The organism is Kitasatospora sp. NPDC127060, from assembly GCF_042724935.1.
Taxonomy (GTDB): domain Bacteria; phylum Actinomycetota; class Actinomycetes; order Streptomycetales; family Streptomycetaceae; genus Kitasatospora.
Genome location: NZ_JBHXEG010000012.1, coordinates 1 through 55,359, shown reverse-complemented (window position 1 = coordinate 55,359; position 55,359 = coordinate 1). Strand labels below are relative to the sequence as shown.

At 73.5% G+C, this 55,359-nt stretch carries 51 protein-coding genes; 32 read left to right on the top strand and 19 right to left on the bottom strand.

Going from position 1 to position 55,359, the window contains the following annotated elements:
• Positions 1 to 225: 225 nt before the first annotated feature.
• From ACFWIS_RS10010 to ACFWIS_RS09975, 8 genes are all read left to right on the top strand, one after another.
• Entirely contained in the window at positions 226 to 771 is a 546-nt protein-coding gene (locus tag ACFWIS_RS10010; RefSeq protein ID WP_380451069.1) for a cysteine dioxygenase, read from the top strand.
• Complete coding sequence (locus ACFWIS_RS10005; RefSeq protein WP_380451071.1) at positions 765 to 1,151, top strand: rhodanese-like domain-containing protein; 387 nt, start codon at positions 765 to 767, stop codon at positions 1,149 to 1,151. The genes ACFWIS_RS10010 and ACFWIS_RS10005 overlap by 7 nt, the downstream gene beginning before the upstream one ends.
• A gap of 274 nt (positions 1,152 to 1,425) precedes the next feature.
• Complete coding sequence (locus ACFWIS_RS10000) at positions 1,426 to 2,640, top strand: ABC transporter ATP-binding protein (RefSeq protein WP_380451072.1); 1,215 nt, start codon at positions 1,426 to 1,428, stop codon at positions 2,638 to 2,640.
• Complete coding sequence (locus tag ACFWIS_RS09995; RefSeq protein WP_380451074.1) at positions 2,630 to 3,298, top strand: ABC transporter permease; 669 nt, start codon at positions 2,630 to 2,632, stop codon at positions 3,296 to 3,298. The genes ACFWIS_RS10000 and ACFWIS_RS09995 overlap by 11 nt, the downstream gene beginning before the upstream one ends.
• Positions 3,295 to 3,972, top strand: coding sequence for an ABC transporter permease (locus ACFWIS_RS09990; protein ID WP_380451076.1), 678 nt, complete (start codon positions 3,295 to 3,297; stop codon positions 3,970 to 3,972). The genes ACFWIS_RS09995 and ACFWIS_RS09990 overlap by 4 nt, the downstream gene beginning before the upstream one ends.
• A 62-nt stretch (positions 3,973 to 4,034) precedes the next feature.
• On the top strand, positions 4,035 to 4,997 hold the full coding sequence (locus tag ACFWIS_RS09985) for an ABC transporter substrate-binding protein (protein ID WP_380451077.1): 963 nt from the start codon (positions 4,035 to 4,037) through the stop codon (positions 4,995 to 4,997).
• Between the two features lie 214 nt (positions 4,998 to 5,211).
• Positions 5,212 to 5,763: a hypothetical protein gene (locus ACFWIS_RS09980; protein WP_380451079.1), complete on the top strand. Its 552-nt coding sequence runs from the start codon at positions 5,212 to 5,214 to the stop codon at positions 5,761 to 5,763.
• Positions 5,764 to 6,261: 498 nt separating this feature from the next.
• Positions 6,262 to 8,004: a glycosyl hydrolase family 18 protein gene (locus ACFWIS_RS09975; protein WP_380451081.1), complete on the top strand. Its 1,743-nt coding sequence runs from the start codon at positions 6,262 to 6,264 to the stop codon at positions 8,002 to 8,004.
• 95 nt (positions 8,005 to 8,099) lie between these two features.
• Here the strand turns inward: ACFWIS_RS09975 and ACFWIS_RS09970 are convergent, their stop codons facing one another.
• From ACFWIS_RS09970 to ACFWIS_RS09945, 6 genes are all read right to left on the bottom strand, one after another.
• Positions 8,100 to 9,395 carry a multidrug effflux MFS transporter gene (locus ACFWIS_RS09970; RefSeq protein WP_380451083.1) on the bottom strand — a complete coding sequence of 432 codons (1,296 nt, stop codon included), beginning with the start codon at positions 9,393 to 9,395 and terminating at the stop codon, positions 8,100 to 8,102.
• A gap of 219 nt (positions 9,396 to 9,614) precedes the next feature.
• Positions 9,615 to 10,097: a hypothetical protein gene (locus tag ACFWIS_RS09965; protein WP_380451084.1), complete on the bottom strand. Its 483-nt coding sequence runs from the start codon at positions 10,095 to 10,097 to the stop codon at positions 9,615 to 9,617.
• 376 nt (positions 10,098 to 10,473) lie between these two features.
• Positions 10,474 to 11,352, bottom strand: a complete 879-nt coding sequence (locus tag ACFWIS_RS09960; protein ID WP_380451086.1) for an alkaline phosphatase family protein — start codon at positions 11,350 to 11,352, stop codon at positions 10,474 to 10,476.
• Between the two features lie 215 nt (positions 11,353 to 11,567).
• Positions 11,568 to 12,353, bottom strand: a complete 786-nt coding sequence (locus tag ACFWIS_RS09955) for an ATP-grasp domain-containing protein (protein WP_380451175.1) — start codon at positions 12,351 to 12,353, stop codon at positions 11,568 to 11,570.
• 44 nt (positions 12,354 to 12,397) lie between these two features.
• Positions 12,398 to 12,772 (bottom strand): ADP-ribosylation/crystallin J1, encoded by a 375-nt coding sequence (locus tag ACFWIS_RS09950; RefSeq protein ID WP_380451088.1) that lies wholly within the window; start codon positions 12,770 to 12,772, stop codon positions 12,398 to 12,400.
• A 74-nt stretch (positions 12,773 to 12,846) separates the two neighbouring features.
• The gene (locus ACFWIS_RS09945) at positions 12,847 to 14,025 is read right to left on the bottom strand and encodes an acyl-CoA dehydrogenase family protein (protein ID WP_380451090.1); all 1,179 of its coding nucleotides are present in this window, start codon (positions 14,023 to 14,025) and stop codon (positions 12,847 to 12,849) included.
• 152 nt (positions 14,026 to 14,177) lie between these two features.
• Here ACFWIS_RS09945 and ACFWIS_RS09940 point away from each other — a divergent pair, with 152 nt between their 5' ends.
• Complete coding sequence (locus ACFWIS_RS09940) at positions 14,178 to 14,492, top strand: hypothetical protein (RefSeq protein ID WP_380451092.1); 315 nt, start codon at positions 14,178 to 14,180, stop codon at positions 14,490 to 14,492.
• Between the two features lie 132 nt (positions 14,493 to 14,624).
• Here ACFWIS_RS09940 and ACFWIS_RS09935 read toward each other — a convergent pair whose 3' ends face one another.
• Complete coding sequence (locus tag ACFWIS_RS09935; RefSeq protein WP_380451177.1) at positions 14,625 to 14,933, bottom strand: AzlD domain-containing protein; 309 nt, start codon at positions 14,931 to 14,933, stop codon at positions 14,625 to 14,627.
• Complete coding sequence (locus tag ACFWIS_RS09930; protein ID WP_380451094.1) at positions 14,933 to 15,745, bottom strand: AzlC family ABC transporter permease; 813 nt, start codon at positions 15,743 to 15,745, stop codon at positions 14,933 to 14,935. The genes ACFWIS_RS09935 and ACFWIS_RS09930 overlap by 1 nt, the downstream gene beginning before the upstream one ends.
• 213 nt (positions 15,746 to 15,958) lie before the next feature.
• Between ACFWIS_RS09930 and ACFWIS_RS09925 the strand changes: the two genes are divergently transcribed.
• Positions 15,959 to 16,549, top strand: a complete 591-nt coding sequence (locus tag ACFWIS_RS09925) for a helix-turn-helix domain-containing protein (protein ID WP_380451096.1) — start codon at positions 15,959 to 15,961, stop codon at positions 16,547 to 16,549.
• Positions 16,550 to 16,654: 105 nt separating this feature from the next.
• Here ACFWIS_RS09925 and ACFWIS_RS09920 read toward each other — a convergent pair whose 3' ends face one another.
• A complete protein-coding gene (locus ACFWIS_RS09920) occupies positions 16,655 to 18,592 on the bottom strand; it encodes a cholesterol oxidase substrate-binding domain-containing protein (RefSeq protein WP_380451098.1) in 1,938 nt (645 codons plus the stop codon).
• 421 nt (positions 18,593 to 19,013) lie between these two features.
• Here ACFWIS_RS09920 and ACFWIS_RS09915 point away from each other — a divergent pair, with 421 nt between their 5' ends.
• Together ACFWIS_RS09915 and ACFWIS_RS09910 are read left to right on the top strand one after the other, a co-directional pair.
• The gene (locus tag ACFWIS_RS09915) at positions 19,014 to 19,808 is read left to right on the top strand and encodes a carbon-nitrogen hydrolase family protein (RefSeq protein ID WP_380451100.1); all 795 of its coding nucleotides are present in this window, start codon (positions 19,014 to 19,016) and stop codon (positions 19,806 to 19,808) included.
• Positions 19,809 to 19,998: 190 nt separating this feature from the next.
• Positions 19,999 to 21,405 carry a class II fumarate hydratase gene (locus tag ACFWIS_RS09910; protein WP_380451102.1) on the top strand — a complete coding sequence of 469 codons (1,407 nt, stop codon included), beginning with the start codon at positions 19,999 to 20,001 and terminating at the stop codon, positions 21,403 to 21,405.
• A 130-nt stretch (positions 21,406 to 21,535) separates the two neighbouring features.
• Here ACFWIS_RS09910 and ACFWIS_RS09905 read toward each other — a convergent pair whose 3' ends face one another.
• A complete protein-coding gene (locus tag ACFWIS_RS09905) occupies positions 21,536 to 22,006 on the bottom strand; it encodes an SPW repeat protein (protein ID WP_380451104.1) in 471 nt (156 codons plus the stop codon).
• Between the two features lie 184 nt (positions 22,007 to 22,190).
• On the opposite strand from ACFWIS_RS09905, the gene ACFWIS_RS09900 reads away from it, so the two are divergent.
• The 7 genes from ACFWIS_RS09900 to fahA all read left to right on the top strand — a co-directional run bounded on the left by ACFWIS_RS09900 (position 22,191) and on the right by fahA (position 31,275).
• Positions 22,191 to 22,763: a PadR family transcriptional regulator gene (locus ACFWIS_RS09900; protein ID WP_380451106.1), complete on the top strand. Its 573-nt coding sequence runs from the start codon at positions 22,191 to 22,193 to the stop codon at positions 22,761 to 22,763.
• A 209-nt stretch (positions 22,764 to 22,972) separates the two neighbouring features.
• On the top strand, positions 22,973 to 24,673 hold the full coding sequence (locus tag ACFWIS_RS09895) for an acyl-CoA dehydrogenase family protein (RefSeq protein ID WP_380451108.1): 1,701 nt from the start codon (positions 22,973 to 22,975) through the stop codon (positions 24,671 to 24,673).
• 419 nt (positions 24,674 to 25,092) lie between these two features.
• Positions 25,093 to 26,439, top strand: a complete 1,347-nt coding sequence (locus ACFWIS_RS09890) for a phosphoribosyltransferase family protein (protein ID WP_380451110.1) — start codon at positions 25,093 to 25,095, stop codon at positions 26,437 to 26,439.
• A 268-nt stretch (positions 26,440 to 26,707) separates the two neighbouring features.
• The gene (gene hppD, locus ACFWIS_RS09885) at positions 26,708 to 27,922 is read left to right on the top strand and encodes a 4-hydroxyphenylpyruvate dioxygenase (RefSeq protein WP_380451112.1); all 1,215 of its coding nucleotides are present in this window, start codon (positions 26,708 to 26,710) and stop codon (positions 27,920 to 27,922) included.
• Between the two features lie 58 nt (positions 27,923 to 27,980).
• Positions 27,981 to 29,183 (top strand): homogentisate 1,2-dioxygenase, encoded by a 1,203-nt coding sequence (locus ACFWIS_RS09880; protein ID WP_380451114.1) that lies wholly within the window; start codon positions 27,981 to 27,983, stop codon positions 29,181 to 29,183.
• A complete protein-coding gene (locus ACFWIS_RS09875) occupies positions 29,180 to 30,058 on the top strand; it encodes a hypothetical protein (protein ID WP_380451116.1) in 879 nt (292 codons plus the stop codon). Before ACFWIS_RS09880 ends, ACFWIS_RS09875 begins: the two co-directional genes overlap by 4 nt.
• Positions 30,055 to 31,275: a fumarylacetoacetase gene (gene fahA / locus ACFWIS_RS09870; RefSeq protein WP_380451118.1), complete on the top strand. Its 1,221-nt coding sequence runs from the start codon at positions 30,055 to 30,057 to the stop codon at positions 31,273 to 31,275. Before ACFWIS_RS09875 ends, fahA begins: the two co-directional genes overlap by 4 nt.
• Before the next feature lie 87 nt (positions 31,276 to 31,362).
• Here fahA and ACFWIS_RS09865 read toward each other — a convergent pair whose 3' ends face one another.
• On the bottom strand, positions 31,363 to 32,148 hold the full coding sequence (locus tag ACFWIS_RS09865; protein WP_380451120.1) for an SDR family oxidoreductase: 786 nt from the start codon (positions 32,146 to 32,148) through the stop codon (positions 31,363 to 31,365).
• Between the two features lie 109 nt (positions 32,149 to 32,257).
• Between ACFWIS_RS09865 and ACFWIS_RS09860 the strand changes: the two genes are divergently transcribed.
• From ACFWIS_RS09860 to ACFWIS_RS09845, 4 genes are all read left to right on the top strand, one after another.
• On the top strand, positions 32,258 to 32,899 hold the full coding sequence (locus ACFWIS_RS09860) for a TetR/AcrR family transcriptional regulator (protein WP_380451122.1): 642 nt from the start codon (positions 32,258 to 32,260) through the stop codon (positions 32,897 to 32,899).
• A 116-nt stretch (positions 32,900 to 33,015) separates the two neighbouring features.
• Positions 33,016 to 34,110 (top strand): enoyl-CoA hydratase/isomerase family protein, encoded by a 1,095-nt coding sequence (locus ACFWIS_RS09855; RefSeq protein ID WP_380451124.1) that lies wholly within the window; start codon positions 33,016 to 33,018, stop codon positions 34,108 to 34,110.
• 114 nt (positions 34,111 to 34,224) lie between these two features.
• A complete protein-coding gene (locus ACFWIS_RS09850) occupies positions 34,225 to 34,938 on the top strand; it encodes a GntR family transcriptional regulator (protein ID WP_380523802.1) in 714 nt (237 codons plus the stop codon).
• A gap of 295 nt (positions 34,939 to 35,233) precedes the next feature.
• Positions 35,234 to 36,019 (top strand): enoyl-CoA hydratase, encoded by a 786-nt coding sequence (locus ACFWIS_RS09845; protein ID WP_380451128.1) that lies wholly within the window; start codon positions 35,234 to 35,236, stop codon positions 36,017 to 36,019.
• A gap of 220 nt (positions 36,020 to 36,239) precedes the next feature.
• On the opposite strand, the gene ACFWIS_RS09840 is transcribed toward ACFWIS_RS09845, so the two are convergent.
• Complete coding sequence (locus tag ACFWIS_RS09840) at positions 36,240 to 38,228, bottom strand: NAD-binding protein (RefSeq protein WP_380451130.1); 1,989 nt, start codon at positions 38,226 to 38,228, stop codon at positions 36,240 to 36,242.
• Positions 38,229 to 38,381: 153 nt separating this feature from the next.
• Between ACFWIS_RS09840 and ACFWIS_RS09835 the strand changes: the two genes are divergently transcribed.
• A complete protein-coding gene (locus ACFWIS_RS09835) occupies positions 38,382 to 38,981 on the top strand; it encodes an HdeD family acid-resistance protein (RefSeq protein WP_380451132.1) in 600 nt (199 codons plus the stop codon).
• Positions 38,982 to 39,040: 59 nt separating this feature from the next.
• Here the strand turns inward: ACFWIS_RS09835 and ACFWIS_RS09830 are convergent, their stop codons facing one another.
• Together ACFWIS_RS09830 and ACFWIS_RS09825 are read right to left on the bottom strand one after the other, a co-directional pair.
• Positions 39,041 to 39,670: a DUF6461 domain-containing protein gene (locus ACFWIS_RS09830; protein ID WP_380451134.1), complete on the bottom strand. Its 630-nt coding sequence runs from the start codon at positions 39,668 to 39,670 to the stop codon at positions 39,041 to 39,043.
• A gap of 70 nt (positions 39,671 to 39,740) precedes the next feature.
• Complete coding sequence (locus ACFWIS_RS09825) at positions 39,741 to 41,135, bottom strand: CoA transferase (RefSeq protein WP_380451136.1); 1,395 nt, start codon at positions 41,133 to 41,135, stop codon at positions 39,741 to 39,743.
• A 276-nt stretch (positions 41,136 to 41,411) separates the two neighbouring features.
• On the opposite strand from ACFWIS_RS09825, the gene ACFWIS_RS09820 reads away from it, so the two are divergent.
• Positions 41,412 to 42,107, top strand: coding sequence for an MBL fold metallo-hydrolase (locus tag ACFWIS_RS09820; protein WP_380451138.1), 696 nt, complete (start codon positions 41,412 to 41,414; stop codon positions 42,105 to 42,107).
• 120 nt (positions 42,108 to 42,227) lie between these two features.
• Here the strand turns inward: ACFWIS_RS09820 and ACFWIS_RS09815 are convergent, their stop codons facing one another.
• A complete protein-coding gene (locus ACFWIS_RS09815) occupies positions 42,228 to 43,523 on the bottom strand; it encodes a cytochrome P450 (RefSeq protein WP_380451140.1) in 1,296 nt (431 codons plus the stop codon).
• 347 nt (positions 43,524 to 43,870) lie between these two features.
• On the opposite strand from ACFWIS_RS09815, the gene ACFWIS_RS09810 reads away from it, so the two are divergent.
• The gene (locus ACFWIS_RS09810; RefSeq protein WP_380451142.1) at positions 43,871 to 44,785 is read left to right on the top strand and encodes a hypothetical protein; all 915 of its coding nucleotides are present in this window, start codon (positions 43,871 to 43,873) and stop codon (positions 44,783 to 44,785) included.
• 315 nt (positions 44,786 to 45,100) lie between these two features.
• On the opposite strand, the gene ACFWIS_RS09805 is transcribed toward ACFWIS_RS09810, so the two are convergent.
• Positions 45,101 to 45,385: a zf-HC2 domain-containing protein gene (locus ACFWIS_RS09805; protein WP_380451144.1), complete on the bottom strand. Its 285-nt coding sequence runs from the start codon at positions 45,383 to 45,385 to the stop codon at positions 45,101 to 45,103.
• Between the two features lie 16 nt (positions 45,386 to 45,401).
• Between ACFWIS_RS09805 and ACFWIS_RS09800 the strand changes: the two genes are divergently transcribed.
• The 4 genes from ACFWIS_RS09800 to ACFWIS_RS09785 all read left to right on the top strand — a co-directional run bounded on the left by ACFWIS_RS09800 (position 45,402) and on the right by ACFWIS_RS09785 (position 50,190).
• Entirely contained in the window at positions 45,402 to 46,004 is a 603-nt protein-coding gene (locus ACFWIS_RS09800; protein WP_380451146.1) for a sigma-70 family RNA polymerase sigma factor, read from the top strand.
• Between the two features lie 263 nt (positions 46,005 to 46,267).
• The gene (locus ACFWIS_RS09795) at positions 46,268 to 47,644 is read left to right on the top strand and encodes an MFS transporter (RefSeq protein ID WP_380451148.1); all 1,377 of its coding nucleotides are present in this window, start codon (positions 46,268 to 46,270) and stop codon (positions 47,642 to 47,644) included.
• 148 nt (positions 47,645 to 47,792) lie between these two features.
• On the top strand, positions 47,793 to 49,127 hold the full coding sequence (locus ACFWIS_RS09790; protein WP_380451150.1) for a cytochrome P450: 1,335 nt from the start codon (positions 47,793 to 47,795) through the stop codon (positions 49,125 to 49,127).
• 103 nt (positions 49,128 to 49,230) lie between these two features.
• Entirely contained in the window at positions 49,231 to 50,190 is a 960-nt protein-coding gene (locus ACFWIS_RS09785; RefSeq protein ID WP_380451152.1) for an L-tyrosine/L-tryptophan isonitrile synthase family protein, read from the top strand.
• Here the strand turns inward: ACFWIS_RS09785 and ACFWIS_RS09780 are convergent.
• The 3 genes from ACFWIS_RS09780 to ACFWIS_RS09770 are packed head-to-tail and all read right to left on the bottom strand — an operon-like array spanning position 50,184 to position 53,215.
• Positions 50,184 to 51,041 carry an ABC transporter ATP-binding protein gene (locus ACFWIS_RS09780; RefSeq protein ID WP_380451154.1) on the bottom strand — a complete coding sequence of 286 codons (858 nt, stop codon included), beginning with the start codon at positions 51,039 to 51,041 and terminating at the stop codon, positions 50,184 to 50,186. The two genes, ACFWIS_RS09785 and ACFWIS_RS09780, sit on opposite strands and share 7 nt — an antisense overlap.
• The gene (locus tag ACFWIS_RS09775; protein ID WP_380451156.1) at positions 51,038 to 52,126 is read right to left on the bottom strand and encodes a FecCD family ABC transporter permease; all 1,089 of its coding nucleotides are present in this window, start codon (positions 52,124 to 52,126) and stop codon (positions 51,038 to 51,040) included. The genes ACFWIS_RS09780 and ACFWIS_RS09775 overlap by 4 nt, the downstream gene beginning before the upstream one ends.
• A 3-nt stretch (positions 52,127 to 52,129) precedes the next feature.
• On the bottom strand, positions 52,130 to 53,215 hold the full coding sequence (locus ACFWIS_RS09770; protein WP_380451158.1) for an ABC transporter substrate-binding protein: 1,086 nt from the start codon (positions 53,213 to 53,215) through the stop codon (positions 52,130 to 52,132).
• A 142-nt stretch (positions 53,216 to 53,357) separates the two neighbouring features.
• On the opposite strand from ACFWIS_RS09770, the gene ACFWIS_RS09765 reads away from it, so the two are divergent.
• Together ACFWIS_RS09765 and ACFWIS_RS09760 are read left to right on the top strand one after the other, a co-directional pair.
• Positions 53,358 to 54,218 (top strand): helical backbone metal receptor, encoded by an 861-nt coding sequence (locus ACFWIS_RS09765; RefSeq protein ID WP_380451160.1) that lies wholly within the window; start codon positions 53,358 to 53,360, stop codon positions 54,216 to 54,218.
• 49 nt (positions 54,219 to 54,267) lie between these two features.
• On the top strand, positions 54,268 to 55,290 hold the full coding sequence (locus ACFWIS_RS09760) for a transglycosylase SLT domain-containing protein (RefSeq protein ID WP_380451162.1): 1,023 nt from the start codon (positions 54,268 to 54,270) through the stop codon (positions 55,288 to 55,290).
• Positions 55,291 to 55,359: the final 69 nt, after the last annotated feature.

The following is a 55,359-nucleotide window of genomic DNA, read 5'->3' as shown; positions in this document are numbered from 1 at the left end:
GCTCCGCTCCGCCGGTTCCGCCCCGTGACCACCGCCAGGGCCCGTACCGCGCACCCGCATCCGCAGTCCTGAATCCCGCCCGCCCGGCGGCACCCGCGCGTGCCGTGCCGGTCGAGCCGGGTCGCTCCGCCGGCCCGCGCCCGCCACCGTCACCCCCACGCCGCAGCCCCGCCACCGGACCCGAGCGCCCCTGCCGACGTTCCCGCCGCACCCGAGGACGCCCCCATGAGCCTGGACCTGGTAGCCGAGACCCCGACCCCCACCACCGGGGAGCCACCCACCCCCGGGAAGCCACCCACCGCCGGGCGGGCCCGCGCCCCGTTCACCCCGAACACCCTGCGGAGCGTCGTCCGCGAGCTGGCCGAGCGGCCCGAACAGTGGATCCACCTGGTCCGGCTCTCCACCGAGGAGCGCTGGTACCAGCGCCTGGTGGCCGACGACGACCACGAGGTCTGGCTGATCAGCTGGCTGCCCGGCCAGTCCACCGGCTTCCACGACCACGGCGGTTCGCGCGGCGCGTTCACCGTCGCGCTCGGCGAGCTGGAGGAGCTGTCCCTCGGCGGCCCGGACCAGGGCCTCCTGATCCGCCGGGTCCCAGCCGGCACCGCCCGCGCCTTCGGCCCGGACTACGTGCACGACGTGCGCAACACCGCCTCGGGCCCGGCTGTCACACTGCACGCCTACTCGCCCCCGCTCAGCTCGATGGCGCACTACGACCTGCGGGCCGGCGGGCTCGTCCGCACCTCGGAGGAAGGACCGGAGCAATGGTGACCACGATCGACGACCTGGTGGAGCGGGCCCGCGAGGGCGTCCACCGTCCGCGCGCCCGGGAGGCGTACCAGGCCCAGCTGGAGGGCGCGCTGCTGGTGGACATCCGTCCGGCGGCGCAGCGGGCGGCCGAGGGCGGGATCCCCGGCTCGCTGATCATCGAGCGCAACGTCCTGGAGTGGCGGCTCGACCCGACGGGCAGTCACCGCATCCCCGAGGCCTCGGGCTACGACGTCGAGGTGATCGTGGTCTGCTCGGAGGGCTACGCCTCCAGTCTGGCCGCGGCCTCGCTGCGCGAGCTGGGGCTGCACCGGGCGACCGATCTGGACGGCGGGTTCGTCGGCTGGGCAGCCGCCGGACTGCCGACCCTCCAGGGCGGCTGAGCCGAGGTCACCTCCCGTGGCCCCGGCCGTCGAACCGACGGTCACACCGCGTGGCCCCGGCCGCCGAGCCGGGGTCACGCCGCGTGCCGGGCTGTAAATCAGGGACAGGAGATGATGCAGGTCATAGTCTGATCAGAGTTTCCGCCGGTCCGAAGCTGGGCAGCCACGCGGGCGGAAGAACGCCCGGGCGGTCAGACCGCCGTCAACCGAACCACCGAAAGACCGACCGACACAGGCGCCGCCTCCACCGGGCGCCCTGACGAGGAAACACTCCGTGATCAGATTCGAGGGCGCCGGCAAGCGCCACCCCGACGGCACCATCGCGGTCGAGGGACTGGACCTCGAGGTCCCGACCGGTCGGATAACCGTCCTGGTCGGACCCTCCGGCTGTGGCAAGACCACCCTGCTGCGCATGGTCAACCGGATGGTCGAGCCCACCTCGGGCCGCGTACTGCTGGACGGCGCCGACGTGGCGAAGCTGGAACCCGCCAAGCTGCGCCGCGGCATCGGCTACGTGATCCAGCAGGCGGGGCTCTTCCCGCACCGCAAGGTGATCGACAACATCGCCACCGTGCCCTACCTGCTCGGCTGGGACCGCAAGAAGGCCCGCGCCCGGGCCGCCGAACTGCTGGAACTCGTCGGCCTCGCCCCCGAGACCGCCAAGCGCTACCCGTTCCAACTGTCCGGCGGCCAGCAGCAGCGGGTCGGCGTGGCCCGGGCGCTGGCCGCCGACCCACCGGTGCTGCTGATGGACGAACCGTTCAGCGCCGTCGACCCGGTGGTGCGGGCCGGACTCCAGGACGAACTGCTGCGGCTGCAGTCCGAGCTGCACAAGACGGTGCTGTTCGTCACCCACGACATCGAGGAGGCCGTCCGCCTCGGCGACCAGGTCGTGGTGCTGCGGGAGCACGGCCGGATCGCCCAACTGGCCGACCCCCACACCCTGCTGACCTCCCCCGCCGACGACGGCGTGGCCGCCTTCCTCGGCCGCGACCGGGGCCTGCGCGGCCTCGGTCTGCGGCCCGCGAAGACCGTCCGACTGCACCCGCTCGCCGACGGATCCGGTTACGGCGGCTGGAAGTTGGCCCTGGACGACGAGCGCCGACCGATCGGCTGGATCGACCGCGGCACCGACGGCACCGAACTGCTGCCGGCCGCCGGCTTCCGCCCGGACACCGACACCCTGCGCGCCGCCTTGGACGCCGCCGTGCTCTCCCCCGCCGGGGTCGCGGTCGCGCTGGACGCCGACGGCCGGGCGATCGGCACCGCCGACCGCGAGGCCGTCCTCGGCGCGCTCACACCCGTCGGCGGCTCGATCGGCGGCGGGTCGATCGGCGGCGGGTCGATCGGCGGCGGGTCGATCGGCGACGGGTTTGCGGGCGCGGAGAAGGCCGTCAGCGTGGAGAAGCCCGTCGGCCTGGAGAAGCCCGTCGGCATCGATGAGCCGGACCGGACCGGACCGGCGGACGGAGCCCACGGTGGACGATGAACCGCTCGTCCGCTGGTACTGGATCGGCGACCACGTCGGATACCTGGGCAACCTGCTCGCCGACCACGCCGTGATCGCCCTGGTCCCAGTGCTCATCGGCCTCCTGCTGGCCGTCCCGCTCGGCCTGGCCTGCGCCCGCTTCCCCCGGCTGTACCAGCCGCTGTCCGCCGTCTTCAACATCGTCTACGCGTTGCCCTCGCTGGCCGTCTTCGTGGTGCTGATCCCGTACACCGGGCTCGCCACCCAGGCGACGGTGATGATCCCGCTCACCTTCTACGCCCTCGCCGTCCTGCTGCCGACCACCGTGGACGGGCTGCGCGCCGTCCCGGACTCCGTCCGGCAGGCCGCCACCGCGATGGGGTACGGGCCGTGGCACCGGCTGACCGCCGTCGAACTGCCCGCCGCCGTGCCGTACCTGATCGCCGGGCTTCGGGTCGCCGCGGTGTCCAGCATCTCGCTGGCCAGCGTCGGCGCGCTGATCGGGCGCGGCGGGCTGGGCTACCTGTTCATCGACGGATTCCAGCGCACCTTCCCGACCCCGATCGTGGCCGGCATCGTGCTGATCGCCGTGCTGGCGCTGGCCGTCGACCTACTGCTGGTGGCCGCCCGCCGGCTGCTCGCGCCCTGGGCCGTCCGGGAGCAGGGGGCGGGCTCGTGAACTGGCTGAACTGGCTGAGCGACTTCTTCTCCGACCCGGACCGCCGCAGCGGCCCGGACTCGATCGTGCACCGGGTCTCCGAGCACCTGCTGCTCTCCGGCGAGGCGCTGCTCTACGCGGCGCTGATCGCCGTCCCGCTCGGGCTGCTGATCGGCTACACCGGGCGTGGCGTCACCGTGGTCACCGCGCTCGCCGGGGCCGCCCGCGCACTGCCCACCCTCGGCCTGGTGACGCTCGCGGTGCTGCTGGCCGGGGTCGGCGACACCGCCGTGCTGTTCCCGCTGGTCGCCCTGGCCGCGCCGCCGCTGCTGGTGGCGGCCGTCGAGGGGGTGCGCGGCACCGACCCGGACGTCCGGGACGCCGCGCGCGGGATCGGGCTGACCCACCCGCAGGTGCTGTTCCAGGTCTGCCTGCCCTCCGCCGCGCCCACCCTGCTGGCTGGCTTCCGCACCGCGACCGTCCAGGTGATCGCGACCGCCACGGTGGCGGCCTACGTCGGACTGGGCGGCCTCGGCCGCTACGTCATCGACGGGCTGGCCACCCGGCAGTACGCGGTGACCGTGGGCGGCGCGCTGCTGGTGGTGCTGCTCGCGGTCGGCGCCCAGCTGTTCTTCGCCCTGCTCGCGCGGTTCGCACTCCCGCCCGGAGTGCGCGCCCAGCGCAAGGCCCGCTGAGGCACTCCCCTTCGCTTTCCTCTCCCATCCGCTCCGGAAGGACAACTGTCACCATGTCGACAATGCAGAGAAGCAGGCGCGCCGTCGTCCTCGGCACGCTCGCCGCGCTCGCCCTGGGCGCCACCGCCTGCGGCTCCTCCGCCAGCAGCAGCAACCCGCTCGGCGGCGGCCCGAGCGCCTCGGCCTCCGGGGCCGGTTCCGCCGCCACGGGAGGCGGCTCCGGCAGCGACTCCGGCGGCGGGACGGTGGTCGTCGGCTCGGCGAACTTCCCGGAGAACGTGCTGCTCGGCTCGATCTACTCGCAGGCGCTCAAGGCCAAGGGCGTCAAGGTCGAGGAGAAGTTCAACATCGGCAGCCGCGAGGTGCTCTACGGCCAGCTGCAGAGCGGCAACCTGACCGTCCTGCCCGAGTACAACGGCGCGCTGCTCGCCTACCTGGACGCCAAGAACACCGCCGTCACCACCCAGGACGTGAACGCGGCGCTGACCAAGGCGCTGCCCGCCTCGCTCGGGATCCTGGACTCCTCCCCCGCCGAGGACAAGGACTCGCTCAGCGTCTCCCAGGAGACGGCCGACAAGTACAACCTCAAGAGCGTCGCCGACCTGACGGCCAAGGCCGGCGAGTTCACCATCGGCGGCCCGCCGGAGTTCAAGTCCCGCCGCGAGCAGCAGTTCAAGGACGCCTACGGGCTGACCTTCAAGGAGTGGAAGCCCACCGCCGACACCACCGCGAACGCCCTCAAGGACGGCAGCATCCAGGTCGGCAACGTGTTCACCACCGACCCGAAGATCGTCCAGTACAAGCTCGTGCCGCTGAGCGACCCGAAGAACGTCTTCGGCGCGCAGAACGTCACCCCGCTGATCAACAAGGCGGGCGTGGACGCCACGGCGACGGCAGCGCTCAACGCGGTGTCGGCCAAGCTCGACACGACCGGGCTGACGGGGCTGATGAAGCGGGTCTCGGTCGACAAGGAGGACCCGTCGGCGGTGGCCAAGGACTGGCTGAAGGCCAACGGGCTCGGCTGACGACCGACGGCCGGACTGAGCGGCGACCGGCAACCGGCAACCGGCAACCGGCAACCGGACTGAACGACGGACGGACTGAACGACGGCCGGCGGTCGGAGTGGGCGGACAGCGGCATGGAGGCACTCCCTCCGGGCCGCCGTCCGCCGCACCGGGGCCCTCCGCCGGCCGGACGGGACCTTCCCTTCCGCGCCGCGAACATGACAGTGTGGCGCCATGCGCACTCGTCTCCTCGCCGCCTCCCTCACGGCACTCGCCGCGGTGAGCCTCGCTGCCTGCTCGAGCTCGGATTCGGGCTCGGCCTCGGGCAAGGGCACCGCCGCGGCCGGCTCCCCCACCGTCGCCGCCGCATCCGGCGCCCCCTCGGCCGGCTCGTCCACCCCGGCGCCCACGACGGCCGCACCGTCCGCGCCCGACGCCCCCGCCTCCGCTTCGGCTCCCGGCGCCGACGGCTCGGCCCCGGCCAAGCCCGCACCGCCGGCCGACGCCGGACTGCCCGGGAAGCCGGACGCCGACCTGACCGGCAAGGTGGTCGCGGCGCTGACCGCGATCGACCCTGCGATCGTCGGAGGCAAGCCCGACCAGGTGGTGGAGCAGGCCCGCAAGCAGTGCCAGGCGTTGTACCAGTACCCCAAGGACAAGGCGAAGTTGGCCGAACTGGCCGGCCAGAACTTCACCTCGCCCGAGCACCCGCAGGGCTTCGGGCCGGACACCGCCGCGAAGATCGACGACGCGCTGCGCGCCACCCTCTGCCCGCCGGCGCACTGACACCGCTCCACCCCTCCCCCCAACCGCCCGGTGTCCTGAGCTCCGGGCAGCCGTGGCCGCGCCCCGCCCGCCGGGTGCGCGGCCATCGGCGTCTCGATAGCCACCGGCGGCTCGGCGACCACCGCCCTTCGGTGAACGAGGCCGTCCGCTGACGAACTGTTAGCTCTCTTGACAGACCAGTGGTCTAGTCCAAACATAAGCATGTCGATCCGACCGGGATGCACTGTGGGGGTGTGACCACCGGCGGCTGAGGCACCGCCCTGCCCTGCTCCGCTCCACCCCCGCTCCGTACGGCGTGCGCACCTTCGCACCGTCGCCCGCCACCACGCGAGTCGGCGGGTTCCGCATGCCCCTGTGTCCGCACGAACCCCCGCATCGCCTCCCGCACCGAATGCCCCGGACCAGGCGCCCACGCGACCGACCCCACACGGCCGCCGACGCCCCGGGCCGTTGCGTTACTCCCCAACGTCCTGCCCCACCAAGTCTGTTGGAGAATCCATGCGTCTTCGCAGAACCCTCCAGGCCGCACTGACGGCCTGCGCCACCCTGGCCGCCTCGGCCGGTCTGGTCGCCGCCGGGACGGGCTCCGCCCAGGCCGCCACCCCGCTCCCCACCCGGGTCTTCGCGCCCTACTTCGAGTCCTGGACCGGCCAGAGCCCCGCCACCCTGGCCGCGCAGTCCGGCGCCAAGTACCTGACGATGGCCTTCCTGCAGGCCGCCACCAAGGGCTCCTGCACCCCGTACTGGAACGGCGACACCTCCAAGCCGGTCTCCTCGTCGACCTTCGGCGCCGACATCGCCACCATCCGCGCCAACGGCGGGGACGTGATCCCCTCCTTCGGCGGCTACACCGCCGACAACACCGGAACCGAACTGGCCGACAGCTGCACCGACGTCAACCAGATCGCGGCCGCCTACGAGAACCTGATCACCACCTACGACATCAGCCGGATCGACCTCGACATCGAGGACAACTCGCTGACCAACACGGCCGGCATCGACCGCCGCAACAAGGCGATCAAGGTCGTGCAGGACTGGGCCGGCGCCAACGGGCGCAGTGTCCAGTTCTCCTACACCCTGCCGACCACCACCAGCGGGCTCGCCGACAACGGCCTCGCGGTACTGCGGAACGCGGTCAGCAACAAGGCCCGGATCGACGTCGTCAACATGATGACCTTCGACTACTACGACGGCTCCACCCACGACATGGCGGCCGACACCCAGACCTCGGCGCAGGGCCTGTACGACCAGCTGACCCAGCTCTACCCGGCCAAGTCCCCGGCCCAGCTGTGGGGTTCGATCGGGATCACCGAGATGGTCGGCATCGACGACTACGGCGCGGCCGAGACCTTCACCGTGGCCAACGCCACCACCGTGTACAACTGGGCGGCGTCCAAGGGCATCAACACGCTCGCCTTCTGGGCGCTCCAGCGCGACAACGGCGGCTGCGTGGGCAAGGCCGGGGACGACTCCTGCTCGGGCATCGCCCAGAACACCTGGGACTTCACCCATGTGTTCGCGCCGTTCACCAGCGGCTCCACCGCGACCAACGACTTCTCGGTCGCGGTGAACCCGAACTCGGCCACCGTGAAAGCCGGCGCGTCCGCCTCGGCGGCCATCGCCACGACCGTCACGGCGGGCTCGGCACAGAGCGTCAACCTCTCGGTCAGCGGCGCCCCGGCCGGCGTCACCGCCACCGTCACCCCCGGCAGCGTCACCGCCGGCAACGGCGCCACCCTGAACATCGCCACCACCTCGGCCGCCGCGGCGGGCACCTACCCGCTGACCGTGACCGCCACCGGCCCCTCCGGCACCCACACCGCGACCTACTCGCTGACCGTCACCGGGACGACCCCGTCGACCAGCTTGGTCAACGGTGACCTGGAGACCGGCAATCTGGCCCCGTGGGCCTGCCAGACCGGCGGGGGCGTCGTTTCAACCCCGGTCCACGCCGGCTCTCACGCGCTGCAGGCCGCGGCCTCCTCGAGCCAGACCGGCGAGTGCGGCCAGACAGTCAAGCTGAAGCCCAACACCGTCTACACGCTGAGCGGTTGGGTACAGGGCAACTACGCCTACCTGGGCGTCAGCGGCGGTGCCACCGCCAGCACCTGGGCCAACGCCTCGGGCTGGACCAAGCTGTCCGTCCCCTTCACCACCGACGCCACCGGCAGCGTCACGGTGTACCTGCACGGCTGGTACGGGCAGGGCAGCGTGTACGGGGACGACTTCTCGATCGCCTGACGGCGGTGACGGAGAACGAGTAACGGAGAACAGGTAACAGACAACGGATGACAGCTGACAGATTTCATCATCTGTCAGCTGTCATCCGTTCGTCGTCAGTTGTCCGCCGCCGCCTCCCGCAGCCGCCCCGGCCGGCACAGCGCCACGTACGCCGCCAACGCCAGCAGCCCGCAACCCAGGACCACCAGCGCCAGCAGCGTCGCCGACGGCCGCCCGCCGATGCTGCTCAACGGTGCGACCACCGCACCGCACAGGAAGTTGCCCGTCCCCAGCAGCGCCGAGGCCGTCCCCGCCGTCTGCGGCTCGACCAGGCTCAGCGCCTGGGCCGCCGTGTTCGGCAGCACCACCCCGAGGCTGCCCATCAGCACGAACAGCGGCGGGCAGAACCCGGCCAGCCCGAAGTCCCACACCGTCGTCAGCAGCACCAGCGCCACCCCGGCCGCGACCGCCGTCCCGAGCCCGGCCAGCATCAGCGACCGCGCCGCGAAGCGCGGCGCCAGCACCCGCCCGTTCAGCTGGGTCATCACCACGATGGACAGCGAGTTCAGGCCGAACAGCAGGCTGTAGGTCTGCGGCGAGACCTGGTACACGTGCTGCAGCACCGTGGACGAGCCGCTGATGTAGCCGAACAGCGCGCCGAACGCCAGCGAACTCGTCAACGCCAGTCCCAGGAAGGGCAGATGGCGCAGCAGTCGGCCGATGGTCCGCAGCGCGACGCCGACCCCGCCGCCCACCCGGGCCTGCGGCGGCAGGGTCTCGCGCAGCGCGCCGAAGGCGGCCAGGGTGAGCAGCAGCCCGAGCGCGGTGAGCGCCCCGAAGGTGCCGCGCCAGGAGGTGAAGCGCATCAGCTGCGCCCCGACCACCGGCGCGAGGATCGGTGCCAGCCCGGATATCAGCGCGATCGAGGCGAGGAAGCGCAGCATCGCGACTCCCTGGAAGCGGTCCCGGGCGACGGCGCGTCCGATGACCAGTCCCGCCGATCCGGCGACGCCCTGGACGAAGCGGGCCGCGATCAGCACCGGGAGGTTCGGCGCGAACACGCACACCACGCTGGACAGGGTGTAGACGACCAGTCCGGCGAGCAGCGGCGGGCGGCGCCCGAAGCGGTCGCTGAGCGGTCCGAAGAGCAGCTGCCCGGCCGCGACCCCGAGCATCGAGAAGGTCAGGGTGAGCTGGACGGCCGCCGGTTCGGCCGCCAGGTCGTCGGCGATCGCGGGCAGGCCGGGCAGGTAGAGGTCGGTGGTCAGCGGGCCGAGCGCGGTGAGACCGCCGAGGACGGCGATGGTGGCCCGGCCGGCACCGGTCTTCGGGCCGACGGCCGGTGACGTGCCGGTTGCTGGGGCGGGAGCGGTCGACGTGTCGTCGGTCGGACCGACGGTCGGGCCGGGCATGGCTCTCCTAACGGACGCGGTGACTCGGGTTCGTTCGCGATCCGTCCTATCGCAGCCCGGCGGACGTGACGACGGCAGGGGTGCACCGGGACGGATCCGCCCACCGGCCGATCCACAGCACGCGCACGACGACGGCCCGCCCGCACCTTCCGGTGCCCGGCGGGCCGTTCGTTCCCTGGTCAGGACGGCTGATCCGGGATCAGCGCCCGGTCAGCACCCTCAGTGCTTGGCGACGTGCTCGGCGCGGAGAGCCGCCTGCAGCGCCGCGCCGTCCTGCCACGCGTAGAGCTGGTTGCCGGTGAGCGTCACATTGTAGTGCCCGCAGGTGCCGGTGGCCTTGTCCGCGACGCCCTCCGGGAACCAGCCCGCCTTGAGCGAGACCGGCACCGGGTGCGGGCCCTTGCCCGGCACCCCGGTGTGGCAGCCGACGGGCAGTCGACCCTCGGGGAGGGTGGCCCGCAGCAGCCGGTCGTCACCCGTGGTGGACATCACGTACTTGACCGAGGAGGCGTTGTCGGGCAGCCAGGCGGGCATCGAGCGGCGGTCGGCCTTGGCCTGCGAGCCGCTGTCGTACGAGACCTGCTCCTGGTGGCGCCCGTCGTACCACTCGGACACCCGTGGGCCGATTGCCACGGCTACCACGGCGACGGCCATGCCGGTGCCCGCGACTCCCAGCGCGACCTTGCTCACGATGCCCTTCATGCCTGACTGCCCTCTCCGTGTACGTCGCTGATGCTTCCGGTCGTCCGCTGGGTCCGGTGCGTCCGGGACCGTGGCCGGTCCGTCCGTGACCCGTCCGGGCCGAGCATTCCGCCGGCCGGGTGTATCCATGGTGGCCCGGGCCGTCCTGCCCGAGCGTCACCACCAGGTCGCGATCTTGCATCCAACCCACGGGGTACGGTCTCCACCTTGAGGCGTACGTCCATGGGCCCGGTCCCGGACGTACGTGCCTTGCGGCGCTCCGGCTACCACGCCGGGTTCGCGTACCTCCCGCGCCCCGATCGAGCCTGACTCAAGCGGGGTTCCACCGCAGCCCGGCCTGCTGCACCCGGGGCATGACGCGGAGTCGGGTGACGCGTCAGACCGCGGCGGGGACCGGCCGGGCGACGGGGAAGGGGCGCCCGTCGAGGGTCCAGTGCGGGTCGATCGGGCGCAGCAGCGAGGCGTACACCTGGGCGGCGACGTCGGGGTGGCGGATCTCGCCGGTCGGCGGGCCGGCCGGGATGCCGTGCCCGGCGCAGGCGACCCAGGCGGTGCGCTCCTCGACCGTACGGCCGCCGTGGCCGCCGGCGTCGACGTGCCCGTGGTCGGTGACCACGATGACGGTCCACTGCTCCTCGGCGTAGCCCTCCCGGCCGCGGACGGCGTCCAGCAGACGGCCGAGGCGCTCGTCGGCGGTGCGCATCGAGGCGCGGTACTCCTCGCCGCAGCCGAGGAAGTGGGCGGTCTCGTCCACCGCGCCGAGGTAGACGAAGGAGGCCTCGGGGTCGGCGGTGCCGAGGACGTGGACGGCCTCCCGGGTGACCTCCTCGTCGACGGCCTCCCAGGCCTCGGGGGTGTCCTCGGCCGGGGCCACGTATGAGAGCCGGCCGGGGGCTCGGAACAGCGGGCCGCCGGACTCGTTGATCATCAGCGGGTCCCAGCCGGCCGCGACGAAGGTGCGGCGGCGGTCGCCGCGGTTGAGGCGGGTGGCGAAGTCGGGGAAGACGTCCAGCCGGTTGCCGCCCAGGTGGTTGCCCCAGACGCCGTGCTTGGCGGGCTCGACGCCGGTCACGATGGTGGCCCAGCAGGGGCCGGACATGGTGGGCGTGGAGTCCGCGACCGTCACCGGCACCAGGAACCCGGCCTCGGCGACCTCCTGGAGGCGCGGCATCGGCACCTGCGCCAGGTAGTCATGGCGGACTCCGTCGATCCCGATCACGAGGACGCGGGGGCGGGGCCACTGGGCTGCGGACATGGTGGAGCTTCCTTTCGGTCGTGCACACCCGGCCGCGCCCGCCGAGGACGCCGCCGACCGCGCCATGCTTCACGGCCCGCCGTACCGCGCGGCGTCGGGCCGTCCAACGGCGGGTGTCCGGAAGGTGTCGGGAGGTTGCCGGGAGCGTCGAGAGGTCTCCGGTGTCGGGAGCCTATGCGGCGTCGGGAGTTTCTGCGGCGCCCGGCGCCCGTCCGTCAGCCGGTCGCCCGGACGAAGCGGCGGTCCGGGTCGGCGAGTACGGCGGCCGGGCCCGCCGCACGCAGCACGACGTCCAGGACGCGGTCCGGGTCGGCGGCGTAGCAGTTCGCGAACCAGGGCAGGTTGGCCTCGACCACGGCCCAGTGCTCGGCCGGGTCGTACGGGTCGGCGATCGGGCCGACGTCCAGGGCTACGGCGCTGGGCAGGGTGTCCCCGACGGCGTCCAGCAGCCGGCGGGCGAAGGCTGTGGCCGCGGCGGTGAGCGGCGCCGGGTCGAGCCGGCCGAAGCGGGCGTACCGGCTACCGGTGAGCACCTCGCCGTCGCGCAGGAACAGCCGGTATTCGGCGGCGAAGGTCACCGGCTCGCTGACCAGCACGGGGGTGTCCGGGCCGATCCGCTCGCCGGTGCGGGGCAGCCGGGAGCCGTCCGGGTAGACCGCGGGCGGGATCGACTTGTCGGCCGGCGGCTTGACGAAGACCGGGTGGCGCAGCGTCCAGGCCTCGGCCAGGGTGGTCAGTTCGATCCGACGGCGGGTGAACTCCTCGGGGAGCCGAGCGAGCCAGTCGTCCTCGGGTTCCAGCAGCGCCAGCCCCAACGGTCCGGCGATCCGGGCGGCGGCGAGCGGCCCGCCGTACCAGTGGACTGGCCGCCCGGCGAACCGTCCGACCTGCTCCGGGCCGGACAGCACGGCGGTGGCCAGGCCCCGGCGGGCGGCGGCCGCGGTGAGCAGGGTGGTGGTGCCGGTGGGCTGGGCGGAGGTGAGCAGGACGGCATCGGGCATTGCAGGGTCGGGCACCACGGCTGTGGCTGTCACGGCTGCGGTTGTCACGGCTGCGGCCGGAACTCGTGGACGACCTCGATGCGGCCGACGATGTGCTGGTTGAACTCGGCCAACTCCTCGGCCGGCACCCAGAGTTCGAGGATCGTCCGGCCGCCGGCCCGCTGCACCGGATAGCGGGCGAGGAAGTCCGTCTCCACCTCGAAGCGGGTGACGTACCCGACGCCGGAGGCCGGCACGTTCCAGTCGCGGGCGATCCGGATCGCGTAGTCCTCGTTCAGCACGGGGTAGAAGATCGGCTGCTCGGGCAGCCGGGGCGGCCAGGCGCGCCGATCGGCGGCCTCGACCAGGGCCAGTTCCTCCGGGCCGGTGGGGCGCCAGAGGGTGGTGGTCGGGGACTGCTGAACGGGCTGGTTGGTCATGCCGGGGACGGTAGCCGGGCCGCGACGGGCCCGGCCACCGGTTTTCGCAGCTCCGGGTGGCAGCGGACGGCCCGTCAGCGGTAGGCGGACTCACCGGTGATGGCCTCGCCGAGGACCAGGGTGTGGATCTCGCTGGTGCCCTCGTAAGTGAGCACCGACTCCAGGTTGTTGGCGTGCCGCAGCACCGGGTACTCGGTGGTGATGCCGTTGGCCCCGAGGACGGTCCGGGCGCTGCGCGCGATCTCCAGCGCACTGCGGACGTTGTTGAGCTTGCCGAAGCTGATGTGCGCCGGGCGGGCCGCGCCCTGCTCCTTCAGCCGGCCGATCCGCAGGGCCACCAGGTACGCCTTCTCGACTTCCAGCATCATCTCGACCAGCTTCTGCTGGGTCAGCTGGAAGCCGGCGATCGGACGGTCGAACTGGATCCGGCTCTTCGCGTAGTCCAGGGCAGCGGTGTAGCAGTCGCGGGCGGCGCCGACGGTGCCCCAGAGGATGCCGTAGCGGGCCTCGCCGAGGGAGGACAGCGGCCCGCGCAGACCGGTGACGCCGGGCAGCACCGCATCGGCCGGCAGCACCACCTCGTCGAAGGCCAACTCGCTGGTGACGGAGGCGCGCAGGGAGAGTTTGCCGTGCACGTCGGTCGCCGTCAGGCCGCGGGTGCCGCGCTCGACCAGGAAGCCGCGCACCCCCTCCTCGGTCTGCGCCCAGACCACGGCGACGTCCGAGATGCTGCCGTTGGTGATCCACATCTTGCTGCCGGACAGCACCCAGTCGCCGCCCTTGCGCACCGCCCGGGTGCGCATGTTCGCCGGGTCCGAGCCGAAGTCGGGCTCGGTGAGGCCGAAGCAGCCGATCAGCTCACCGGCCGCCATGCCGGGCAACCAGCGCTGCTTCTGCTCCTCGGAGCCGAAGGCGTGGATCGAGCGCATCGCGAGCGAGCCCTGGACCGAGACGAAGCTGCGCAGCCCCGAGTCGGCCGCCTCCAACTCCATGCAGGCGACCCCGTACGCCACGGCGCCGGCGCCCGCGCAGCCGTAGCCGTCGAGGTGCATGCCGAGCACGCCGAGGGCACCGAGCTCGGGGGCGAGTTCACGGGCCGGGAAGACACCGCGCTCGAACCATTCGCCGATGTGCGGGCGGATCCGCTCCTCGGTGAACCGGCGGACGGTGTCACGGATCAGCCGCTCCTCGTCGGAGAGGAGGTCGCCGACCGCGAGCAGGTCGGACGGGTCGATCCGGGTCGGCTTCGTCATTGAAGCTCCTTGTAGTCTCGGCGGGACACCGGCGAGTATTCCGTAACCCGCCCGGCCTCGGGCCGACGGGAACGCGTGAGGAACACGACATGTCCAGCACGGCGCCGGACTACGCGACCGGCCCGAGCGAACACGGAAGGGGGAGGCGGAGCATGACGCGTTGGGCGCTGGTCGTCGAGGAGACGGTGGGCATCGGCAGGGACCGGACCTGGGGCAGCAAGGTGCTCGGCGAGGTCGAGGGCACCCGCGAGGAGGCCGTCGCGGAGCTGCGGCGCATCGTCCCGACCTACACCCCGGACCATCCGATGAGCAGCCGGCGGAAGACGCTGCTCCGGGACGGGGACACCTTCCTGCTGATCCTCCAGGGGAGCATGCGCGACTACCACTGCGTGTTCAAGGTGTGGGAGCTGCTGTGGGACAGCAAGCGGCCGGAGATCCAGGCGGAGCGGTCGGCGACGGACGGCTGACGGCGAGCGGCTGACGGCTGACGGCTGACGGCTGACGGACAACAGCGAACAGCTGACAGATTTCGAAATCTGTCAGCTGTTCGCTGAAACTTGTTCGTTGTCAGCCGTCAGCCCGGCGCCCCGCCTGTCCCCTCACCCCACCCCGCACAGCCGCAGTACAGCCGCCGTCCCGGCGGCGGCCAGGACCACCAGCGGGAACGGCGCCTTGCGCCACGCGAGGACCCCCGCGACCAGCACGCCCGCCGGGCGCGCCCACCCGGCGAAGCCGTGCCCCTGGGTCAGCGCGCCGGTCACCACCAGCGCGACCAGCAGCACCGCTGCCGCGACCATCAGCAGGTGGCGCAGCCGCTCCGAGAGCGCGAGCCGGTGCCCGAGCAGTGGACCGGCCACGCGGTAGGCGTAGGTCCCGGCGGCCAGCAGCAGTACGGCGTACAGGGGCATCATCGGACGTCCTCCTTCACGGCCGCCGCAGCGACCACTGGCTCCGGCGAATCCGGCGAATCCGGCGAATCGAACGCCGACCCCGACCCCGACTCCGACTTCGGCTCCGACCCCGGTCCCGATTTCGGCTCCGACCCCGACACCGCCATCGGCCGCCCGGCGAACAGCAGCCCGACCAGGGCGAGCAGCACGGGCAGCCCGGCCGGTACGAACGGTGTGGCCGCGACGGCCACCACCGCGCCCGCCACCGCCGCGGTACGGGTCCCGCGGTCCGCGAGCGAGGGCAGCACGAGGGCGAGCAGCACCGCCGGGAAGGCGGCGTCCAGGCCGAACACGTCGGTGTTCCCGATCAGCCCGCCGGCGAGGCCACCGAGCAGCACCGCGACGTTCCACACCACGAACAGCGAGACCCCGCAGATCCAGAACACCGCCCGGCGCCGCCGCGGTTCGCTCTCCTGGAGTGCGAAGGCCGCGCTCTCGTCGGTGAGCATCTGCGCCCCGAACAGCCTTTGCCACCAAGGGCCCTGGAGGACGTCGGCGACGGCGAAGCCGAACGGCAGCAGTCGGGCGTTGAGCACCAGCCCGGTGGCGACGGCGGCCAGCGCACCGCCGCCGGACAGCACCACGCCGACGGCCGCGAACTGCGAGCCGCCCGCGAAGACGAGGACGGAGAGGGCCACCGGCACCCAGAGCGGCAGGCCGCCGGACACACTGATCGCGCCGAAGGAGGCGCCGACCAGCGCGTCGGCGAGGCAGACCAGGGCGATGTCGCGGAGGGTGGCATGTTCGAGTGTTCGGAGAAGCGAACGCATGTCCATCAGAGTGAACCCGAGACACCAGGTTCGTCAAGGCGAACGGAACGACCGGCACAGCGAACGAAGCTCACCGGCGAATCCTCGGCGACAGCCGTGGCAGCATGAACGGCACCGACCGGCGCCAGCCGGAACCCGAGCGGCGCCGACTGCGGGAAACCGACCGAAGGAGTCTGGAGAAAGCGTGAGTGGCGAGAATCGTGAGTGGCGAGGATGAGTGACCGGACCCCCCGGGCCGAGGGCGCCAACGGCTCCGGCACGGAGCTGATCGGCCAGATCGCCGCGGCCATCCGGCGCGAACGCGAACGCGGCGGACTGTCGATGACCGAGCTGGCCCGCCGCGCCGGCATCGCCAAGTCGACGCTCTCCCAACTGGAGTCGGGCGCGGGCAATCCCAGCGTGGAGACGCTCTGGGCGCTCGGGGTGGCACTGAACGTGCCGTTCAGTCGACTGGTCGACCCGCCACGCCCGACCGTCAAGGTGCTGCGGGCCGGAGAGGGCCCGGTGACCCACTCCGAACGGGCCGACTACGCGGCCACCGTGCTCTCCTCCTGCCCGCCGAACGCCCGGCGCGACATCTACCGGATCGAGGCCCAGCCCGGCGAGACCCGGGCCTCCGACCCGCACATGCCCGGCACCGTCGAGCACGTGATGATCGGCGCGGGCCGGGCCCTGGTCGGCCCGAGCGAGTCACCGGTCGAGCTGGGCCCGGGCGACTACATCAGCTACCCCGGCGACGCCCCGCACGTGTTCCGCGCCCTGGCCCCGGACACCCTCGCGGTGATCGTGATGGAGCACATCTGACAGGCCGCCTCCGGCGCGGCCGAACGCCGGGAACGGTCGACGACTGAGGGCTGACAGATTTCAAAATCTGTCAGCCGTCGGCTGTTATCTGTCAGCCGTCAGCCGCTACTTCAACAGCCCGTCCAGGAACGGGTTCCCGAACACCCTGTGCGGGTCGTACCGGTCCAGCGTGGCGACCGCCTCGTCCCAGCCGGGCCCGCCACCGGCCCGCAGGCTGTCGGGGATGACCCGGCCGAGCAGGTCCTGGTCGGACCAGGCCGCTTCCGTGGTGTAGGCCCAGCCCTTGGACCACTCGACCCGCATGCCGGCCCTGGTCCCGTCGAAGGTGCGCAGCAGCCACTGCTCCAGGTCCCGGGCGAAGCGCTCCAGTCCGGGCGTGCCGGGGAACGCCAGGACGTCGAGCCACACCGCGGTGTCCCACTCCGGCCGGTCCGCCCGCGGGCGCAGCGCGGACAGCAGCGGGGGCCGGGCTCCGGGGACGCCGGAGTAGGACGCGTCGTCCAGGCCGGTGACCCGGATCTCCACCGCACCGTTCACCGGGAACTCGCCCCGGGCCTGGTACTCCCCGAGCAACTGCCGGTAGTAGGCGGCGAACTCGCTGACCACCCACTGCAGGTCGGCCCGCTTGGTCAGGATCGCGTAGCCGTTCGCGGTGACCCGCAGGGTGGTGGGCCGGACGTACTGCAGCAGCGCGCGCGAGGGGCCCCAGAGGTCGGAGCGCAGTCCACCCGCGAGCAGGTGGGTGATCAGGTCGCCGCCGAGCAGGTCGCGAAGCAGTCCGCCGGAGAGCAGGACGTCGGTGAGGTCGCCGGTGAGCGCCACCTTGGCCACCAGGTACTGGAGTTGGCCGAACAGCGGGGCCGACCCCCAGGCGCCGGAGACGATTTGGCCGGCCAGCCGGGCGACCGGCTCCGGAATGCTGTCCGAGAAGGGGTAGTTGTAGGGCTGGTCGACGGCCCTGGAGGCGAGCGGCTTGGTCGGGGTGACGGTCCAGGTCTTGAGCCACGGGTAGTCGGTGTAGGCGAACCAGATCACCTCGACCCGGCCGTCGCGCTCGACGAACTCGGCCAGGGTGCGCGGGCCCCCGCCACCCAGCAGCCCGCCGAGCAGTCCGCCCCCGCCGGTGGCGGTCCCCGGGCGGGCGAACAGGTCGCTCGCCGGGATGTCCAGCCGGCTGACGCAGCGCAGCGGGCGGTCGGCGCCGGCGCGCAGCACCACCTCGGTCAGGAAGGCGCGGCCCAGGTGCACCAGGAAGGCGGCGCTGTCGGCCTCGGCACGGTCGAAGGTGCGCAGCGCGTAGCGGCCGGTGGTCTGGTCCAGGACGACGGCGGTGAGCCGGACCACCTGGTTGCTGACCGAGCCGTAGCCGTGCCCGTCCGGGCGCAGTTCGCCGCCCGCCGGGGCGGCCGTGCCGTGGCCGCCGATGGCGAGCACGCCGCCGACGGTGAGGTCACCCGGCGCCGGGCAGGCCGTCAGGCCGAGGCCCCGGTCGGCCAGGTGGGCGAGCAGAGCCTCCATGCTCGCGCCGGTCTGTACCCGGACGGTGCTGGGCGAGTCGGCAGTGATGGCGGTGAGGTACCGGTTGGTGTCCAGCAGCAGGACGCGGGCGGTGTCCGGGGTCCCGTTGGCGACGGTGAGCGGCGCCCAGGTGTGCCGGTAGCCGGTGGCGCGCAGCCGCCAGCCGTTGGCGTGCGCCCAGTCGGCGAGGGCCGGGACCTCCTCGGGGGTGTGCGGCGCGCAGGTCCACAGCTGGTCGGTGCGGATCTCGCCGGACCAGTTCTGGAAGACCCGCTGGTAGAGCTCGGTGCCGGCGGGCAGGCCGGGCGGTACGGGCGCGGCGGCCTCGGCGCTGTCCGGGCCGATGGTGCCGCGCAGCAGCCAGGCCGCGCCACCGAGCGCCGCGGAGGCGCCGAGCAGTTGCCGCCTGGTCAGGCCGCGGCCGGACTCCGGGGCGGTCTCCCGCCCGTTCCCCCGCCCACTCCCCCGCCCGTCCGCCGCGCCGTGCGTGTTCTCGGTGTGATTGCCGTCGTGTTCCGTGGTCATCCGGTCCGCCCCCTGCGTCGGTGCCCCGGGCCGGGTCTCGGCGCTCCGGGGCGGTCGGTGTCCGTCCGACCCGGTCAGGAGCGTACGAAGTGCCGTACGCCCGTTTGGAGCGATCCGGCCGGGTTCTCACTCGTTCGAGTGATCATGGCGCGAACGGACGAAGGCCGTCCACCCCCGTCCTCGGCGCGGCGAGGAACGACTCGGTGGACGACGGCTCGCCGTGACGCCGCCAGTTCCGAGCCGAGGACCGGGCCGAACACCAACCCGACTTCCAGGCCCGCCACCAGGGCGACGACCGAGCCGAAGGTCGGGCCGGGGACCGGGCCGAGGACCGAGCCGGGGAGCGATACCGCGTTGCCCGGCTGATCAGCGGGCACATAGGTTGATCTTGACCACCGACCCCCCTCCCGGAGGCCCCACCATGCCCTCGTCCGTGCCGCCGACCGCCACCGACCCGACCGGCGCGGCCACCCCGGCTCCCGCCGCCGTCACCGTCGCCGTGGCCCAGCCGGTCTGCGCCGCCCCCGGCCGCCCGGACACCCTGGACGTCAACGTCGGACGGCACGCCGAGGCTGTCCGGGAGGCCGGGACCCGCCTGGTGGTGTTCCCCGAGCTGTCGCTGACCGGCTACGACCTGACCGCCCCCGCCGTCGACACGGCGGACCCGCGGCTCGCCCCGCTGGTCGAGGCCTGCGCCGCGACCGGCGCCCTCGCGCTGGTCGGCGCACCGGTCGTGGAGGCCGACGGCTGCGAGTCCATCGCCACCCTGGCGGTCACCGGCGAGGGCGCCGCCGTCGTCTACCGGAAGATGCGCCTGCACGGACCCGAACTGGACCGCTTCGCCCCGGGCGAGAAGCCCTTCGTGCTGGAGCTGGACGGCCTGCGGCTCGGCCTGGCGGTCTGCGCCGACGCCGCCGACCCGACGCACGCCGAGGAGACCGCCGCGCTCGGCATCGACGCCTACGTCGCCTCCACCCTGTACGGCCCGGGCCCCGCGCAGGCCGAGCGGCTCGCCGAGCACCTGCGGGAACGGACCGCGGCGCACCGGGTCTGGGGCGTGCTGTCCACCAGCGCGGGGGCCAGCGGCGAGTTCCCGGACACCTCGGGCTGCTCCGGGGTGTGGGCGCCGGACGGCACCGTGGTCGGCCAGCTCGGCTCCGAGCCGGGCGGACTCCTCCGCGCTGAACTGCGCCGCGCCGAGTTGCCCGGCCGGTAGGCCCGCTCCGCCCGGCGACCCCGCCCCCGCCCGCTGGGCCCGCCCTGCGCGGCAGTTCCCGCCCCCACGGCCGGGGCGTCCGGCGGATCGCGGGCCCCGGGTGGAAATACCCGGGGCCCGCGCGCGGCTGTCGTGATCGGAAACGCCGGTGACCGGGCCGACCGGGCCCGTACAGGAGGTGCAGCGCGCGATGGGTGACGAGCGGGAGAAGCCGCAGGAGTACCGGGTCGAGCACGACTCGATGGGCGAGGTGCGGGTACCGGCCGCCGCGAAGTGGCAGGCGCAGACGCAGCGGGCAGTGGAGAACTTCCCGGTGTCCGGCCAGCGGCTGGAGCGTGCGCACATCGCCGCACTGGCCCGGATCAAGGCGGCCGCGGCGCGGGTGAACGCCCGCCTCGGGGTGCTGGACGAGGAGACGGCCGGGGCGATCGCGGCCGCGGCCGAGGAGGTGGCGGAGGGCCGCTGGGACGCCGAGTTCCCGGTGGACGTCTTCCAGACCGGCTCGGGCACCTCGTCCAACATGAACACCAACGAGGTGATCGCCACCCTGGCGGGCGAGCGGCTGGGGAGGCCGGTCCACCCGAACGACCAGGTGAACGCGAGCCAGTCGTCCAACGACGTGTTCCCGTCCTCGATCCACATCGCCGCCACCGCCGCCGTCACCCACGACCTGATCCCGGCGCTGGAGCACCTGGCGGAGGCGCTGGAGCGCAAGTCCGTGGAGTTCGCCCAGGTGGTCAAGTCGGGCCGGACCCACCTGATGGACGCCACGCCCGTCACCCTGGGCCAGGAGTTCGGCGGCTACGCGGCGCAGGTGCGGCACGGGCGCGAGCGGCTGCTGGCCACCCTCCCCCGGGTCGCCGAACTTCCGCTCGGCGGAACGGCGGTGGGCACCGGCATCAACACCCCGCCCGGCTTCCCGGCGGCCGTCATCGAGGAGGTGGCCCGCGCCACCGGGCTGCCTCTGACCGAGGCCCGGGACCACTTCGAGGCGCAGGGCGCACGGGACGCACTGGTCGAGCTGAGCGGCCAACTGCGCACGGTGGCGGTCGGGTTCACGAAGATCGCGAACGACCTGCGGTGGATGGGCTCCGGCCCGCGCACCGGCCTGGGCGAGATCAACCTGCCGGACCTCCAGCCCGGTTCGTCGATCATGCCGGGCAAGGTGAACCCGGTGCTGCCCGAGGTGGTGCTGATGGTCGCCGCCCAGGTGGTGGGCAACGACGCGACGGTGACACTGGCCGGCGCGAGCGGCAACTTCGAGCTCAACGTGATGCTCCCGGTGATCGCCCGCAACGTGCTGGAGTCAGTGCGGCTGCTGGCCAACAGCGCCCGACTGCTGGCGGACCGGACGGTGGACGGCATCACCGCGAACGTCGAACGGGCCCGTGAGTACGCGGAGTCCTCACCCTCGGTGGTGACGCCGCTGAACCGGTACATCGGGTACGAGGAGGCGGCGAAGGTCGCCAAGCAGGCGCTGGCCGAGCGGAAGACCATCCGCCAGGTGGTGCTGGAGCGCGGCTACGTCGAGCGGGGAGCGCTCACCGAGGAGCAACTGGACGAGGCGCTGGACGTGCTGCGGATGACGCACCCGTAAGGCGTGTCCGACGTACGGCAGGTCCGACGCAAAGCGTGACCGACGCAAAGCGCGCGTGGGCCGGACGTGCGCCGGGGCGCGGCGGGAACTCGCGTGCCCTCCGTGCCCCGGACGCGGGCTGCGGGGAAGGTCAGCCCTTGGCTCGGCCGGCCCGGCCGAGTCGCATCGCTGCTCCGTTCGACGTGATCGTGGCCATCGAGATCGCTGCGAGGCCGAGCAGGAACATCACGGCACCGACGATGACGCAGGTGACGATGTTCTTGCCGTGCGCGACGGACCCGGAGACGGCCCAGGGAGAGATGATCGTCCAGATACCGAGCGCGGAGGCGGCCCAAGCCCTCGCGTGGGTCCGCTCGTAGGCCGAGCCGTAGCCGGCCATCAGCGCGGTGTAGGCCAGACCCACGATCAGGCAGGTCACGGTCAGGGTGCTGAACGCGGTGAAGCCGACGATCCAAGGCGATGCCGCCAGGAAAAGACCGGCCAGTACGGCCAGGGCTTCGATGCCCTGGGCGCGGGGGGTCGAGGTGACCCGCTCGTAGTGTTCCCGGAGTTCGACGATGTCCGGGTGGTGCTCCATGCCCGTCGGCATGTGGGTTGCCACCGATACCACCTCCTGTGGTTCGGACCATGGAAGGGACAAGCCCCGTACCCATTCTGGCGCTTCTCCAAGGTTTTGCACCTGATAGTCCGGAATGACCGATAACCATCCGGTCACGCCGGTGACCTGCGTCTCAACACTCCGGTGCTCCATTGCTATGCAACTCGTTGCATAGCAGGATGCGGGCATGGCACTGGAGCACGCGATCCTCGTCTCGCTGCTGGAGCAGCCCGGCTCCGGGTACGAACTTGCCCGGCGCTTCGACCGCTCCATCGGACGCTTCTGGACCGCCACCCACCAGCAGATCTACCGGGTGCTGCGGCGGATGGAGGCGGACGGCTGGGTCGCCGCCGAGGAGGTCGCGCAGGACGGCCGCCCGGACAAGAAGGTCTACTCGGCGGCCGCACCCGGACGGGCCGCGCTGGCCGGCTGGCTGCGCGAACCGGTCGAGCCGGAGACCGTCCGGCACGAGCTCGCGGTCAAGATCCGGGCCGCCGCCTTCGACGACCCGGCTGCGCTGATCTCCGAGGTCGAGCGGCACCGCGAGAGTCACGCCGCCCTGCTCGCCCGCTACCTGCACGGCGAGCAGCGGGACTTCCCCGACCTCACCGCACTGGACACCCGGCAGGAACTCCAGCACGTGGTGCTGCGCGGCGGCATCGAGTTCGAGCGGATGACCCTCGCCTGGCTGGACGACGTGCTCGCCACCCTGCGCCGGCTCGCGGACGGCGAACGGGACCGGAAGACGGACGACAGCTGACGGGTGACGGTGACGGGTGACAGCCGCCGGATGACGGATGACAGGTGACAGATTTCAGCTGACAGAGTCTGAAATCTGTTACCTGAAATCTGTCAGCTGACAACCGTCCGCTGAACCCTGTACGCCGAAAGCCGCCCGCCGCCCACCGACCCAGCCCCGCCCCCCGAACCGCGCCGAGCCCTCACACCCTCGACCCCAGGGAGCCCCTGATGCTCTTCAACCCGCGCACCTACGACCCCGCGCAGTTCGACGAGCCGACCCGTCGGCTGCTGCGCGCGACCGTCGACTGGTTCGAGTCCCGCGGCAAGAAGGCGCTCATCGACACCTACATCGACCGCGCCTGGTACGGCGACTTCCTCGAATTCGCCGCGCGGGAAGGCCTGTTCGCGGAGTTCCTGACCCCCTCGTCGGCCGACCCCGACAAGCGCTGGGACACCGCGCGGATCGCCGAGCTGAACGAGATCCTCGGCTTCTACGGCCTCGGCTACTGGTACACCTGGCAGGTCACCATCCTGGGCCTCGGCCCGGTCTGGCAGAGCGAGAACGAGGCCGTCCGGGCCCGCGCCGCCAAGCTCCTCGCCGAGGGCCACGTGATGGCCTTCGGCCTGTCCGAGCGCACCCACGGCGCCGACATCTACTCCACCGACATGATCCTCACCCCGGACGGCGAGGGCGGCTTCACCGCGACCGGCCCCAAGTACTACATCGGCAACGGCAACGTGGCCGGCCTGGTCTCGGTCTTCGGCCGCCGCTCGGACGTCGAGGGCCCGGAGGGCTACGTCTTCTTCGCCGCCGACAGCCGCCACGAGGCGTACCACCTGGTCAAGAACGTGGTGAACGCCCAGATGTACGTCAGCGAGTTCCGCCTGGAGGACTACCCGGTGCGCGCCGAGGACGTGCTGCACACCGGGCAGGCCGCCTTCGACGCCGCGCTGAACACCGTCAACGTCGGCAAGTTCAACCTCTGCACCGCCTCCGTCGGCATCTGCGAGCACGCGATGTACGAGGCCGTCACGCACGCCCACAACCGGGTGCTGTACGGCCGGAAGGTCACCGACTTCCCGCACGTGCGCCGGGAGTTGACCGACGCGTACGCCCGCCTGGTGGCGATGAAGCTGTTCAGCGCCCGCGCCGTGGACTACTTCCGCACCGCCTCCCCCGAGGACCGCCGCTACCTGCTGTTCAACCCGATGACCAAGATGAAGGTCACCACCGAGGGCGAGAAGGTCATCGACCTGATGTGGGACGTCATCGCGGCCAAGGGCTTCGAGGCGGACACCTACTTCGACAAGGCCGCCAAGGACATCCGCGGCCTGCCGAAGCTGGAGGGCACCGTCCACGTCAACCTGGCGCTGATCCTCAAGTTCATGGGCAACTACCTGTTCGCGCCCGCCGACTACGCGCCGGTGCCGACCCGACTGGACGCCGCCGACGACGCCTTCCTGTTCCACCAGGGCCCGGCCCGCGGCCTCGGCGCGATCCGTTTCCACGACTGGCGCGCCGCCTACGACCGGCACGCGCAGCTGCCGAACGTCGCCCGCTTCCGCGAGCAGGCCGACGGTTTCTGCGAGCTGCTGCTCAAGCACGCGCCGAGCAAGGAGCAGCAGGCCGACCTGGACTTCCTGCTGGAGATCGGCCAGCTGTTCGCGCTGATCGTCTACGGCCAGCTGGTACTGGAGCAGGCCGAGCTGACCGGGCTGGACGCGGACGTGCTGGACCAGGTCTTCGACGCGCTGGTCCGGGACTTCTCCGCGCACGCGACCGAGCTGCACGGCAAGGCCTCCGCGACCGAGGAGCAGGCCGCCTGGGCGCTGGCCAACGTGCGCCGCCCGGTGGCGGACGCCGAGCGCGCCGCGAAGGTGTGGGCCCGGGTCGAGGCGCTCTCCGGCGCGTACGAGATGCAGCCGTAGGGCCAGTAGGACACGCAAGTCTCCGGGGGTGCCGGTCGGCGGACCGGCACCCCCGGACCGCCTCTCCCGAGCACGGGGAGCAGGGGAGCAGGGGAGCAGGGGAACGAGAACCGGGAAACGGGAAACGGGGAACGGCGTCAGCCGTCGCCGAGGCCCATGTCGCGGGCCCGGGCGACCGCCTCGGCCCAGGTGGCCACGTGCAGCTTCTCGAAGATGTGCCCCCGTGCCCGGCCATGTCCCGACCGCGCCCCGACCATGTCCCGGGCCGCCCCGGCAGGCCCTGGAAGCGCCCTGGGCACCCCTTGGGGACGCCCCGGGACCGCCCCCGGGCCAACCCACGAGGGCCCGGGGCCGCGGGCCCCACACGCCCGGCACCGGCCCGCCGCGAGCGGCGTACGGTGGAACCCGGAGGCCGTGAAATGCACGTCACCGGAACCCACTTCACCGACCGCACCGACGCCGGCCGCCGGCTGGCCGCCCGCCTCGGTCACCTCGCCGGCCCCGGCACCGTGGTGGTCGCCCTGCCCCGGGGCGGGGTGCCGGTGGCCGCCGAGGTGGCGGCGGCGCTCGGCGCACCGCTGGACATCTGTGTGATCCGCAAGCTCGGCGTGCCGTACCAGCCCGAGCTGGGCATGGGGGCGATCGGCGAGGACGGCGTCCGGGTGCTGAACGAGCAGGTCATCCGGCTCGCCGGGGTGGGCGGGGAGCAGCTGGCGCAGGTGGAACGGCGCGAGCGCACCGAGCTGGAGCGCCGGGCCCGCCGCTACCGGGGCGACCGTCCGGCGGCCGACCTGCGCGGGCGGACCGTGGTCGTGGTGGACGACGGCATCGCCACCGGCTCCACCGCCCTGGCCGCCTGCCGGATCGTCCGGGCGCGCGGCGCGGCCCGGGTGGTGCTGGCCGTCCCGGTGGCGCCCCGGGACTGGACGGAGCGGCTGTCCGAGGCGGCCGACGAGCTGGTCTGCGTCGACACGCCGTCGCCGTTCTTCGCGATCGGCGAGTTCTACGCCGACTTCACCCAGACCGGCGACGAGGAGGTGCTGCGGCTGCTGGCCGAGGCCCGGGGCGAGCGGGCGGACCCGCCGGGCGCGTCCGCCGCGGGCACCGACCGCGAGCTGGTGCTGCCCGTCGCCGGGGTCCGGCTGGCCGGTCGGCTGAGCGTCCCGGCCGGGGCGGTCGGGGTCGTGGTGTTCGCGCACGGCAGCGGCAGCGGCCGGCGCAGTCCGCGCAACCGGCACGTCGCCCGCCACCTGAACCGGGCCGGGCTGGGCACCCTGCTGTTCGACCTGCTCACCGAGGCCGAGGAGCCGGACCGGCGCAAGGTGTTCGACGTCGCCCTGCTCGGTGCCCGGCTGACCGCCGTCGCCCGGGAACTGGGCCGCACCGAGGGGGCGCGCGGCCTGCCGCTCGGCCTCTTCGGCGCCAGCACCGGCGCGGCCGCCGCCCTGTACACCGCCGCCGAACTGGGCCCGGCGGTGCGCGCCGTGGTCTCCCGGGGCGGGCGCCCGGACCTCGCCGGGCCGGACGTCCTCGGCCGGGTGGGCGCGCCGACGCTGCTCGTGGTCGGCTCCCTGGACCCCACCGTGCTCGACCTCAACCGGCGGGCCCGGGCCCTGCTGGGCGGCGCGAGCGAGCTGGCGGTGGTGCCGCACGCGAGCCACCTGTTCGAGGAGCCGGGCACCCTCGACCAGGCCGCTGAGCTGGCCGGGGACTGGTTCCTGCGGCACCTGCCGACCATCGGCGCACCGCCCGCCGAGGGCGGGTAGCGCCAGTTGCGCAGATTTCGCGCGGGCACCGCCCGGGGGCAGCACATATTGCGCAGCCGAAGGCGGGATTTCCTGATCAGCTTGTACACATTGAGCAGTGGAAAACCGACCTGTTGCCCAACCCTCAGGACAGGAGCAAGCTCTGCGCAACCGCACCGCCCACCCGTCGCCGTGCGGCAGCGATCCACGCGATCCGCACCGGAAGGCCCCGAGCCCCCGGAAACCCCCGGAAGCCTCAACGCCGAGGCCCTGAGTGGAGGAACGAGCGATGACCCCGCAGACCCACGCCCTTGAGCTGACCCCCGAGGAGCGCGAGGCCGGCCTCGACGCCGACCAGCTGCGCCGCCTGGTCGGACTCGTCGAGCACGACCAGGCCGCCGACCCGTTCCCGGTCACCGCGCAGGACGCGGTCGTCTTCGTGGTCGGCAACGCCACCCAGACGGCCCAGTTCTACCAGGTCGTGTTCGGCATGGAGCTGGTCGCCTACTCCGGCCCGGAGACCGGCCGCCGCGACCGCAAGGCCTACGTGCTGCGCTCCGGCTCCTGCCGCTTCGTGATCAAGGGCGGCGTCCAGCCGGACAGCGCGCTGCTGGACCACCACCGCCGCCACGGCGACGGCGTGGTCGACCTCGCCCTGGAGGTCCCGGACGTCGACAAGTGCATCGAGCACGCCCGGGCCAGCGGCGCCACCGTCCTGGAGGAGCCGAACGACGTCTCGGACGAGAACGGCACCGTGCGCCGCGCGGCCATCGCCACGTACGGCGAGACCCGCCACACCCTGATCGACCGCTCCCGCTACAGCGGCCCGTACCTGCCGGGCTACGTCGTCGCCAAGAGCGGCGTCACCCACCCGGAGGGCTCGCCCAAGCGCCTGTTCCAGGCCCTGGACCACGCCGTCGGCAACGTCGAGCTGGGCCGGATGGACGAGTGGGTCCAGTTCTACAACCGGGTCATGGGCTTCGTGAACATGGCCGAGTTCGTCGGCGACGACATCGCCACCGAGTACTCCGCCCTGATGTCCAAGGTCGTCGCCAGCGGCAACCACCGGGTGAAGTTCCCGCTCAACGAGCCGGCCATCGCCAAGAAGAAGTCCCAGATCGACGAGTACCTGGAGTTCTACACCGGCCCCGGCTGCCAGCACATGGCGCTCGCCACGAACGACATCCTCACCACCGTGGACGTGCTGCGCTCGCGCGGCGTCGAGTTCCTCAACACCCCGGACGCCTACTACGACGACCCGGAGCTGCGCGAGCGGATCGGCAAGGTCCGGGTGCCGATCGAGGAGCTGAAGAAGCGCGGCATCCTGGTCGACCGCGACGAGGACGGCTACCTGCTGCAGATCTTCACCAAGCCGATCGGCGACCGGCCCACCGTCTTCTACGAGTTCATCGAGCGGCACGGTTCGCTGGGCTTCGGCAAGGGCAACTTCAAGGCGCTGTTCGAGTCGATCGAGCGCGAGCAGGACCGTCGCGGCAACCTGTGAGCGTCGGCCTACCCTGATTGACGCCGACCCTGACGGACGGTCGAGGAGGAGCACGGAGATGGCGTACTACCGGCAGCTGGGCAGCATCCCGCCCAAGCGGCACACCCAGCACCGCACCCCCGAAGGCGGGCTGTACTACGAGGAGTTGATGGGCGAGGAGGGGTTCTCCTCCGACTCGTCGCTGCTCTACCACCGGGGCATCCCCTCGGCGGTGGTCGACGCGGCGCCCTGGGAGCTGCCCGACCAGTCCACGGTGCCCAACCATCCCCTGCTCCCCCGCCACCTCAAGCTGCACGAGCTGTTCGCGGGCCAGGAGTGGAAGTCCGCGGACGTCGTCGGCAGCCGGCGGCTCGTCCTCGGCAACGGCGACGTGCGGATCTCGTACGTCGCCGCCGGGGCCCCGAGCGAGCTGTACCGCAACGGGCTCGGCGACGAGTGCGTGTACGTGGAGTCCGGCGCGGGCACGGTCGAGACGGTCTTCGGCTCGATCGAGGTCGGCCAGGGCGACTACGTGATCATCCCGCGCGCCACCACCCACCGCTGGGTGCCGTCCGGGAACGAGCCGCTGCGCGCGTACTGCATCGAGGCCAACAGCCACATCACCCCGGTCAAGCGCTACCTCTCCAAGTACGGGCAGCTGCTGGAGCACGCGCCGTACTGCGAGCGGGACTTCCGCGGGCCGGTCGGGCCGCTGGTGGTCGACACCCCCGGGGACGTCGACGTGCTGGTCAAGCACCGTGGCCCGAACGGGGTTTCGGGCACCCGCTACACCGTGCCGCACCACCCGTTCGACGTGGTCGGCTGGGACGGCTGCCTGTACCCGTACGCCTTCAACATCCGGGACTTCGAACCGATCACCGGGCGGGTCCACCAGCCGCCGCCGGCCCACCAGGTGTTCGAGGGCAACAACTTCGTGATCTGCAACTTCGTTCCCCGCAAGGTGGATTACCACCCGCTGTCGATCCCGGTGCCGTACTACCACGCCAACGTGGACAGCGACGAGGTCATGTTCTACTGCGGCGGCGACTACGCGGCCCGCAAGGGCTCCGGCATCGGCCAGGGCTCCATCTCGCTGCACCCCGGCGGGCACACCCACGGGCCGCAGCCGGGCGCGTACGAGCGCAGCATCGGCGTGGAGTTCTTCGACGAGCTGGCGGTCATGGTGGACACCTTCCGCCCGCTGGAGCTCGGCGAGGGCGGACGGGCCACCGAGGACGCCGCCTACGCCTGGACCTGGGCGGGTCGGGGGCCCGGCCGATGAGTCCCGGCACCCCCGTGTTCCCCTCCGCGGCCCCGTCGCCGATCCCGGAGTTGTTCCGCGGGCTCTTCGACGACGCGGCGGTGTTCCCCCCGGGGAACCTGCCGGTCGCCGAGGCCGTGCCCGCGCACCGCGCCCACCGCACGGCCTGGTACGCCGACGCGGTCGGCCCGTTCCTCTGCGGGGCGGGCCGGTTGGGCGACCTGGCCGCGGCGGTGGCGGGCACCGGGCCGCTCAGGGTCGGGCTGGTACTGCCGGGGGGCAGTCCCGAGCTCGGGCCGGCGCTCACCGCCGCCGCACCCTTCGAGGTCGCGGGCGTCGAGCTCGCCACCCGGGACGTGCAGGAGGCCGTGGCCGAACTGGACCGGCTGCTGCCGGTCGACGTGCCCGCCGCCGTCGAGCTGCCGCGCGAACTCCTGCGCGGGGACGACCTGGACGCCGTGCTGGACGCCCTGCTCGACAGCGCCTACCGGGCGAAGTTCCGCACCGGCGGCGTCGTCGCGGAGGCGTTCCCGGACGAGGACGAGCTGGCCGCCTTCCTCACCGGCTGCGCCCGGCGCGGCCTGCCGTACAAGTGCACGGCGGGCCTGCACAACGCCGTCCGGCACACCGACCCGGAGACCGGGTTCGAGCACCACGGCTTCCTCAACGTCCTGCTGGCCGCCCAGGAGACGGACCGCGCCGCGGCCGCCGAGGTGCTGGCCGAGCGCGACGGCGCGGTGCTGGCCAAGGCCGTCCACGCCCTGAGCGGGCACCAGGTTACGGTGATCCGCAACTCGTTCACCGCGTTCGGCACCTGCAGCGTCGCCGAACCCCTGGACGACCTGGCCGCGCTCGGCCTGCTGTCGCCCAGTCCACTCCTCCAGGAGGACCGTTGAGCACCCCCCGCAGCTGGCTGGCCAGCGCCCAGGACTCGCCGTTCGGCGTGCACAACCTGCCGTACGGCGTCTTCACCGCGGCCGACCGGCCCGGGCAGCGCCGGATCGGCGTGCGCGTCGGGGACTTCGTGCTGGACGCCGGAGCCGCCGCCCGGGCCGCCGGGGCCCCGTCGGTGCTGCTGGACGCCGACTCGCTCAACCCGCTGATGGCGGCCGGACGTTCGACCTGGACGCGGGTCCGCGCCGACCTCACCGCCTGGCTGACGGACGAGTCCTTCCGCGAGGCGCTGTCGCCCGCGCTGCTGCCGGCCGACCAGGTCGAACTGCACCTGCCGTTCGAGGTCGCGGACTACGTCGACTTCTACGCCTCCGAGCACCACGCCACCAACCTGGGCCGGATCTTCCGCCCGGGCTCGGAGCCGCTCACCCCCAACTGGAAGCACCTGCCGATCGGTTACCACGGGCGGGCGGGCACCGTCGTGGTGTCCGGCACGCCGGTGGTGCGTCCGCACGGACAGCGCAAGGCTCCCGCCGACGCCGCGCCGGCCTTCGGGCCGACCCGCCGACTGGACATCGAGGCCGAGGTCGGCTTCGTCGTCGGCACGCCGTCCGAGCTGGGCCGGCCGGTCGTGCTGGACGACTTCCGCGAGCACGTGTTCGGCGTCTGCCTGCTCAACGACTGGTCGGCGCGCGACATCCAGGCCTGGGAGTACGTGCCGCTCGGCCCCTTCCTGGGCAAGTCCTTCGCGACCTCGGTCTCGCCGTGGATCGTGCCGCTGGACGCCCTGCAGCACGCCCGGGTCGCCCCGCCGGAGCGCGACGTCGAGCCGCTGGCGTACCTGGACGACCGCGGCGGCGAGCCGTGGGGGCTGGACCTGGCCATGGAGGTCCGGCTGAACGGGCACCTGGTCTCGCGCCCGCCGTTCGCGTCCATGTACTGGACGGCGCAACAGCAGCTGACCCACATGACCGTCAACGGCGCCTCGCTGCGCACCGGCGACCTGTTCGCCTCGGGGACGGTCAGCGGGCCGGAGCCGGACACCCGGGGCGCGCTGATCGAGCTGACCTGGAACGGCGAGGAGCCGCTCAAGCTGCCGGACGGGACGACCCGGACCTTCCTGGAGGACGGCGACGAGGTCGTCATCACGGCGACGGCCCCGGGGCCGGACGGCGCGCTGGTCGGCTTCGGCGAGGTCGCGGGGCGGGTGCGGGGCTGACGGGCGACAGACGTCACGTGACAACTGACAGCTGACAACTGACGGATTTCAGATGATGAAATCTGTCAGCTGTCAGCTGTTCGCCGTCTACAGCCCCGCGCCGCCCGTCGCGTCGACGACCCGCCCGGTGACCCAGCGCGCGTCCTCCGAGGCCAGGAAGGCGACGATGTCCGCGATGTCCTCCGGCTGCCCGACCCGGCCGAGCGCGGCGAGCGAGGCCGCATGCGCCTCCGCCGCCGGATTGCCGCGCAGCCAGCCCGCGTTGACGTCGGTGTCCACCACACCGGGCGCGACCGAGTTGGCGGTGATGCCGCGCGGGCCGAGCTGCTTGGCGAGGTTGAGCGTGAAGGTGTCGAGCGCGCCCTTGGTCGCGCCGTAGGCGATGATCTCCGGCATCGCGAGCCGGGCCGCCCCGCTGGACACGTTGATGATCCGCCCGCCGTCCCGCAGCCGCTCCAGCCCGTGCTGCACCACGAAGAACGGCGCCCGGACGTTCACCGCGAACACCTCGTCGAAGCCCTCCTCGGTCAGCGTCGCGAGGTCCGAACTGCGCCCGATCCCGGCGTTGTTCACGATGATGTCGACCCCGCCGCCGGGCGCGTGCGCCCCGACCTCCGCGTCGAAGGCCGCCCACAGCGCGGCCGCGTCGCCGTGCCGCCCCAGTTCGGCGCGCAGCGCGAAGGCCCGCCCGCCGTGGGCCCTGATCCCCTCGACCACCTCCCGCGCCGCCGCCTCGTCCCGGGCGTAGCCCACCGCGACGGTGGCGCCGTCCCGCCCGAGCCGGCGGGCGATGGCCCGGCCGATCCCCCTGCTGCCGCCGGTGACCAGCGCCACCTTGCCGCGGAGCCCGTACCCGCCCGTGCTCGACCCCATGACCGAGTCCCCTCCTGTTGCGCCGAGTTGCATCCCGGCATTTCTTGAGCGATCGCTCAATAAAGAAGCTAGCACACACTTCTTGAGTGACTGCTCTAAAATCCATCCCATGACCGAGGCCGCGACACCCGACAGCACCGCCACCGGCCCGGCGCCCCGCGCCCGGCGCGGCCGCCCGCCGGCCTTCGACCGGGAGGAGGCGCTGACGGCGGCCACCCGGCTGTTCTGGGAACGCGGCTACGAGGCGACCTCGGTCACCGACCTCACCACCGCGATGGGCATCCGCCCCGGCAGCCTCTACGCCGCCTTCGGCGACAAGCGCACGCTCTTCGAGGAGGTCGTCCGCCGTTACGGGCACTCCCCGGTCGGCGCGTTCGTCGGCGTCGCACTGGCCGAGGAGGCCTGCGCCCGCGCGGCCTTCGCCCGCATCCTGCGCGAGGCAGCCGCGATCTACCCGGACCCCTCCCACCCGGCGGGCTGCCTGGTGATCACCGCCGCCACCAACGTCAGCCCGCAGGACGCCGGGATCCAGGCGCAGCTGCGCGAGCTGCGCAACGCCAACCGGCGGGTCTTCGAGGAGCGGCTGCGCACCGCCCGGCAGGACGGCGAACTGCCGCCCGGGGCCGACCCGGAGGCGCTGGCCGGGTACTTCGCCACGGTCATCCAGGGCATGTCCCAGCAGGCCCGCGACGGCGCCACCGCCGAGGAGCTGGCCCGCACCGCCGAACTCGCTCTGCGCGCCTGGCCGTGACCGCCGGACCGCCCCGGCCCCGGCGACCGGGAAGGCCTCGTGATCACAACGCCCCACCCGCCCCGGTACCGTGGACGGCGGAAGGCGAGATCACCGAGGGGACGGGAGCGGTTCCGATGGGCGCAGAGACGAGCGCGGCGGCGGAGGTCCTGGCGGTCCTGGACGGCGACGGCGGCCTCGGCCGGATCACGCTGAACCGCCCGCGGGCCCTCAACTCGCTGACCCACGGCATGATCACCGCGATCCGCACGACCCTGGACGCCTGGGCCGCCGACGACCGGGTGCGCGCCGTCGTCCTGACCGGCGCCGGGGAGCGCGGCCTGTGCGCGGGCGCGGACCTCCGGGCGATGCACGCCGACGTCACCGCCGGCGGGGCCGGTACCCGCGCCTTCTTCCGCGACGAGTACCGGCTGAACGCCCTGATCGCCCGCTACCCGAAGCCGTTCGTCGCCGTCCTGGACGGCATCACCATGGGCGGCGGCATCGGCCTGTCCGCCCACGCCGCTGTGCGGATCGTCACCGAGCGCTCCGTGATCGCGATGCCGGAGACCCGGATCGGACTCGTCCCGGACGTCGGCGGCAGCCTCCTGCTCGCCCGCGCCCCCGGCGAGTTGGGCACCCACCTCGGTCTGACCTCCGCCTCGATGGGCCCCGCCGACGCGCTGCTGTGCGGCTTCGCGGACCACTTCGTCCCGTCCGCGCGGCTGCCCGAGCTGTTCGACGCCCTCGCCGACAGCGCCGACCCGGCCGCGACCGTCGCCGCCCAGGCCGAGCCCGCACCGCCCATCGGATCCGCAGCCTCGACTGCCGCCGCAGCCGCCGGGCTCGCCGGGCAGCGTGACTGGATCGACGCCTGCTACGCGGCCGACACCGTCGAGGAGATCGTCGAGCGCCTGCTCGACTCCGGGGTGCCGGAGGCGAAGGAGTCCGCCGAGCTGATCCTCGGGAACTCCCCCACCGCCGTCAAGGTCACCCTGGCCGCGCTGCGCCGGGCCCGTACCCTGCCCTCGCTGGAGGCCGCGCTCGACCAGGAGTACCGCATCTCCTGCGCCGCGCTGGACGGTCCCGACCTGGCCGAGGGCATCCGCGCCCAGGTGATCGACAAGGACCGCGCCCCGCAGTGGTCGCCGCGCACCCTGGCCGGGGTGACGGCGGCCGACGTCGCGCGCTTCCTCGCCCCGCGCGAGGACGACGAGCTGGGCCTGGCCTGAGCGCGCCCGACCCCCACCGCGCCGACCCCGCCGACTCCTGTGCCCCCGACTCCTGTGACCGCGACTCCCGTGACCCCGCCGACCCGACCCTGACCCGAGAGCCTGGAGAACGCCATGAGCCACCCGACGCCGACCACGCCGGCGCCGGCCGCGACGGCGCCGGCCGCGACGGCGCCGGCCGCGACGGCGCCGGCCGGGAACACCGACCCGCTGTCCCGAGTGCCGCTCGGCGAGCAGGTGCGCGGACTGCTGCTGGAGGGCCTGCTGGGCGGCCGCTGGCAGCCCGGGGACCGGATCGTCGAGCGCCGCCTGGCGGCCGAGTTGAACGTCAGCCAGGCGCCGGTGCGCGAGGCGCTGCGCTCGCTGCAAACCCTCGGACTGCTGGACGCCGAACCGAACCGGGGCGTCCGGGTGCGCGAGATCGGCCCGGCGGAGCTGCGCGAGGTCCACCAGGTACGGGCGGCTCTGGAGCGGCCGGCCGCCGAGGCGGCGGTGGTCCGACTGGCCGGGGACACCCGGGCGTTGGAACGGCACGCCGAGCTGACGGCGGCGGCCGCCGCAGCCGGTGACACCCTCGGGCAGGCCCGGCACGGGGTGGCGTTCCACCGGGAGATCGTCGCGGCCTCCGGGAACGGAACGCTGCTGCGGACCTGGGAGGGCCTGGGCGTCGAGGTGTGGACGGTGCTGTCGCTGCACCGGGTCCGGCCGGAGCTGCACGAGAACGCCGCCGACCACCTGCCGTTGATCGAGGCCTTCCGGCGGCGGGATCCGGAAGTCGGGCGGCTGCTCGCGGAGCACGTCCTGGAGTACGCCGACCGCTCCGCCTGAGCGCGCCGGTGAACGGGGAACCACCCGTGTCCCAGCTCGACCGGCTTCACGGCCAGCAGCTCCGGCTCGACGTGCCCCCGCAGCCGGACACCCCGTACGCACGGCGTCCGGTCCCGACCTCCTCGCCACTCCGCGGACCGGCCACCCGGTCTGGTGACCGGCGTCTCGCATACCAAGACTGGCGCGGGACCGGGCACGTCGTAGATCGTTGGGTGGTCAGGGCGCGCCCGCGCGGCGCCGCGCAGTGGAACGGCCGAGCAGCGGAACGGCCAAGCAGCGGAATGGGAGTACGGCGATGACCGAGACCGAGGGCTACGAGACGATCCTGGTCGAGCGCAAGGGTCGGGTCGGGCTGATCACGCTCAACCGGCCCAAGGCGCTCAACGCGCTGAACACCCAGCTGATGAACGAGGTGGTGGCCGCCGCCACCGCGTTCGACCGGGACCCGGAGATCGGCTGCCTGGTGATCACCGGCTCGGAGAAGGCCTTCGCGGCCGGCGCCGACATCAAGGAGATGCAGGGCAACCGGTTCCCGGACGTCTACCTGGACGACTGGCTGGGCCCTTGGGACCGCCTCGGCGCGCTGCGCAAGCCCGTGGTCGCGGCGGTGGCCGGGTTCGCACTGGGCGGCGGCTGCGAGCTGGCGATGATGTGCGACATCCTGATCGCGGCCGACACCGCGAAGTTCGGGCAGCCGGAGATCAAGCTCGGGGTGCTCCCCGGCATCGGCGGCTCCCAGCGCCTCACCCGTGCCATCGGCAAGGCGAAGGCGATGGACCTGTGCCTGACCGGCCGGATGATGGGCGCCGAGGAGGCCGAGCGGGCCGGGCTGGTCGCCCGGATCGTCCCGGCCGACCAGTTGCTCACCGAGGCGCTGGCCACCGCCGAGACCGTCGCCGGGATGTCCACCACGGCGGCGGTGATGCTCAAGGAGAGCGTCAACCGCGCCTTCGAGACGACGCTCGCCGAGGGCGTCCGCTTCGAGCGCCGGCTGTTCCACGCGGTGTTCGCCACGGCGGACCAGAAGGAGGGCATGGCAGCCTTCGCCGAGAAGCGGGCGCCGAAGTTCGAGAACCGCTGACGGTGGCGTTGCGGCCGGCATAGCGGCCGATGCTGTAGCCGGCGTAGAGACAGCTGACAGCGAACAGATTTCATCATCTGAAATCTGTTCGCTGTCAGCTGTTTGCTGTTACTTGTCAGTTGTTACCTGTCCGCCGGCAGGCGGCAGGCGGCAGGCGGCAGGCGGCAGGCGGCAGGCGGCAGGCGGCAGGCGGCAGGCGGCAGGCGGCAGCTGCCGACCGTCACCCCTCCTCGACCAGCACCGTGTTCAGCCTCGCCAACCCGATGCGGGTGGCGGCCACCACGATGCGGTCGCCCGGGGCCAGCCGCCGGGTGCGGTCCGCGAAGCCCCAGTGCAGCTGGTTGCTGCGGGCGAAGCGGACGGCGATCACCCGGACGCCGCCCGGGTCCTCCAGGTCGTGCCGGTTCAGACCGATCAGCCCGCTGCCGTCCTCCACCGTCAGCTCCGCGATCAGCAGCACGTGCCGGAACACCGAGAGCGTCCCGCGCACCTCACTGCCCATCAGTGCGGCGGCGAAGGCGGGCGCGGCCAGGTAGGAGACCGAGCGGGAGGCCGCGTTGTCCAGCGTCCTGTAGAAGTGGCCGGCGAAGTTGTCGTCGAACAGCCGGACCACCACCCGGACGTCGGGGTTGCCGTGGCGCGCCTCCAGCGCCGCCTCCAGGTTGGTGGCGTCGTCCCCGCTGACCGCGACCACCGCCCGGCTGTGCTTCAGCCGGGCCCGGCGCAGCTGCTCCTCGAACGGTCCGTCGCCCAGCACCACCGGGATGCCGAGCGCCCGGGCGGCGGCGATGCCGCGGGCCTGCGGGTCCCGCTCCATGCAGACCACCGGCACGCCCATCTCGTGCAGCAGGGTCGCGACCCGGGTGCCGACGTTGCCGAGCCCGACCACGATCACGTGGTCCCGGGTGCCCGCGCTCGGGTTGCGGGGCAGTCCGCGCCGCCCGGAGCCGAGCACCTCGACCGCGATGGCGGTGGCGACCGGCGCGAAGGTGATCCCGCAGATGGTGATCACCACTTGGGCGACCCGCTGCCAGAGGCCGCCCGTCCCCGTCCCGGCGGCGATGTCGGCCTGCTGGTCGGGCTGGGCGGCGCCGGCCAGGTCGAGCAGGGAGATGTAGACGGTCCAGCCGAAGTCCCGGCTGAGGTACCAGAGCACACTGAAGGCCATCAGCACCGCGGCGAGCGCGGTGAGCAGCACCAGCCGCATCCGGGCGCTGGTGAAGAAGCGCATGGTGTCGAGCAGCCGCCAGCGCAGTCGGCGCACCCAGTTGGTCGGCTCCCGGGGTTCCATCCTGATCGCCTGCAACGCCGCGATCCCGCCGGGCGGCGTCTCCGCTCCGGGCTCACCCTCGGTCCCAACCTCGGTTCCGGCCTCGCTTCCGACCTCGCTTCCGACCTCGGTCCCGACCTCGCTTCCGGCTCCGGGCTCGGGTCCGGATTCCGGCCCGGGATCGGTCCCGGGCGCCGGCACCGACTCCGACCCCGACCCCGTCCCCGTCCCCGACACCGGCCCCCGCTCCGGCGCCGCTTCGCGCAGCGCCCCGCCCGGCCGGACCGGCCCGTCGTCGCCGAACTCACGGGCGAGCCGGACGAATTCGGCCGAGTCGCCCTCCTGCTCGGGCAGCAGTCGGATCTTGCTGAGGTCCTGCCGGTCGATGTGGTCGGCGACCACGCAGATCCGGTCCGAGGTGATGGCGTCGTCGAAAGCGATGTGCAGGTAACGGCCACCGATCTCGACCGAGTTGGGCCGTCCGAGCGCGGCGGCCGCGAAGGCCGGGGCGGCGGTGGCCGAACCGGAGAGCGCGGCCCCGTTCCTGAGAAGCCGTTCGATGTTCTCGCCGAGGCGCTGGTTGAACATCCGGAAGACGATCCGGATGTCCGGGTTGTGGCCCTGGGCGCTGAGCGCGGCGTGGATGTTCTCCTGGTCGCTGCCCTCGACCAGGGCGAGGCCCCGGGCGGTGCCGATGGACACCGCACGCAGCGCCTCCTCGGTGATGTTCGGATACTCGACGACGGCCGCGACGCCGGCGATCTGCTCGATCTGCGGTGCGTGGTCGCGGGTGCGATCGGTGACCAGGACGACGACCGGGACTTCGTAGTGCTCGACGAGCTCCAGGATCAGCCGGTGGGCCAGTGCGTTGCCCCCGCAGACGATGTAGTGCTGGCTGATCGGCTCGACCGGAGGGGTCCCCCACCCTTCAGAAGTCATACCGCCGGATGATATCGACGAAAAGTGTCCGGAGGATGTCATTCCGGCAGCCGAGCGGCATCACTCGAACGTACGTACCCAGCGTGCGGACTGACGACGGCACACGGAGGCTGAGGCCGTTCTCTGCCCCCCGACCCCGAGGAGTACGCCGCCGTGGCCCCTCCGATCATCACCCCCGACGGCACCCCGGTGCAGGGCCCGCTCGGCCTGCTCGCCAAGGCCGCCTGGCAGGTCCTGCTGGCCGCCGGCGTCGCCTCGCTCGCCCTGGGGATCGTCGTCTTCGCCTGGCCTCGCGAGACCCTGCTGGTGGTGGGCGTCCTGTTCGGCCTCTACCTGCTGGTCATCGGCATCGTGCAGTTGGTCGCCGCGTTCGGCACCCACACCACCACCGCGCTGCGGGTGCTGGCCTTCATCAGCGGCGCGATCAGCGTGCTGCTCGGACTGCTCTGCTTCCGCAGCGCCGTGCAGTCGCTGCTGCTGCTCGCGCTCTGGATCGGGATCGGCTGGCTGTTCCGCGGTATCACCCAGCTCGCCGCCGCGATCTCCGACCCGCTGATGCCCGCCCGCGGCTGGCAGGCCTTCGCGGGCGTGGCCAACACCCTGGCCGGTGTGCTGCTGATGGTCTGGCCGGTCGGCTCGATCACGGCGCTGACCGTGCTGGCCGGGTGCTGGCTGGTGGTCCTGGGCGTGGTCGAGATCGCGACCGCCATCCAGGTCCGCGGCCGGGCCAAGCAGATCCCGTCCGGGGTCTGACGCGCCGCCGCCCGTCCGGAGGCCGCCACCGACCGAGTCCCGCGCTACGCGCCACCCCGCTACGGGCGGGGCGCGTAGCCGAGCCGGAAGGTGGCGGCCTCCAGCCGTGCCGGGTCCAGCCGCACCTCGGTCAGCCGCTCGGCGAGCGCGAACGCGGCCTCGGTGTGCAGGTCGCCGCGCTCGCCGTCCAGCCGGAAGCCACAAGCCGTCAGCAGCTCGGGGACGCCTGGGGCGTCGGCGTCCGTACCGTGCCGCTGGTCGGCGAAGAGCGGCTCGAACTGCAGCCGGCAGGCGCCCTGCTCCCACCAGTTGAAGTGGTCCACGGCGTTGGCGTTCCGGAAGTGCGAGACCAGCCGGGTGCCCTCGGCGAGGCGGGCGATGACCTGGGGCAGGCTGCCGAGGTAGCCGTACGGCTCGACCGCGAGCGCCCAGCCGTCGAGTTCGGTGACGGCGACGAGCAGCCGGTCCTCGTCCAGGTCGAACAGCTCCTCGTCCTCCCCGTCGTCGAAGGTCTCCCAGACGGCGACCACCGCTTCCAGCCCGGTCACCGCCCGGCCGGTCAGGGCGTCGAAGCGGCGCAGCAGTTCGTCGGCGGCCGTCCGCTGGACCTGGGTGAGGCAGTAGGCCTCGCCCAGGACGGGGTAGCGCTGTTCGAACCAGGTGTAGTCGGTGGCGTGTGCGGCGGTCATGCGGTGATGCTGTCAGACCCCACCGACAGCCGGCGCCCCGGCCCCGTGATCGGTCCGCCGCCCCGGCGGCTCAGCGCCAGACCGGCGCGTCCGTCCCCCAACGCCCGGGCGGGGTGTCCCAGTCGGTGGGTGCGCCGGCGTAGCCGATCGGCGGCAGGGCGTACCGCAGCCGCCCGTACGCCGAGTCGGTCTCGGTGAGCCAGCGCGCCGCCTCGTACCGGCCGGCATCCCGGCGCGGCGGGTCCGTCGGCTCGGCGGGGATGCCGTGCAGCAGCCAGGAGGCCGTGCCGGCGAAGGAGAAGCGCAGGTGGCGGCCGCCGGGGCGGTGGGTGCGCTGCTCGGTGAGGGCGCGCAGCACGGCGGCGGCGAGGAGGTAGCCGGTGCCGTGGTCGAGGGCCTGGGCGGGCAGCGCGCCGGGGTGGCCGTCGGGGCCGGCCTCGTGGGCGGCGATGCCGACGCCGGCCTGGACCAGGCTGTCGAAGCCGCGGCGGCCGGCCCACGGACCGGTCCAGCCCCAGGCGCAGATCTGGGCCAGGATCAGGTCGGGCCGGCGGGCGAACAGCGCTTCGGGGGCCAGCCCGAGGGCGTCGAGCGAGCCGGGGCGGTAGGCGTTGACGACGACGTCGGCGGTGTCGAGCAGTCGCTCGAAGGTGGCGCGATCGGCCGGGTCAGCGAGGTCCAGGCGGGTGGAGCGCTTGCCGAAGCCGGTGTCGGTGTGGGCGTCCTCGGCCTCGGGCAGCCGGGGCGAGTCGATCCGCAGCACGTCGGCTCCGAGCAGGGCGAGGGTACGGGTGGCGACCGGTCCGGAGATCACCCGGCTGAGGTCGAGGACCCGGATCCCGGCGGCGGGCCGGTCCGCCGGGGCGGCGGCGAGCGGGCGGGCCGACGCGGTGCCGATCTCCCTGCGCTCCACAAGGGGGTGTACGGACGCACGCACCGGCGCGACCGCTACCGCGAGCGCCCCCGCCTCGTACGCGCGCTCCTGCACCTGCTCGCCCGGCAGCTTGCCGAGCGCCTCGGCAAGTTGCTCGGGCCCGGCGTCGGGGGCGAGGTCCAGGACGGCGAGCAGCCGGTCGCGGTGGTGCGGGTAGTTGGCGTGGGTGCGGATCCAGCCGTCGGCGGTGCGCCAGAAACCGGAGAGCGGGGCGAAACCGACCGGCTTGCGGCCGTCGATCTCCAGGTGCCGCTCGCTGACGAAGGAGGTGGCGACCGCCCCCTCGTCCACCCGGACCGCGGGGACGGCCCCGCCGCCGCGGTGCGCGGCGAGTTCGGCCGCCGCCAACGAGCAGGCGGCCACGGTGGCCCGGGCGAGCCGGCCCACCGGGAGGCCGGAGGGCAGGCCGTCCCTCGGACCGTGGAAGGCCACCCGGTCCAGTAGGTCGGCCGGGCCGCCCAGGGCGGCCCAGACATCGGCGGTGGGGCGGTCGGCGGGCCCGTGCTCGGACGGTGTCGGACGATCGGTCATGCCGGGCATTGTGCTCCGCATCCGGCGTGCTCGCCGTGACGCAGGCCACCGCGCACTGCCGTACACCGCCGCACGCCACCGCGCGTCGCCCCACACGGCCGCGCGCCGGCAGCGGCCCGCACCCCGTCCGACGGCCCCGCCGGGCTGGATTCCCTTAGCTGGGTGTAGATCTGACGGGCAGTCGGGTGGACGTCCGCCGGGGCGCGCGACCGCCGGATAGGGTGCGAACGGCGGCCGACTCGGCCACCGCACGGGGCTGAGCCGCAAGGGGGCCACATGCACACGATCCGCCGTCTCGACCTGGGCTACATCGTCCGGCCGGCCACCGAGGTGGGCGGCCCCGAACCGCGGGTGGAGCCGGTGCTCGCGTACCTGGTCCGGAGCCCGGACGGGCTGCTGCTGTTCGACACCGGGATCGGCGCCGGCTCGCCGGAGACCGAGGCCCACTACCGGCCGGTCCGCCGCCCGCTGCCGGAGGCGCTCGCCGCAGCCGGCGTCGCGGTCGCGGACATCGACCTGGTGGTCAACTGCCACCTGCACTTCGACCACTGCGGCGGCAACCCGCTGTTCGCCGGGACGCCGGTCCTGGTCCAGGCCGGCGAACTGGCCGCCGCCCGGCGCGGCGGCCACACCATCGACGGGCTGGTCGACTTCCCCGGCGCCGTGCACCGCGAGCTCGACGGCGAGGTGGAGGTCTGGCCCGGCGTCCGGGTGCTGCCCACCCCCGGGCACACCGCCGGTCACCAGTCCCTGCTGGTCGAGCGGCTGGGTGACTGCACGGTGCTGCTGGCCGGGCAGGCGTACGACTTCGCCTCCGAGTACGGGCAGGCGGTGCTGGCGCGGCAGGCGGCACGGGAGGGGGTCGCGGCGCCGCTGCCCGGTTACCGGCCCTGGCTGGACCAGGTCACGGAGCACGCGCCGCGGCAGGTGATGTTCGCGCACGACCACGCGGTGTGGGAGCTGTCCGTCTAGCGCCGATGGTCCCGGCCGGCCCCGGCTGGCCCCGGCTGTTTCCGACCGGTTCCGGCCGGCTCCGACCGGCTCCGACGGAACGGCAATGGAAACGGCAGGGGCGCAGCGGGCCCGGCTGGATCAGAAGGTGAAGCGCAGCGAGCGGACCCGGTGGTCGAAGCTGGACGGGGCGAGCACCGGCTCGCCGACCGACCGCGCCCCGGGCAGCCGGGTGAACAGCTCGCGGAACAGCGCCTTCATCTCCTGCCGGGCCAGGTGCGCGCCGAGGCAGTAGTGCGGTCCGCCCCCGCCGTAGCCGAGGTGGGGGTTGGGGGTGCGGCTGATGTCGAAGGCCTCCGGGTCGGGGAAGACGGTCTCGTCCCGGTTCGCCGAGCCGTAGTACAGCGCGACCTTCTCCCCCGCCCGCAGCAGCGGGCCGCCCGGGCCGCCCAGCTCGTGGTCGACGGCGACGGTCCGGCGGAACTGGACGATCGGCGTGGAGTGGCGGACGATCTCGTCCACCGCGCCGTCGAGCCGTCCGTCCAGGTCGGCCAGCAGCAGTGCGCGCTGCCCGGGGTGCACGGTCAGCAGGTGCAGCCCGTGGGCGAGCGCGTTGCGGGTGGTCTCGACTCCGGCGACCAGCAGCAGGGAGAAGAAGGCGCCCAGCTCGCGGCCGGTGAGCCGGCGGCCGTCCAGGTCGGCGGTGACCAGGGCGGAGATCAGGTCCTCGGCGGGTCGGCGGCGGCGCTCGCGGCCGATCGCGGCGACGATGCCCTGCATCCGGGCGAGCGCCGCCAGCCCGCGCCCGGGCATCCGGAACCGGCGGCGCAGCGGGCGGCCCACGCCGACGTCCTCGGAGGTGCGGTTGACCAGTTCGAGGATGGTGCGGCGGGGGCGCTCCGGGACGCCCATCATGGTGCAGATCACCTGGAACGGGAGTTCGCCCGCGACCGCGCCGACGAAGTCCTCCGGCCGCTCGCGCTCGACCCCGTCCACCAGGGCGGCGGAGATGCGCCGGACGTCCTCCTCGACCCGGCCGAGCAGGCGCGGGGTGAAGGCCCGGGAGACGATCCGGCGCAGTTGGGCGTGCCGGGGGTCGTCGAGGTTGACCATCGAGTCGCCGAACAGCAGCCGCACCCACCGGGCCGGTTCGGGGGTGGTGACGCCGGGGCCGGAGCGGAACACGGCGGAGGTGCGGCTGGCCTCGACCACGTCGGCGTGCCGGACCAGGGCGTGGAAGCCCCGGCCGGTGGCACGGTCGCCGAAGTAGACCGGGGCGGGACGGCGGCGCAGTTCGGCGAAGGCGGCGGCGCGGGCGGGGGCGGGCAGCTGCCAGAAGCGGGGGTCGGCGAGGTCGGGGGTGCCTGGCGTCGGGGTGCCGAGCTCGGTCGGGGTACCGGGCTGCGTCGGGGTACCGGGCTGCGTCGGGGTGTCCATGGCCGTGCCTCCTGTTTCCGGTGCTTACGGTCTCCGGCGCTCACGGTCTCCGGCGGTTCCGGTGCCCGGCCGTTCCGGTGCCTCCGCTCGGGCGCCGTCCAGCGCCTCCGCTCGGAATCGTTCCGAATCGTTCGGACTGACCCCGATTCGTTCCGGCACGCACGATCCGTGGCCGAGTGTGCACTTTTAGTGAGCAGGAGGTGCGTGTGTCAAGCCGGATCGATTACTGCGTGAAACCGTGCTACAAGCGGCTGATCCGCCGACCTGACGGGCCGGGCATGTTCTCACGGACCGGAACCGGCCATCACCGGAGGGTGCGGTACGGGCGGGCCGTGGCGGGTGCGACGATGAGTGCCATCGTGATGACCGACCGGATCCGCCTGCTGCGCGCCGCGGTCTTCGCCGCGCTGTGCGTGGCGCTGGCCGCCACGGCGCACGTCGCCATGGCCGGGGCCGGAGCCTCCCCGCCGGTACTGCTCGGCGCCTTCGGGGCCGTCCTCGCACTGACCTGGCTGCTGGCCGGGAAGCGGCGCGGACTCGGGGTGATCAGCGTCTGGATGGTCGCGGCGCAGAGCGCGCTGCACCTGCTGTTCGAACACGCCGGGACGCTCGGCCGCGGCGGCGGTGGCCTCCGGCAACTGGCCGGCACGGACTGGGCCGCGCTGCTGCTCTGCAACCCGGACCGGACCGCCGGTGGGCTCTCCCCCGTCGAGCTGGCGCGGATGGCCGGCATCGACCCGGACGTGCCGCCGGCCGCCGACCGTCTGCACCCGATGGCCGGGATGCACCACGGGACGGCGGGGCCGGCCGATGGAACGGCCATGGACGTGGGGCTGCCCGGGATGACCGGCACGTCGCACGTCATGCCGACGGGGGCCGCCCACGGGATGACCGGCGGGATGTCTCCCGGAACGTCCGATGGGATGACCGATGGGATGACCGGCGGAATGGCGCACGGGATGTCCCACGGCATGTCGCCGGGGATGGCCCTCGCCCACCTGCTGGCGGCGCTCGCCTGTGCGCTGCTGCTCTGGCGCGGCGATGCCGCGCTGGTCCGGGTCTTCGAGTTGCTCGCCGCGCTCGGGGGCGTCGTCGCGGGGGCGCTACTGCTCCCGCTGCTGACGCTGGCCGCGCGGCCCTTCGGGCACCGGCCGCCGGCCGCGCCCCGGTCGGCCGACCGGCCGGCCCGGCTGCCCCGGTCGGTGCTGCTCACGCATGCCGTGGTCCGGCGCGGGCCGCCGGCGTTCGCCCTCGCCTGCTGACGCGCCCGACGCGCTCCTCCCCCTCCGGCCGGACTCCGGCCGCCTGCCGGGACCGCGGCGTCGGGTAGGTCGCCCTGCCGCGCCGTCGTGCCCCGCGCCGTCACTCCAGTGCCGTCGCGCCCCGCACCGCCGCGCCGACAGGGCTCGGGCCCGGGCCCGCGTCCGCCGCCATCCCCACGGGAGGTGCGGCGCGCCACGCGGCCGGCCCATGGACGCCTGCGGTGCCGCCGTGCGCGGCACCGCCCCTCGCCTTCCCCACGGGACCTTCCCATGCCTCACTTCGACCGCGCACCGGTTCCCACCGGCGCCAGCGTCCTACCGCTCCGGTGCCTCCGGCACGTTGCCCGGACCGCCCAGACCCGGACCGCCCAGACCCGGACCGTCCAGACCCAGCCGGGCCGACAGCCCGGCCGCCCACTCCGGTGCGGGCCCCTCGACGGCGGCGGCCCGTACCTGGGCGCGCAGGCGGTCGGCACGGTCCAGCCAGTCCCGGCAGCCGGTGCAGCGCGCCAGGTGCTTGTCCAGCCGGGCACCGGGCAGGCCACTCGGTTCGCCGTCGAGCCGGGCGGACAGAGCGGTACGGAACTGCGCGCATCTCATACCACCATCGTCCTGCATGGCGATCAGGCCGGGGCCGGCCGGGTCGGCGGCCGCCGTGGATGACGACCAGCTCACCGCGCTCGCGCTGACCGCCCGCTCGGGCCGGGCGGCGGACGTCGAGGCCTTCGTCCGGGCGACCCAGCGGGACGTCTGGCGCTTCGTCGCCCACCTCACCGACGTCCAGTCCGCGGACGACCTCGCCCAGGAGACCTTCCTGCGGGCGCTGCGCGGGCTGCCCGCCTTCGCCGGCCGCTCCTCGGCTCGCACCTGGCTGCTGTCGATCGCCCGGCGCACCGTGATCGACCGGTACCGGATGGCCGCCGCCCGGCCGCGCTGCGCCGCACTGCCGGACTGGCAGGAGGCGGCGGAACGGCAGGGCGGTACCCCGGCGGCCGGGTTCGAGGACGGGATCGCCCTCGGGGACCTGCTCGAACGGGTGCCCGCGCAGCGGCGGGAGGCCTTTGTACTGACCCAGGTGGTCGGCCTGAGCTACGCCGAGGCGGCCCAGGTCGCCGGCTGCCCGGTCGGCACCGTCCGCTCGCGGGTCGCCCGGGCGCGGGAGGAGTTGATAGCGCGCCTGCGGGCGGCCGAGGCCGGGGAGCTCGCGGCGGCCTGCTGAGCGGCGCCCTGCGCCGCCGAGTGGGGGGCGGCGGTGGGCGGCGGTGGGCTGCGGGGCACGCCGGGGCACGCGGACAACTGACGGCGAACAGATTTCAGATGACAGATGACAGATTTCAACTTCTGTCATCCGTTCGCCGTCGGCCGCCCGTCCGGAAAAATCCCCCAAGTGTTCGGAACCGGAGCCCTCCCGCCCCCGACTGCTGTACCGGACGCCGCCGCCGAGGCGGTGCCGGTACGGCAACGGGGGAACGGAGGACCTTCATGCGCGCACAAGACCCCTCGCCCACCGCTCATCTGATCACCGGTCAGATCGGACCGGTGGACCGGTGGAGCCTGGTCGTTGCCGCCGGACTGCTCTCGTTCGTCGCGATGCTCGACATGAACGTGGTCAACCTGGCACTCACCGATCTCGCCGCCGGCCTGCACGTCTCCGCCGGGGTCGCCCAGTGGGCCGCGCTCGGCTACCAACTCCCCCTGATAGCCCTGCTGTTGCCCGCAGGCCGGTGGCTGGACCAGGTCGGCACCCGACCAGCGCTGCTGCTCGCGGTCAGCTGCTTCGCGAGCTGCAGCGTGCTGGCCGCCCTCGCCCCGTGGGCGAGCTGGCTGATCGCGGCGCGGCTGCTGCAAGGCGCCTTCGGGGCCGTGCTGTTCGTGCTGATGCCGGTGCTGGCCGCGACCTCCGTCCGGCCCGAGCTTCGCGGGCGGGCGATGAGCGTGCCCGCGACGCTGGGGCCGCTGGGCGCCGTCACCGGCCCGGTGCTCGGTGGCCTGCTGCTGGACCACTTCGGCTGGCGGGCGGTCTTCCTGGTCAAGCTGCCGGTCTGCCTGGTCGCCGTCCTGATCGTGCGCCGGTACGCCCCGCGCAGCGGTCGGCTGCGCCTGCCCGAACGGGGTTCGATCGGCGACGCCGCCCTGATCGGCGCGGCGATGGCCGCCGTCCTGCTGGGCCTCACCCTCACGCCGACCGCCCCGCAGTGGCTGCTGCTCGCGCTGCCCGCCGCACCGCTGGTGCTGCTGTGGCTGCGCCGCCCGGGCGGGCGGCCGGTCGCCGAGGTGCTGCGGGCCGCCGGCACCACCGGGGTGAACGCCTCGGTGCTGGCGCTCGCCGCCGGTTTCGCGGCCTGCCAGTACCTGCTGGTCCAACACCTGCGCGGCCCGCACGGCGAGAGCGCCACCGCCACCGCGCTGACCATGCTGGCCTTCCCGCTCGGCATGGTGCTGGCCGGACGGGTCGGCGGGCGGCTGGCGGACCGCTGGGGCGCCCGACCGACGGCGCTCACCGGCGCCGCCGTCACCACCTGCGGCCTGGCGCTGCTCGTCCCGGTGGACACCGGCTGGTCCAGCGTGGACATCGCCGCCCGGCTCGCCCTGGCCGGCGCCGGCATGGGCCTCAACGGCGGCCCGACCCAGGCGCTGGTGATGACCGCCTCCCCCCGCGGGAAGCTCGCCACCGCCGGCTCCGCTGTCCAGCTCTCCCGCAGCCTGGGCTTCGCCCTCGGCCCGGCCCTGGCCACCGCCGCCGCCCTGGCGGGCGACCGCGCCACCACCGGCACCCATGTGGGCATCGCCCTGGCCGCCGCGGTCGCCGCCACCGCCGTGCCGCTGCTGGCGCTGCACCGCCGCCGTCCGCAGGCCTGAACCCCGAACCCGAACCCGAGCCCGGAACCCTGAGCCCCAAGCCCTCAGCCCCAAGCCCTGAGCCCCGAACCCTGAGTCCCGGGAACCCCCGGGAGCCGGGCCGAACAGACCCCACAGACTCATCCGCCTCACCGGAGGAAGCACACCCATGACCGACGTCACCCGCACCCCGGCCGCGCCCGAGGCCGCGTGCTGCCCGTACAACTACGGCCTCGACCCGCTCCCCAGCCCCGTCCCGTTGCACGGCTCCGCCTACAAGACCGACCCCTACCCCCTCTACCGCCGGATGCGCGAGGCCGGGCCGGTACACCGGGTGGAGTTCCCGAGCGGCATCCACGCCTGGCTGGTCACCGGCTACCAGGCCGCCCACGCGACCCTCAACGACGCCCGGCTCGGCAAGAACCACGCGCTGGGCAACGACAACTGGCGTCGGCTCGCGTCGATCATGCCCGAGCCCCAGCACTCCCAGCTCCAGGTCCACCTGCTGCACCAGGATCCGCCCAAGCACACCGTGATGCGCCGCCTGGTGCTGGACGCCTTCGCCCCGCGCCGGGTGGAGGCGCTGCGGCCGCGGCTGCAGGAACTCGCCGACCAACTGGTGGACGGACTGCCGCCCGTCGGCGGCGCCGATCTGGTGGCGGGCTTCGCGGCCCACTACCCCTTCCGGGTGCTGGCCGACGTCATCGGCCTGCCTGCCGAGTTGGCCGCCCGCTTCGACCGGGACTGGGGCAAGGTGGTGCAGCCGGTCGGCCCGCGGGACCCGGGCCGGCCGGCGTACGAGGCGCGACTGCGCGGGCTGCAGACGTACATCGCCGAGGTGGTCGCCCGCAAGCGCGCCGACTCCCGCTCCGCCGGTTGGGACGAGGGCGAGGACCTGCTCGGCCGGCTCGTCGCCGCCCACGACGCGGGCGAGTTGAGCCGCGAGGAGCTCGACTCGATCGTGTTCCAGCTGCTGGTCGCCGGGCAGGAGCCGGTCACCAACCAGATCACCACCATGCTGATCACCCTGCTGCGCCACCCCGAGCAGCTCGACGCACTGCGCGCGGGCCTCGACGAGCCCGGCCGACTGGCCCGGGCGGTGGAGGAACTGCTCCGCCACGACGCCGCGTTCGAGCTCACCACCTGGCGATTCTTCGCCGAGGACAGCGAGCTGTTCGGCACCACCGTGCCGGCCGGCGACTCGGTGATCGTCTCGCTCTGCGCCGCCAACCGCGACGACGCGCAGTTCCCGGAGGCCGACCGCCTGGACCTCGACCGCACCCCGAACGCCCACCTCGCCTTCGGCCACGGCATCCACTACTGCCCGGGCGCCGCCCTGGCCCGGGCCGAACTCCAGATCGCCGTCGGCACCCTGCTCGCCCGGCTGCCCGGACTGCGCCCCAGCGGTACGCCCGGGGCCGGCCTGGACGAACTCGCCTGGATCCCCGCCGTCCTGGCCCGCGGGGTGAACCGGCTGCCGGTCGCCTACGACCGGCGCAGCTGAACCCCGGCGCAGCCGCACACCGAGGCCGCTGAACTCCAGTGCGGCCGCACACCGGCCCGCCCGTCATCCACCAGCCCGTCACCATCCGTGGAGGAGATCCATCATGCCGCCCGTCGGCACCGCCCCCGTCGTCACCAGTGCCTCCGAGCAGCAGTCGCCCGCTCAGCTCGCCGCCCGCGTCCTGGGCCTGCTGCTTCCGCACCGTCGTGCCTCGGACCCGGAGTTCGCCGCCCGGCCCGAGCACTTCCCCTTCCAGCTCGCGCAGTTGGCGGACTACATCGAGGCCGGTGAGCCGATCGTGTTCACCCTGCCGGGCTTCCCCTGCAAGTCGCCGAACCCGGCCAAGGTGCTCGGCCATCTACCCGACGAGGGCGAGCGGTTGTCCCTGACCTTCCTCGACGACCTCTGCGGCCGGATCGGCCGGATCCACCGGCCCGGCGCCCGGATCCTGATCTGCTCCGACGGGCACGTCTTCGGCGACCTGATCAACGTCCCCGACGAGCACATAGACGAGTACTCGGACGAGTTGACCGCGATGATCCGGCGCGAGGGCCTCCGCCATCTGGGCACCTTCGACCTGCGGGCGGTGCTCGGCGACCTGCCGTACGACGAGAAGCGCGCCCTGGTGCACGAGCGGTACGCGCCGAGCGTCGAGGAGTTGCGCGAGCAGGTGGTGACCGAGCAGGAGACCCTGCGGCTCTACCGCGGCATCACCCGGTTCCTCACCGAGGACACCGTGGACTTCCCCGGCACCCGCTCCGCCCTGCAGCGGGACTGCCGTCGCCGCGCCTACGGGGTGATCCAGCGCAGCCGTGCCTGGGGTGAGTTGATCGCCGAGCAGCACCCCCGGTCGGTGCGGCTGTCGATCCACCCGCAGCCGGCCGGCGCGCCGAAGTTCGGCATCCGGCTGCTGTCGGCACCCGACGCCTGGATGACGCCCTGGCACTCAGCGGTGCTCCACCGGGCGGACAGCGGCTGGGAGTTGCGGCGCAGCGAGGAGGCGGCGCGGCTCGGTCGGCCGGTCCTGCGCGAGGGCCGGCCGAGCCACTACCAGGCCTACTGAACCACGGGCCGTTGCTGAACCACGGGCTGCCGCTGTGCCCCGGGCTGCTGCTGAACGCCGGGCTGCGGAGCAGCGGCGCCGGCCGGGGAGCGGTGGTCGAAGGCGATCAACGGGTCACCGGTGAGCGGGTGTTCGACCACCGCGGCGCGGACGCCGAAGACCTCCGCCAGCAGTTCGGCGGTCAGCACCTCCCGCGGCGCCCCGGAGGCCACCAGGGCGCCGCGGTGCAGCACGTGCAGGCGGTCGCAGACCGAGGCGGCGGCGTTGAGGTCGTGCAGCGCGACCAGTGTGGTGCGGCGCTGCTCCCGCAGCAGGGCGAGGAGTTCGACCTGGTGCCGGACGTCCAGGTGGTTGGTCGGCTCGTCCAGCACCAGGACGTCCGGCTGCTGGGCGAGCGCGCGGGCGAGCAGCACCCGCTGCCTTTCGCCGCCGGACAGTTGGGCGAACCGCCGGTCGGCGGCCCCGCTCATGCCGACCCGGTCCAGTGCCTCGGCGGTGATCCGGTGGTCCTGCGGGTCGTCGACCGCGAAGGCCCGCTTGTACGGGGTGCGGCCCATTGCCACCACCTCGCGCACGCTCAACTCGAAGTCCCCGCCGCGCTCCTGGGGCAGGGCCCCGATGTGCCGGGCGGACTGCGCGGGGCGCAGCCCGGCGAGGTCCCGCCCGGCCAGCAGGACTCTCCCGGCGCTCGGCCGCAGGTGCCGGTAGACGGTGCGCAGCAGGCTGGACTTGCCGCTGCCGTTGGGCCCGACCAGCCCGGCGATCTCCCCCTCCTCGGCGACCAGATGGACCCCGGCCACCACCGTGCGGCCGGCCAGGGCGACGCTCAGATCCTCGACGGCGATCCTCAACTGCGCTCCAGTCGTCGGTCCAGCAGGTAGAGCAGGGTGGGGGCGCCGAGGACGGCGGTGACCACGCCGATCGGCAGTTCCTGGCCGTCCAGGGCGGTGCGGGCCACGGTGTCCACGACGGTCAGCAGCACCGCCCCGGTGAGGGCGGACAGCGCCAGCAGGCGCCGGTGGTCGCCGCCGACCAGCAGCCGGCAGACGTGCGGCACCATCAGTCCGACGAAGCCGATCGCCCCGGAGACCGCGACCAGCACCCCGGTGAGCACGCTGGTGACGACGAACACCTCGCGGCGCAGCCGGGCCACGTCCACGCCGAGTCCGACGGCCGTCTCGTCTCCCATCAGCATCGCGTTGAGCCCCCGGGCGCGGGCCTGGAGCAGCGCCAGCCCGAGCGCCACAGCGGCGGTGGGGATGGCGAGTTGGGCCCAGACGGCGCCGCCGAGGCTGCCCATCAGCCAGAACAGCACGCCCCGGGTCTGCTGCTCGTCACTGGTCTGGAGGACGAGGTAGCTGGTGAGGCCGCCGAGGAACTGGGCGATGCCGATGCCGGCCAGCACCAGGCGCAGCGGGGAGAAGCCGCCGCCGCGCCGGGCCATCAGCCAGACCAGGGAGAACGCGGCGAGCGCACCGGCGAAGGCCGCCAGGGAGACGGTGAGGCCGAGCGCGCTGCCGAAGGAGAGTTCGAGGCCGAAGGCGGTGCCGAGGACGATGGTGGCGACCGCCCCGAGCGAGGCGCCGGAGGAGATGCCGAGCAGGTAGGGGTCGGCGAGCGGGTTGCGGACCAGGGCCTGGACGGCGGTGCCGACCAGGCCGAGCCCGGCACCCACCACGGCCGCCAACAGGGCACGCGGGACGCGCAGTTGCCAGACGATGAGGTCGCGGGTGCCGGGTTCGGGGGCTCGGCCGGTCAGATGGTGGACGACCACCGACCAGACCTCGCCGGGCGGGATGTCGACCGAGCCGAAGGAGACGGCGGCGGTCAGCGCGAGCACCAGGACGACCGCGAGCGCCCCGGCCAGCGGCCCGGCCCGCAGGGTGCGGGCCGGGCACCGGGCGTCCGGGGACTCGACTCGGGCTGCCGAAGTCACCTTCTACTGGCCGTTCTTGACGAGATCGGGGTGGATGGTGGCGGCGATCTGCCGGACCGCGTCGGCGTTGCGCACGCCCGCGATGGTGGTCATCTCGGAGCCGAGCCGCACGAAGTGGCCCTCCTGGACGGCCTTCAGGCCCTGGGTCGCCGGGAAGCCCCCCAGGAACGCCTCTGCGTCGTCGAAGGCCTTGCGGGTGGCCTCCTCGCTGCCCCGGTTTCGCACGGCCAGCTGGATCCAGTCCGGGTTCTTGGCGACGACGTCCTCCCAGGAGCCGGGCTTGAAGTCGGCGTCGCAGTCGGCGAACACGTTGCGGGCCCCGGCCAGGGTGATGACGGCGTTGGCCACCTGCCGGCCGCAGACGGCCGTCGGCTGCTTCGTCCCGGCGTCGAAGTCGAAGACGAAGTAGCCGGGCCGCTCGTCCTCCGGGACGCCGACGAGCGCGGTGCGGACCTCGCCGATCCGCTTCTCCATCCCGGTGACGAGTTCCTCGGCACGGGCGCCGGTGCCGGTGACGGCGCCGAGGCGGCGGATGTCCTCCTCGACCCCGGCGAGATCGGTGCGCGGAGCCGTGGCGGCCTTCGGGGTGCCGGCGCAGGCGGTGGAGAGCAGGTAGACGTGCTGGATGCCGGCCGCCGCGAACTCCGCTTCGGTGGGCCCGGTCGCGCCGCCCATCATCGGCATCGCGCCGAAGGTGTCGACGTAGAGGTCGGCGCCGGAGCCGAGCAGCTTCTCCTTGGGGACGGTCCTGTCGCCGAGCACCGGCACCTTGGCGCCCTGTTCGGCCAGCGCCGCCGGCAGGGTGCCCTTGCCGGGCGGGAAGCCGGTGCCGATCACCCGGTCGCCCGCGCCGAGTTGGAGCAGCATCTCCAGGCTCGCCGCGTTGCTGGTGACGATCCTGGCCGGGGCCTTGGCTATGGTCGTCTCCTTGCCCGCGCAGTCGGCGACCGTGACGGGGTAGCTCCCGGCCGGGCCTGGCTGGGCGGTGATGGCGGCGCCGGTGCCGCCACCGACGCTTCCGCCGCTTCCGCAGGCCGTGGCGAACAGAGCGACGGCGGCCGCGATACCGCAGACGACGCGAGGGCGCATGAGGACTCTCCTGGTCGGTGATCGTGCTGGAGCCCGTGCTGCGGACCCGGACAGGTAGTCGGACCCGGCCCGCGCCGGGTTCCCGGGACTTCCGGGTCTTCCTGACGTCCCCGCACGCGGGCGCCGCGCGTAGGGTGGCCGGATGGCCGACCCCACCGACCCGAGCGACCCCACCGGCTCGACCGACCCGGCCGACCTGACCGACCCGGCCGACGCACGTGACGACCTCGGCCTGCCCGTGCGCCTCGGCCCGCTCGCGCCGCGCCGGGTGGTCTCGCTGGTCCCCTCGCTGACCGAGGCCGTCGCCGCCACCGCGCCCGGACTGCTGGTCGGCGTCACCGACTGGTGCAGCCACCCGGCCGACTTGGCCGCGGCCCGGATCGGCGGCACCAAGAACCCCGACCTGCCGGGTGTCCTCGCGCTCGCCCCGGACCTCGTGATCGCCAACGACGAGGAGAACCGCCGCCCCGACCTGGACGCGCTGCGGGCGTCCGGGGTGCCGGTCTGGGTCACCGACATCCGCACCCTGGACGGCGCCTTCCGCTCGCTGGACCGGCTGCTCACCGTCGCCTGCCGGCTGCCCCGGCCGGCCTGGCTGGACGAGGCGGAGGCGGCCTGGCGCGACGTCCGGCCGGCGGCGGACGGCCCGCGGGCGATCGTGCCGATCTGGCGCCGCCCGTGGATGGTTCTCGGCCGCGACACCTTCGCCGGGGACCTCCTGCACCGGCTCGGCCTGCGGCTGGTCCACGCCGGGCACCCCGAGCGCTACCCGGCCCTGCCGCTGCCCGAACTGCGGGCGTGCCGGCCGGACCTGGTGGTGCTGCCGGACGAGCCGTACCGCTTCACCACCGAGGACGGCCCGGAGGCGTTCCCCGGCGTCCCCGCCGCGTTGGTCAGCGGACGGCACCTGACCTGGTACGGACCGTCCCTCGTGACCGCTCCGACCGTCCTCCGGCAGGCGATCGACCACCCGTTCGTCCAGGGCGGAACCACCGCGCCATAGGATGACCGCCACTCTCCGGGATCACCGGTGACAAGTGGGGGGACCACAGATGAAGTCGAGCTCCACCCGGCGGACCACCGTCCTGGTGTCCGTCGTCGCCGTCTCGACCGCCGTCCTGGCGGGCTGCGGCACCAAGAGCGCCGACAAGCACCCGGACGCGGCGCCGCCCACCACGCTCACGGCGGCCACCGCCACACCCGGCGACACCGCGAGCGCCAGCCCGTCCGCCGCCGCGTCACCGAGCGCCACGGCCTCCGCGAGCCCCGACGCCTCACACAGCCCGAGCGCCGGCCCGAGCAAGTCGGCGAAGGCCACGTCCAACGCCCAGCCGAGCAACGCCAAGGGCGCCGGCGCCAACGCGGCCGGCGCGCCCGCCACCCAGCCGCCGGTCGAGAAGCCCGCCATCCCCGCCCCGGTGCCGTCCGCCAAGCCCGGCGCCGTCGCCCTCCCGGCACCGCCCGCGCCGCCGGCCGGCCACGTACCCCCGCTGCAGAGCGGCTGCCAGCCCAGCAAGCCCCAGCCGGACGAGCCCAAGGCCTCGGTCGCCACCGCGCTCAGCTCGGCGGCCGGCCAGTCCCGGGTGCTCAACCTCAGCTCCGGCGGCACCGACAGGCTCCCGCCGCTGCCCGTCAACCTGGTCAAGGCGATCGCCTGGCAGGAGAGCGGCTGGCAGTCCGGCATCCTCGCCTGCGACGGCGGGATCGGCACCATGCAGGTCATGCCGAACACCGTCGCCTGGATGAACGGCAAGTACGGCACCACCTCCGACCCCAAGACGCTCGCCGGCAACGTCCAGCTCGGCGCCCAGCTGCTCGACTGGCTGATCGCCTACTACGGCGACTCCTCCTTCGGCGGCACGTACGACCTCTCCCCCGACCCGGCCACCGGCAAGACCCCGCTGCTGGATCTCGTCGTCTCGGCGTACAACGCCGGCGCGGGCAACGTCCACTACAACACCGTCACCGACCCGACCACGGGCGCGGTCGTCGGCAGCCTGGACATCCCGAACCCGAAGTACGTCTCCAACGTCAAGGCGCTGATGGCCTCCCAGCCCTGGAACCAGGCCGGCTGACGAACTCCGCCCCCAGCGGGGCCGGACGGCACAGGGCCCGGGACGCGAGTGGCGTCCCGGGCCCTGTGC

Bases quoted from the DNA above. Each gene is read 5' to 3' on its own strand.
- ACFWIS_RS10010 (WP_380451069.1), top strand. From the start codon at position 226: ATGAGCCTGGACCTGGTAGCCGAGACCCCGACCCCCACCACCGGGGAG.
- ACFWIS_RS10005 (WP_380451071.1), top strand. From the start codon at position 765: ATGGTGACCACGATCGACGACCTGGTGGAGCGGGCCCGCGAGGGCGTC.
- ACFWIS_RS09985 (WP_380451077.1), top strand. From the start codon at position 4,035: ATGCAGAGAAGCAGGCGCGCCGTCGTCCTCGGCACGCTCGCCGCGCTC.
- ACFWIS_RS09980 (WP_380451079.1), top strand. From the start codon at position 5,212: ATGCGCACTCGTCTCCTCGCCGCCTCCCTCACGGCACTCGCCGCGGTG.
- ACFWIS_RS09975 (WP_380451081.1), top strand. From the start codon at position 6,262: ATGCGTCTTCGCAGAACCCTCCAGGCCGCACTGACGGCCTGCGCCACC.
- ACFWIS_RS09970 (WP_380451083.1), bottom strand. From the start codon at position 9,395: ATGCCCGGCCCGACCGTCGGTCCGACCGACGACACGTCGACCGCTCCC.
- ACFWIS_RS09965 (WP_380451084.1), bottom strand. From the start codon at position 10,097: ATGAAGGGCATCGTGAGCAAGGTCGCGCTGGGAGTCGCGGGCACCGGC.
- ACFWIS_RS09960 (WP_380451086.1), bottom strand. From the start codon at position 11,352: ATGTCCGCAGCCCAGTGGCCCCGCCCCCGCGTCCTCGTGATCGGGATC.
- ACFWIS_RS09955 (WP_380451175.1), bottom strand. From the start codon at position 12,353: ATGCCCGATGCCGTCCTGCTCACCTCCGCCCAGCCCACCGGCACCACC.
- ACFWIS_RS09950 (WP_380451088.1), bottom strand. From the start codon at position 12,772: ATGACCAACCAGCCCGTTCAGCAGTCCCCGACCACCACCCTCTGGCGC.
- ACFWIS_RS09945 (WP_380451090.1), bottom strand. From the start codon at position 14,025: ATGACGAAGCCGACCCGGATCGACCCGTCCGACCTGCTCGCGGTCGGC.
- ACFWIS_RS09940 (WP_380451092.1), top strand. From the start codon at position 14,178: ATGACGCGTTGGGCGCTGGTCGTCGAGGAGACGGTGGGCATCGGCAGG.
- ACFWIS_RS09935 (WP_380451177.1), bottom strand. From the start codon at position 14,933: ATGCCCCTGTACGCCGTACTGCTGCTGGCCGCCGGGACCTACGCCTAC.
- ACFWIS_RS09930 (WP_380451094.1), bottom strand. From the start codon at position 15,745: ATGCGTTCGCTTCTCCGAACACTCGAACATGCCACCCTCCGCGACATC.
- ACFWIS_RS09925 (WP_380451096.1), top strand. From the start codon at position 15,959: ATGAGTGACCGGACCCCCCGGGCCGAGGGCGCCAACGGCTCCGGCACG.
- ACFWIS_RS09920 (WP_380451098.1), bottom strand. From the start codon at position 18,592: ATGACCACGGAACACGACGGCAATCACACCGAGAACACGCACGGCGCG.
- ACFWIS_RS09915 (WP_380451100.1), top strand. From the start codon at position 19,014: ATGCCCTCGTCCGTGCCGCCGACCGCCACCGACCCGACCGGCGCGGCC.
- ACFWIS_RS09910 (WP_380451102.1), top strand. From the start codon at position 19,999: ATGGGTGACGAGCGGGAGAAGCCGCAGGAGTACCGGGTCGAGCACGAC.
- ACFWIS_RS09900 (WP_380451106.1), top strand. From the start codon at position 22,191: ATGGCACTGGAGCACGCGATCCTCGTCTCGCTGCTGGAGCAGCCCGGC.
- ACFWIS_RS09895 (WP_380451108.1), top strand. From the start codon at position 22,973: ATGCTCTTCAACCCGCGCACCTACGACCCCGCGCAGTTCGACGAGCCG.
- ACFWIS_RS09890 (WP_380451110.1), top strand. From the start codon at position 25,093: ATGCACGTCACCGGAACCCACTTCACCGACCGCACCGACGCCGGCCGC.
- hppD (WP_380451112.1), top strand. From the start codon at position 26,708: ATGACCCCGCAGACCCACGCCCTTGAGCTGACCCCCGAGGAGCGCGAG.
- ACFWIS_RS09880 (WP_380451114.1), top strand. From the start codon at position 27,981: ATGGCGTACTACCGGCAGCTGGGCAGCATCCCGCCCAAGCGGCACACC.
- ACFWIS_RS09875 (WP_380451116.1), top strand. From the start codon at position 29,180: ATGAGTCCCGGCACCCCCGTGTTCCCCTCCGCGGCCCCGTCGCCGATC.
- ACFWIS_RS09865 (WP_380451120.1), bottom strand. From the start codon at position 32,148: ATGGGGTCGAGCACGGGCGGGTACGGGCTCCGCGGCAAGGTGGCGCTG.
- ACFWIS_RS09860 (WP_380451122.1), top strand. From the start codon at position 32,258: ATGACCGAGGCCGCGACACCCGACAGCACCGCCACCGGCCCGGCGCCC.
- ACFWIS_RS09855 (WP_380451124.1), top strand. From the start codon at position 33,016: ATGGGCGCAGAGACGAGCGCGGCGGCGGAGGTCCTGGCGGTCCTGGAC.
- ACFWIS_RS09850 (WP_380523802.1), top strand. From the start codon at position 34,225: ATGAGCCACCCGACGCCGACCACGCCGGCGCCGGCCGCGACGGCGCCG.
- ACFWIS_RS09845 (WP_380451128.1), top strand. From the start codon at position 35,234: ATGACCGAGACCGAGGGCTACGAGACGATCCTGGTCGAGCGCAAGGGT.
- ACFWIS_RS09840 (WP_380451130.1), bottom strand. From the start codon at position 38,228: ATGACTTCTGAAGGGTGGGGGACCCCTCCGGTCGAGCCGATCAGCCAG.
- ACFWIS_RS09830 (WP_380451134.1), bottom strand. From the start codon at position 39,670: ATGACCGCCGCACACGCCACCGACTACACCTGGTTCGAACAGCGCTAC.
- ACFWIS_RS09825 (WP_380451136.1), bottom strand. From the start codon at position 41,135: ATGACCGATCGTCCGACACCGTCCGAGCACGGGCCCGCCGACCGCCCC.
- ACFWIS_RS09820 (WP_380451138.1), top strand. From the start codon at position 41,412: ATGCACACGATCCGCCGTCTCGACCTGGGCTACATCGTCCGGCCGGCC.
- ACFWIS_RS09815 (WP_380451140.1), bottom strand. From the start codon at position 43,523: ATGGACACCCCGACGCAGCCCGGTACCCCGACGCAGCCCGGTACCCCG.
- ACFWIS_RS09810 (WP_380451142.1), top strand. From the start codon at position 43,871: ATGAGTGCCATCGTGATGACCGACCGGATCCGCCTGCTGCGCGCCGCG.
- ACFWIS_RS09805 (WP_380451144.1), bottom strand. From the start codon at position 45,385: ATGAGATGCGCGCAGTTCCGTACCGCTCTGTCCGCCCGGCTCGACGGC.
- ACFWIS_RS09800 (WP_380451146.1), top strand. From the start codon at position 45,402: ATGGCGATCAGGCCGGGGCCGGCCGGGTCGGCGGCCGCCGTGGATGAC.
- ACFWIS_RS09795 (WP_380451148.1), top strand. From the start codon at position 46,268: ATGCGCGCACAAGACCCCTCGCCCACCGCTCATCTGATCACCGGTCAG.
- ACFWIS_RS09790 (WP_380451150.1), top strand. From the start codon at position 47,793: ATGACCGACGTCACCCGCACCCCGGCCGCGCCCGAGGCCGCGTGCTGC.
- ACFWIS_RS09785 (WP_380451152.1), top strand. From the start codon at position 49,231: ATGCCGCCCGTCGGCACCGCCCCCGTCGTCACCAGTGCCTCCGAGCAG.
- ACFWIS_RS09770 (WP_380451158.1), bottom strand. From the start codon at position 53,215: ATGCGCCCTCGCGTCGTCTGCGGTATCGCGGCCGCCGTCGCTCTGTTC.
- ACFWIS_RS09765 (WP_380451160.1), top strand. From the start codon at position 53,358: ATGGCCGACCCCACCGACCCGAGCGACCCCACCGGCTCGACCGACCCG.
- ACFWIS_RS09760 (WP_380451162.1), top strand. From the start codon at position 54,268: ATGAAGTCGAGCTCCACCCGGCGGACCACCGTCCTGGTGTCCGTCGTC.